We start from the raw sequence: 57,671 nt of genomic DNA, 5'->3' as shown, positions 1-57,671 counted from the left end.
GTGGAACGCGGCGACCTGCTCCGCCGAGTCCAGCTCGATCAGCAGCGCCTGCGTGCCCACCACCAGCGTCCTCGGTGTCCTCAGCGTCCTCACGTGAAGGCCTCCACCCGCACCCCGGCCGCGCCCAGCGCCTCCCGGACGCGCAGGGCGAGCCCCGCGGCGCCCGGGGTGTCCCCGTGCAGGCAGAGCGAGCGGGCGGCCACGGGGACGGCGGAGCCGTCGGCGGCCGTCACGGTGCCGCCGGCCGCCATCCCGACGGCCCTCGCCACCACCGCGTCCGGGTCGTGCAGCACCGAGCCGGGCTCGCCGCGCGGCACCAGCGTCCCGGCCGGTGTGTAGGCGCGGTCGGCGAATGCCTCGGGTACGGCGGCGAGCCCGGCCTCCTCGGCGGCGGCCAGCAGGAGCGAGCCGGGCAGGCCGAGGACAGGCAGGCCGCCGGTCGCCCCGGCGCCCGCGGCCAGCCGGACGCCCGCGACGACGGCGGCGGCCTGGCCGGCGTCGTGCACGGTCCGGTTGTAGAGCGCGCCGTGCGGTTTCACGTAGGACACCCGTGAGCCGGCCGCCCGCGCGAAGACCTCCAGCGCACCGATCTGGTAGGCCACCTCGTCGGCGAGTTCCCCGGGAGGCACGTCCATGGAGCGCCGGCCGAAGCCCGCCAGATCGCGGTAGGAGACCTGGGCGCCGATCCGCACGCCGCGCTCGGCGGCCCCTTCGCAGACCCGGCGCATGATGGACGGGTCGCCGGCGTGGAAGCCGCAGGCGACGTTGGCGCTCGTGACGACCGAGAGCAGGGCCTCGTCGTCGGTGAGCGTCCAGCGCCCGAACCCCTCGCCGAGATCGGCGTTGAGGTCGATCACCGGAGTGGATGCGATCATGGAATCCATGCGCCGAGCGTAGAGCAGCGAGCCGGGGGACGATCCGGCCGAACCATGCCGTTTGGGATGTTGTCACTGTCAGCGCCTAGTCTTTGTCCGTGACTCTCCCAGCCCCGGCGAAGACCCTTCCCTCCCCGGCGCCGGGCCCGGCCGCCGACGAGGGCCTGGCCCGGCGGCTGCGCGCCCTCGCCTGTACCGCCCCGCTGCACGACCTCGACGTACGCAAGGCCAATCTGGCGGGCGAGTACGGGGTCTACGCGATGGCGGAGGTCGCCCTTGCGGCGATCGACCTGGTCACCCTCAACATGGACTTCGACACGGGTGCCGACCACGAGCAGATAGTGGCCAGGCTGCTGCCGCGCGTCGCGGCCCAGGCCCCGGCCCGCCCGGCCGCGGAGCACGAGCGGGTGGCCCGCTGGGTGCTGGAGAACCTGATCAACGTCGGCAGCGTGGACCGCGGCTTCCGCGCGATCTACGGCACGTTCGGACCCGACGGCGTCTACGTGCGCCGCGACTACGACTTCAAGCTGATCGAAGAGGTCCCCTACGGCGGCGCCGTCTACCTGCGCACCACCGACGAGGCCGTCAACGTTCTGGTCGGCGCCCTCGACACCGACGTCACCAGCGCCCAGATCGCCGCCGAGGTCAAGCTGGAGGTGCTGATCAGCCGCGGGCGGCTGGCCGACGCCCAGCTGGCCGCCGAACAGGCCCGCTACCGGACCGTGCAGTACGCGGAGACCCTGCGCCGGACCCTGGACGCCACCCGGCGCAACGTCCGGGCGGTGGACTGGCTCCAGGCCGTCCCCGACATGATCGCCGAGGCGCTGGAACACGTCGCCGACCGCTACCGCCACGAGAACGCGATCCTGACCAACATCCGCAGGGCGCGCGACGAGGCGGAGGAGCCGGAGAACAAGCGCCGCGCCGCCGAACTCGTCGACATCGTCAAGGACTGCATCCGCCGCCACACCCAGCTGCAGTCCCGGCTGCTGGACGCGGGCCCGCTGTTCCGTGCCGAACAGGACCGCCAGGCCTTCGCCGCCCCGGCACCGCGGACCGGCATCGACCTGTACGGCCAGCTCGTCGCCCCGATCCTGCCGCTGCCCGTCGAACAGGCGCGCCGGGTCACCGACGCCTTCTTCGCCGCCGGTACCGGGCTGCGCACCCCCGTCTCGGTGCGGGTGGCCGACCTCGTCGAGATCCTGCTCACCCCGCCGGTGGAGCGCGAGCACCTCGGCGCGGAGATGCCCGAGCCCGACCTGATCGCCACCCCGGACGACAGCCGCTTCAGCGAGGAGCAGCTCGCCGCCGCCACGCAGCTCCTGGACCTGCCGCACGACGCCCCGCGCCGGCTGTCCGGCCTGCTCGCCGAGGCCCGCCGCAGCGATCCCGACCTGCCGTACCTGGTGGCCCTGCTGGCCGTCCACGCCGCGAGTCCGGCCGTCGGCACGGCGTACCGCCAGGGCGAGGAGCGGCTGCTCTTCGCCGTCGACGACGGCACGCAGCTCGACGACCCCGAGTTCGGCGGCGCCGACCTCATCGTCGGCACCGCCCTCCTCGACGCCGCCGGCATGGCCGCCGACCGCGCGGAGGCGTCGTGACCCGCCGTGACCGCCGTGCCCTTGCTCCGGCCGGACGCGCGGCGGCTGCCGCCCCGCCGCCCGCGGCGAACCCGGCTCGCCCTGCGCCACATCCGGCCCTGGCGGCGCTGCATCCGGCCCCGCCGGCGTTCGAGGCGCGGGTCCGGGCGGAGCCCGGTGCCCGGCGGAGCCGGGGTGTCCGGAGCACAGCCCCGCACCTCGGACCCCGCACGCCCGCGGAGCCGAACCGCATGGCCGCGGAGCCGAACCGCATGGCCGCGGGCCCGAACCGCATGGCCGCGGGCCCGAACCGCAGGCCCGCGGAGCCGAACCGCATCACCCGAACGACCCGTACGCCCCGTACCACCCGTACCGCCGAGGAGACCCGCCCGTGAGCGACCACCACGCCGAGCACCCCGCGTGGAGCGAGCCCGACACGCCGTCGGCTCCCGTCGCGCCCGCCACCGGAGGGTCCGTGACCCCGGCGGACGCCGCCGACGCGGCCCGGCTCGTCGCCTTCGGGCTCCAGCCCAAGCTGGCGCCCGCCCGCGACGCCGAATACGCCGAACTGCTGCGCCGCTACCGCGAGGAGCCCGCCTTCGGCCGCCTCGCCGACGCCGTCGCGACCGGCCTCGGCCTGGTCGTCCTGGAGGTGTCCCCGCGCGCCGGTATGGCCGTGGCCGCCGACGAGGACTCCGTCTTCGCCGTCCGGATGGGCGACTACGCCCGCCGCACCGCCGCCGACTCCGCCGACCGGTTCCTGCACGGCCTCGCCCACCTCGCCGTCGCCGCCCTCGCCTTCCCCCGCCCCGAAGACCTCGCCGACGACGGCTACATCGGCCGCGTCACCGTCAACGGCGTCGACGCCTTCGTCCGGCAGACCTGCCGCCGCCTGGAGGAACGCGCCGAGGAACTCGGCGAGAACACCGACCCGGCCTCCGACGCCCCCGGCCTGGAGGCCGCCTGGCGCGTCTACGCCCGCCGCAGCGCGACGGGCGCCACCAAGGACGCCCGCCGCCTCGCCGGCTCCACCACCGGCATCGTCGGCAAGGCAGCCGCCTTCCTCACCGACTCCGGCTTCCTCCAGCGCACCGGGGACGAGGCCGGCGGCACCTACCGCACCACCCCCCGCTACCAGCTCCAGGTCCGCGACATGGCGGGCAGCTCGGCCATGGCCGAGCTCCTGGAACTCGGCGTGGTCCCCGTCAGCGACGGCACCGCCACCCTGCTGCCGCCGCCCGAGGGCGACGACCTGGAGCTCGCCGCCGACGCCGGGCTGCCCTTCCACGCCTGAGTCCCGATCCCCGTAGACCCTGCCTCACCCAGACACCACGAGAGTCCGCCGCCATGTACGAGCTGTCCCGGATCCGCCTCTACTCCATCGGGCCCGCCGGCGCACGCTACGCCGACACCGTGCTCGACCTGCGCGGAGTCGGCGAGCCGGTGCCCCACCCGGCGCCGACCCAGGCGGAGTTCTTCGAGGACGAGCCGACCGGGCCGCCGCGCCGCCCCGCGCCCGCCGGCGTGCTCTTCCTGGAGAACGGCGGCGGCAAGTCCGTCCTGCTCAAGCTGATCTTCTCGGTGATGCTCCCCGGCCACCGCAACACCCTCGGCGGCGCCAGCTCCGGCGTCCTGCGCAAGTTCCTGCTCGCCGACGACTGCGGACACGTGGCCCTGGAGTGGCAGCACACCCAGACCGGCGAGTGCGTGGTCGTCGGCAAGGTCAGCGAATGGCGCGGCCGCCAGGTCTCCAACGACCCCCGCAAGTTCGCCGAGGCCTGGTACTCCTTCCGCCCCGGCCCCGGCCTGAGCCTCGACAGCCTGCCCGTCGCCGAGTCCACGGCCGTGCGTCCGCCCGTCGAGGGCGCCTCCGGCGCCCAGGGCCGCCGCCGCACCATGAAGGGCTTCCGCGACGCGCTCACCGAGGCAGGCAAGGCCTACCCGCACCTGGAGGTGTACTTCGAGGAGATCCACGACCGCTGGAACGAGCACCTCACCGAGCTCGGTCTCGACCCCGAACTCTTCCGCTACCAGCGCGAGATGAACGCCGACGAGGGCGAGGCGGCCGGTCTCTTCGCGGTCAAGAAGGACTCCGACTTCACCGACCTGCTGCTGCGCGCCGTCACCGACACCCGCGACACGGACGGCCTCGCCGACCTCGTCCACGGCTTCGGCAACAAGCTCGGCCGCCGCGCCGAGCTGATGGCCGAACGCGACTTCACCGCCGGCTCGGTGGACCTCCTCACCAAGATCGTCGAAGCCGCCGCGACCCGCTCCCGGCTGCGCGACGTCCACGCGGGCGCCGAACGCCGCACGCGCACCCTCGCCCGCCGGCTGTCCGCCCGCGCCGCCGAGGAACGCGGCCGGGCCGCCGACCTCGCCCAGCGCGTCACCGCCGCCGCCCACGACGTCACCGCCGCCGAGTCCGCCCGTACCCGCAGCGCGGCCGTTTCCGCCGAACTCGCCTACCGGCACGCCTCCCTGGCCCTGACCGTCGCCGACAAGGCCGCCGCCGCCCAGCGCCGCGAACTCCTCGAGGCCCGCACCCTGCACTCCGCCTGGCAGGCCGCCGAGACCGTGCTGCGCCACCGCGCCGCCGCCGACCGCTCCGCCCGCGTCGCCGCCGCGATCCGGGAGGCCGAGCGGGACGCCGCCCCGGCGCTCGCCGCCCGCGCCACGGCCGCCGGTGAGCTCGTACGGGCCCTGCACACGGCCGCCGAGGACGGCGAGCGGCTCGCCAACGAGGAGGAGGAGCGCTCCGCCGCCCTCCAGGCCACCGGTGAGGACTCCCACCGCGACGCCACCGCCGCTGCCACGGCCGCGCAGCGGGCCCGCAGCGAGGCCGAACACCTGCGGACCCGGCTCAGCGAGGTCCAGCAGGAGACCGCCGAGGCCGTCCGGGCCGGCTGGCTCGACGACTCCGCGCCCGACGCCGACCCGGCCCGGGCCGCCCTCGCCGCCGCCGACGCCGAGAAGGCCGCCGTGGCCGCCTGGGACGAGTCCCGCGAGGCCGCCCGCGCCGCCGCCGAGGCCGCCCGTGAGGCCGCCGCCGCGGAATCCCGGGCCGAGCTGACCGCCGCCCGCGCCGCGGACGCCGCCGAAGCAGCCGAGGCCGCCCACGACGCCGAGCACCGCGCCGCCGCCTCCCTCGCCGCGTCCCCCCGCCTCGCCGAGCTCCTCGGGCTGCCCTCGGCGGCGGACACCGCCGAGGTGTCGGTCCCCTCGCCCCGTACGGGCGACGGCAGCACCGGCCCGGCCGCCGCGGCCCTGGGCACCCCCGGCGGCCCGCACGGCGAGGCACAGGGCACCGGACGTGCCGCGCCGGCCACCGCCGTCGGCCTGCTCACCGCCGAGGACCTCGACCGGAACGCCGAGGACCTGCGCGAACTGCTGTCCGAAGGCGTCGCCTCGGCCGAACGCCAGCTGTTCGAGCTGCGCACCGCCGCCGCCGACGACGCCCGCATCCTCGGCGCGCTCGGAGACGGCGGCCTGCTGCCGCCCGGCCCGGACGTCCTCGCCACCGTCGAGTACCTCGGCGAGCACGGCATCCCCGCACTCCCCGGCTGGCGCTACCTCGCCCAGGCCGTGGACCCCGCCGACCACGCCGCCGTCCTCGCGGCCCGCCCCGAACTCGTCGACGGTGTCGTCATCACCGACCCCGACACCCACGGCCGGGCCCGCGAGGTGCTCTCCGGCGCGGCCCTGCTGCCCCGCTCCACCGTCGCCGTGGGCACGGCCGCCGCCCTGCTCGCCCCCGTACCCCCGGCCGGTCCGGACGACGCCGTCACCGGCATCTTCATCGTCACGCCGAACCCGGCCATGCACGACGAGCACGCCGCCGACGAGGAGCGGCAGGCGCTGCGCACCCGCGCCGGCGCCCGCGACACCGAGATCCGCGACCTCGCCGCCCGCCTCGCGGGCGACCGTGAGCTCTCCGCCCGGCTCGCCTCCTGGCGCACCGGCTGCCCGCCCGGCCGCCTCACCGAGCTCGCCGAACAGGCCGCGGCCGCCCGGATGTTCGCCGAGGAGACCGACGCCGAGCTCGCGGAGGCCCGTACCGTACGCGCCGAGGCCGACGAGGCCGCCGCCGACGCCGCCCGTGTCCGCGAGGAGCGCCAGGACACCGCCCAGCGCGCCCGCCGCGCCGCCGACGCCCTCGCGGGCCTCGCCTTCCGCCTGCGCGAGCGCGCCGGCTGGCAGGCCCGCGTACGCGAACTCGCCGACGAGGCCGCCGAGTCCGAGGCTCGCGCCGAGGTCTGCCTGGACCGGGCCCGCGCCGCCGACGAGGACCGCCGGGCCGCCCAGCGCGCCGCCGACGACGCCCGGCGCACCGCCCGCGCCCTGCGCGCCGAACGCGCCGAGATCGCCGGCGCCCCCGACCAGCTGCCCGACGCCGCCGACGGTCCGCGTGTGCCGCTGCCCGACCTCCGCGAGGCCTACCGCGCCGCGTCCCAGCTCTACGAGAAGGTCGGCGTCGGCGCCGACCTGCGGGCCGAACAGGCCCGCGCCGAGAGCGACGAGAGCGCCGCCCTCGCCGAACTCGACCGCCTCACCAACAAGGTCCGCACCCGCGCCGCCCAGCTCCTGGAGGGCACCGACGGCGCCGACGGCCCGTCCCGCCAGGCCGCGGCCGCCCGCGCCGAGTCCCTCGTACAGATGCTGGAGACCCGGGCGTCGGCCGCCAGCGAGCAGCTCGGCCGGCTGCGCGGCGAGGCCGAACGGCACGCCCCCGCCGAGGGCGAGGCACACACCGACCTGCCCGAGGAGCTGGTCCCCGGGGACGTCGACCAGGCGCAGGCCCTGCTGCGTACAGCCACCGCACAGCTCGCCGCCCACACCGCGGCCGTCGAGGGCGCCCGCGCCGCCCACACCGACCTGCTGCGCGCCCACCGCACCGCCGAGGACGCCGCAGGGGGCTTCGACGAGACCGCGGCGCTCCTGCGGGACCTGCTGCGCGACCACACCCACCAGGACGACGAGCAGGAGTCGGTGGCCCACCCCGGCACCCTGGAGGAGGCCCGCCAGTCGGCCACCGAGGCCCGCCGCTCCCTGCGCGGCTGCGCCGCCGACCTGTCGGCCGCCGAGTCCGCGGTGCGCGAGGCGAGCGACATCCTGGTCCGGCACGCCAACGCCACCCGCTACGAGCAGGTACGCACCCCCGCGCGCCAGCAGATCCGGGAACTGCCCGCCTCCGCGCTGCCCGAGCACGCGGCGGCCTGGGCGGCTGCCTTCGCCCCCCGGCTGCGCGTCCTCACCGACGAGCTGGCCCAGCTGGAACGCAACCGCGACAGCATCGTCGACCGGCTGCGAGGCCTGGTCGAATCCGCCCTGGCCACCCTCCGCTCCGCGCAGCGCCTCTCCCAGCTCCCCGAAGGCCTCGGCGAATGGTCCGGGCAGGAGTTCCTGCGGATCCGCTTCGAGGAGCCCGACCAGGCCACCCTCACGGAGCGGCTCGGCGAGGTCATCGACGAGGCGACCCGTACGGCCGTGAAGAAGAACAGCAGCGCCTCCTTCGGCGAGGGCCGCCGCGACGGCATGTCCCTGCTGCTGAGGGGCGTCCAGGCGGCCCTCGAACCCAAGGGGATCTCCGTGGAGATCCTCAAGCCGGACGCGGTGCTGCGCGCCGAGCGGGTGCCGGTGGGGCAGATGGGCGACGTGTTCTCCGGCGGGCAGCTGCTGACCGCAGCGATCGCGCTGTACTGCACGATGGCGGCGCTGCGCAGCAACGACCGGGGCCGCGACAAGCACCGGCACGCGGGCACGCTGTTCCTCGACAACCCGATCGGCCGTGCCAACGCCACCTACCTGCTGGAGCTCCAGCGGGCCGTGTCGGACGCACTCGGCGTCCAGCTGCTCTACACGACCGGACTGTTCGACACGACCGCCCTCGCCGAGTTCCCGCTGGTGATCCGCCTGCGCAACGACGCGGACCTGCGGGCGGGCCTGAAGTACATCAGCGTCGAGGAGCACCTGCGCCCGGGCCTGCCGCAGCAGTCCCCGGAAGGGGAGACCATCCACGGCGAGATCACGGCCACCAGGATGTTCCGCCGCGGCGCCGCCGCCCCGACCGCCTGACGCCCACGCACGCCCGGCCCGCGCCCCGGCACAGGCTTCGGCCCGGGCCGGGGCACGGGCGCGTCCCTGCGTCGGTCCGGCGCGGGGACCGACAGGTCCCGTCCGGCCTCCGGGCCTCCGCTCAGTTCCGGCCGAACCCCGCGAGGGGCCCGTCCTCGCGGACTATTCGGGCCGTGCCCGCGAGCTTGCGCGCCGCCCGCGCGGCCCGGGCCGCCCTGCGGGCCTCACGGCGGCGCAGCCGCGCCGTGCTGCTCGGCTCCGACACGACCCCGTACCGCTGGTGCCACGTCTGCCGGGTGATCCACACGTCCAGCACGGCCCAGGTGGCCATGACGGTCGCGGCGACCGCGCCGAGCACCATCGGGAAGGCCAGCCAGGAACCGGTCAGGCTCAGGAAGAACGTGATCGTCGCCTGGGTCAGGGTCACGGCCACCACCAGCACCGCCCGGACCGCCGAGACCCGCACCGGGTCCGGCATCCGGCGCCGGCGGGCCGGCTCCTCGACCCACAGGCCGCGCCTCGCCGCACGGGCGCCACCGCCCTCGTCACTGCTCATGGTCCGCTCACTCCCCACCCGCGGTCCGCCATGCCTACCCCCACACGTCTACCCCGACGTGCTCCTCGTAACTGACAGACGTCCGACGGGGCCCGGAGATTCCCGGACCGATGTCCCCCCGGCCCCGTAGATCGCGGAACGAATAATTCCAGCCATCCATCAGGGTGCGGGAACTGACGCCCCACCAAGTGTCATCTGCCACATATCGGGCCTGACTTGACCGGAAGTATCGGACAACTGGTGATCTTCGTCCAGGGGTCAGGCCGAAAACGTCCGGACACGCCTTCGAACCTGCTCCCCAGCAGTAGTAGGCTCACGCCGTTTAAATGACGGAACACCGACCCCCGGCAACGGGGTTGACCTGGGGGAGGCTGGGGAGGCCATGCGCTTTCGCGGGAAGTCCATCCGCCGGAAGATCGTGGCGTTGCTCCTTGTGCCGCTCGTCTCCCTGACGGCCCTGTGGGGCTTCGCCACGGTCATCACGGGCCGTCAGGCGATCCAACTCTTCGACGTGGCCTACGTCATCGACAAGGTCGGCTACCCGATCGAGGACGTCGCCCGCGTCATCCAGAAGGAGCGGCGCCAGACCCTCGTCGTCCTCGGCGACCCCCGCGCGGCCACCGCCACCGCCGAACTCGCCAAGCGCCGCACCGAGACCGACCAGGCCGTCGAGAAGATCGGCGTGAGCGCCCGCGACCCCAAGGTCGTCGACGAGCTCAGCCCGCAGAGCGCCCAGCGCCTGCGCTCGATCGTCTCCGCCTTCCACGGCATCGGCTCCATGCGCCGCTCCGTCGACCAGAACGCCCTCGACCCCGGCCAGGCCCTGGAGCTCTACAACCGGCTGGTCGACCCCTGCTACGACTTCCTGATGAACCTCCACGGCCTGGACAACGTCGAGGTCGACAAGGAGGGCCGCGCCCTCGTCGGCATCAGCCGCGCCCGCGAGCTGCTCTCCCGCGAGGACGCGGTCATCGCCTCCGCCCTGGCCGCGCGCAACATCACCGCCGGCGACGTCCGCCGCGTCTCCGACTTCGCCGCCAACCGATCGCTGCTCTACGAGTTCAACCTCGTGACCCTGCCCGCCGACGACCGGGAGCGTTTCGAGCGGTACTGGAAGGACCCCCAGACCCACCCGCTGCGCGAGGCCGAGGAACGCTTCATCTCCGGCGGCGCGGTCAACAAGCCGCGCAACCTCACCGCCGCACAGTGGGACGAGGCGTCCTCCAAGGTCCTCGACGACCTGGCGAGCATGAACACCGACGCCGGCGACCGCTACCAGCGGCGCATCGAGCCCGTGGCCGCGGACGTCATGATCCAGGCCGCAGGCGCCGGCATCCTCGGCCTCTTCGCCCTGATCGTGTCCCTCGTCCTCTCCGTGCGCATCGGCCGCGACCTGGTCCGCGACCTCTCCCGGCTGCGCAAGGAGGCCCACGAGGCCTCCGGCGTCCGCCTGCCCAGCGTCATGCGCCGCCTCGCCGCCGGCGAGCACGTGGACGTCGAGACCGAGGCGCCCCACCTCGAATACGAGAAGGACGAGGTCGGCCAGGTCGGCCAGGCCCTCAACACCCTCCAGCGCGCCGCCGTCGAGGCGGCCGTCAAGCAGGCCGACCTGCGGCGCGGCGTCTCCGAGGTGTTCGTCAACCTCGCCCGCCGCAACCAGGTCCTGCTGCACCGCCAGCTGACCCTCCTCGACACGATGGAGCGCCGCACCGAGGACACCGAGGAGCTCGCCGACCTCTTCCGCCTCGACCACATGACCACCCGCATGCGCCGCCACGCCGAAGGCCTGGTGATCCTCTCCGGAGCCGCCCCCTCCCGCCAGTGGCGCAAGCCCGTCCAGCTCATGGACGTCGTACGGGCCGCCGTCGCCGAGGTCGAGGACTACGAGCGCATAGAGGTGCGCCGCCTCACCCGCCTGGGCATCGTCGGTCCCGCCGTCGCCGACGTCACCCACCTCATCGCCGAACTCCTCGAGAACGCCACCGTCTTCTCGCCGCCGCACACCGCGGTCCAGGTGCACGGCGAGCGCGTCGCCAACGGCTTCACCCTGGAGATCCACGACCGCGGCCTCGGCATGACCCCGGAGGCGCTGCTCGACGCCAACCTCCGCCTCGCCGAGACCCCCGAGTTCGAGCTCTCCGACACCGACCGCCTCGGCCTGTTCGTCGTCAGCCGCCTCGCCCAGCGCCACAGCGTCAAGGTCGTCCTCCAGCCCAGCCCGTACGGGGGCACCACCGCGGTGGTCTTCCTCCCGTCGGCCCTGCTGACCGACGCCCCGGAGACCAGCGGTACCGGCGTACGGCTGGACGGGCCCCGGCCCGGCAAGACCGGCAGGGCCGCGAAGGCCGGCCAGATCGGCCGTACGCACTCCGAGCGGCCGGTGACCTCCACCGCGGAGCGCCCCGCCGTCGGCCGCCCGCTGGCCACCGCCGAACTGCGCGGCCCGGTCGAGCTGGAGGCCCCGCTCGCCGGCCGCGGCCTGGACGGCCTGGACACGCTCGACGACCCGGCCGCCCTGGGCGACGACCCGGCCGTCGGCGCGGGCCGCCCCGGCTCCGGCCGCCCGGCCATGGCGACCCTCGACGACGAGACCCCGCCGAACGGCACCCCGCGCAGCGCCCTGCTGGGCCTGCGCCCGGCGGACCGCCCGCACACCGACCGGCACGCCGAGCGCAACGGAACCGCCCGGGGCGGTGCCCGCAGCGGCACCCGCCCGGGCGAGCGCGAGCGGGAACGCGAGCCGCTCGCCCCCACCGGACCGGTCCGGCTGGACACCCAGCGCTTGGAGGCGCCCCGTCCCGACGGCCCCCGCTCCGCGGGAGCCGTGCCGCTGCCGCGCCGGCGTCCCACGCCGACCCTGGTCGCCGAACACGGCCGCCGGGTGGACCCCCGCCCGGTCTCCGCGGTCCCGCAGAACGCCCCCGCGGCCGGATCCGACGACACGGAACCCGCCGCAGGCCCGGACACCGGCGGGCTGCCCCGCCGGATCCGTCAGGCCAGCCTGGCCCCGCAGCTCAAGAAGTCCGCGTCGTCCGCGCCCGCCGAAGCCGCCCCCGACCAGGTGGCAGACCGCGACGCGGAGGACGTACGCACGCGCATGTCCGCACTCCAGCGTGGCTGGACGGCGGGCCGCAACCGGCACGCACAGCAGCAGTCCGAGACCGAGGCGGGCACATCCTCCGCCGGCGGTCCCGCGAACGAGAACGAAGGGGACGGTCGATGACCGCACCGCAGACCGGCAACGACAGCAGGGGCCGCGGCTCCGGCCCGCTCAACTGGCTCCTCGACGAGCTCGTCGACCGGGTCGGGTCCATCCGCAAGGCGGTGGTCCTCTCCGGCGACGGCCTGCCCACGGGCAGCTCCAAGGACCTGACCCGCGAGGACAGCGAGCACCTGGCGGCGGTCGCCTCCGGGTTCCACAGCCTGGCCAAGGGCGTCGGCCGGCACTTCGACTCCGGCCGGGTCCGCCAGACCGTCGTCGAGCTCGACGAGGCCTTCCTCTTCGTCATGGCCGCCGGCGACGGCAGCTGCCTGGCCGTACTGGCCGACGCCGACTCCGACGTCGGGCAGGTCGCGTACGAGATGACGCTGATGGTCAAGCGGGTGGGCGACCACCTGGCGACCGCCCCGCGCACCGGGCTGCCAGCCGGAGGGTGAGTCGGAAGGCATGAGCGACCCAGGCCAGGACCATCTCGCCGACGCTCCCGTCGGCATGCCCTTCGACCCGTCCGCCTTAGACCACGCGCACTGGTTCGACGACGACGCGGGTCCCGTCGTACGCCCCTACGCCATGACCCGCGGCCGCACCAGCCACGCGGGCCAGCACCGCCTCGACCTGATCGCCCTCGTCGTCGCCGAACCGGCGGCGGACGATCCGGTCTGGGACATGACCCTCTCCCCGGAACACGCCCACATCCTCGGGCTGTGCCGGGAACGGCCCCAGTCGGTCGCCGAACTCGCGGCCGACCTCGACCTCGCGGTCGGGGTCGTGCGCGTCCTGATCGGCGACCTGGTCGATGAGGAACTGGTCCACGTGACCAGGCCGGTACCCCCGGCAGAACTGCCTGATGAATCCATTCTGCGTGAGGTGATCGATGGCCTTCGGGCGCTTTAGCCGCACCGGTGCCATGCACGCGGTGTCGCCGGTCGAGCCGCTGACCTTGAAGATCCTGGTCGCGGGCGGCTTCGGGGTGGGCAAGACCACCCTGGTCAGCGCGGTCAGCGAGATCAGACCGCTCCGGACCGAGGAACGGCTCTCCGAGCCCGGCGTCGGCGTCGACGACACCGGGGGAGTGGAGGGCAAGAGCACCACGACCGTGGCCATGGACTTCGGGCGCATCACGCTCCGCGAGGACCTGGTGCTGTACCTGTTCGGCACGCCCGGACAGGACCGCTTCTGGTTCCTGTGGGACGAGCTGGCCCAGGGCTCCCTGGGCGCGGTGGTCCTCGCGGACACCCGCCGCCTGGCCGACTGTTTCGCCGCCATCGACTACTTCGAGCGGCGCGGGATCCCGTTCGTCGTCGCGGTCAACTGCTTCGACGGGGCCGACCGCCACCCCGTGGTGACCGTACGGACGGCACTCGACCTCGACCCCGGGGTGCCGGTGCTGCTGTGCGACGCACGGGACAGGGAGTCCGTGAAGGACGTGCTGGTGGGGGTCGTGGAGCACGCGATGTCCCTGGCGCGCGAGCGGCGCCGGAGCCTGTCCGCGGGAGCCTGATCCGCCGACGGACGCACGGGCGCGACCCGTACCCCCGCCGACTGGGGTACGGGCCGCAGCTCTCACGGGGGGTTCACGGTCCCGTCGCGGCGCGGGACTGTGGAGCGAGTGTGAACCTGCCGCCCGGGGTCGTCAAGCGTTGCGACGGCACGAGCTGCTCAGCGCACGGCGACGACGGCCGAACCGTGCCCGAACAGACCCTGGTTGGCGGTGATCCCCACCCGCGCCCCGGGCACCTGCCGCTCCCCGGCCGTACCGCGCAACTGCCACGTCAGCTCGCACACCTGCGCGATGGCCTGGGCCGGCACGGCCTCCCCGAACGAGGCCAGCCCACCACTGGTGTTGACGGGGATCCGCCCGCCCAGGGCCGTCGCGCCCTCCCGCAGCAGCTTCGCCCCCTCACCCTCCGCGCACAGCCCGATGTCCTCGTACCACTGCAGCTCCAGGGCGGTGGACAGGTCGTACACCTCGGCGAGCGAGAGGTCCTGCGGGCCCAGCCCGGCCTCCTCGTAGGCGGCGCGCGCGATCGAGGACCGGAAGGATCCGGCCACCGGCTCCACGGCCGTCGTCGAGTCGGTGGCGATGTCCGGCAGGTCCAGCACCGTCCGTGGATAGGTGGGCGTCACCGTCGACACGGCCCGGACCCGCACCGGATCGGCCACCCCGCGCGAGCGCGCGAAGTCCATGCTGGTCAGCACCAGCGCCGCGCCCCCGTCGGAGGTCGCGCAGATGTCGAGCAGCCGGAGCGGATCGGCGACCACCGCGGAGGCGGCGACCTCCTCGGCGGTGACGGCCGTACGGTAGCGGGCGTGCGGGTTGAGCCGCCCCGCCGCCGCGTTCTTCACCTTCACCCGGGCGAAGTCCTCCAGGGTGTCCCCGTGGACCGCCATCCGCCGACGGGCGTACAGCGCGAAGTACGCCGGGTTGGTCGCACCCAGCACCCGGAACCGCAGCCAGTCCGGATCGTCCGGCCGGTCCCCGCCGGCCGGTGCGAAGAACCCCTTGGGCGCCGCGTCCGCGCCGACCACGAGCACCACGTCGGCCAGCCCCGCCAGGATCTGCGCGCGGGCCGTCCCGATGGCCTGCGCCCCGGACGCGCAGGCCGCGTACACGCTGGTCACGCGGGCGCCCTGCCAGCCGAGGGCCCGGGCGAAGGTGGCTCCGGCCACGTAGCCGGGGTAGCCGGAACGCACGGTGTCGGCGCCGACGACCGACCCCACGTCCGTCCAGTCCAGTCCGGCGTCCGCGAGCGCCGCCCGCGCCGCGGTCCGCCCGTACTCCACGAAGCTGCGGCCCCATTTGCCCCACGGGTGCATGCCGGCCCCCAGGACGGCGACGTCGGCGCTCACGAGCTCCCTCCCACCGGCCTGAACCGCCAGGTCACCCAGGTCGTTTCGGCGTCCTCGTCCAGCACGCCGCCCACCACCTCGACCTCCGTGCCCACCGCCAGGTCGGCGACCCCGATCCCGGGCGCGGCCTGCCCCAGCACGACCATCCCCTCGGCCTCCAGCTCCACCGCGACCAGGGTGTACGGCTCCCACGGCTCGGCCGGGTCGGACACGTAGGGCGCGGGCGGCCGGTAGCGCCCGTCGGTGCAGGACCAGACGCGGCCCCGGGCCGAGAGCGGCACCTCGGCGAGCTCCCCGCCGCCGGGACACCGCGGGTTGCGGCAGTAGGTGTCCTCGCGGGGGAAGAACACCGCGGTGCAGGCCGAGCACCGGGTGCCGAGCAGCCGGAAGCCGCCCCCGCCCGGCGCGTTCTCGGTGAACCACCCGCTCACGACGGGTGTGCGCGTGCGTGCCAAGACCCCTCCCATGCCGTGCCGACGAACTGACGTACCGTCAGAAGTAAGGAGTCTGCCACGGCCGCCCGGCCCGGGTCACCGGTTCTCGGCGAGCCACTTGCCCGCGATCTCGTCCAGCTCCGCGTCCCGCCCGGCCAGCATCATCCGGATCATCTGCGCGTCCCCGCGCAGCGACCACACCGGATGCCCGAACGTGGCCGGATTGTTCCCCTCGATCAGGAAGTGCGCCGGCCAGGCGGTCCCGTACCCGATCAGGGGAAGAGCGGCGAGCCAGCGCCCGCGGCCCCGCGCCACCCCGTAGGCGGTCAGCGCCAGACCGGTGAGCGTGCCGGTCAGATGCACCCAGCGGGTGGCGGCCCGGGAGTGCATCGCGACGTAGTACGGCCAGAATTCCTCGTATGAGCGATACGTCATGCGGGCAACGTACTCAGGGCCGGACCTCGGCGACAGCGACGGGGAAGTCGAAATACGTGTCCGGGTACGCCTCCGGCTTGTAGGTGAAGTGCCACCACTCCTCGGGAAGGTTCACGAACCCCTGCGCGCCCAGCACCCGCTTCAGCACCTGCCGGTTGGCGCGGGCGGCGCCGGTCACCCGCGGATCGTCCGTGTGCGACAGCGGATCGAAGAAGTCGAACGCCGTCCCCATGTCGACCTCCCGGCCCGGGAGTTCCTCCAGCGTCACGTCGACCGTGCTCCCACGGCTGTGCCCGGACCGCTCCGCGATGTACCCGTCGGCGATCAGCCGGCCGCGCTCCACCCGCGGATAGAACTCCGCCTTGCGCGCCAGGTCCTCGGGACCGTCCTCCTCCCGCGCCCACCGTACGAACCGGTCCACCGCCCGCTGCGGCCGGTAACAGTCGTACACCCGCAGCGAGTAGCCCCGCCGCAGCAGCACCCGCTGCGCCCGCCGCAGCGCCTCCGCGGCCGGCCGGGCCAGCAGGCACTCCGGCTCCTCGTACCCGTCGACCACCGCGCCGGTGAAGTTCCGCCCACCCGCGTACCGCATGTCCTGCCGGATGCTCGGATCCACCTCCCGCAGCGCAGTGAACCCCGGCGGCGCCGCGGCCCCGCCCGCCAGCACCCCGACCAGCCCCGCAACAGCCGTCATCCGCATACCCCTTGGCATACCATCACCGCATGCCGGCACACCTGAGGGACTCGCACTGCTCCACCTGCGGAGCGCCGTACGGTACGACCACCTGGCCCCGCACCTGCCCGTCCTGCGGTGCCACCGCCTACCGCAACCCGCTCCCCGTGGCCGTCACCCTCCTCCCCGTCGAGGACGCGGACGGCACCGGCCTGGTGGTCATCACCCGCACCATCGAACCGGCCCTCGGCGGTATCGCCCTCCCCGGCGGCTTCATCGACTTCGGCGAGGACTGGCGCGACGCCGTCGTCCGCGAGCTGCGCGAGGAGACCGGCATCACCGCCTCCGCCGCGGACGTCACCCTGGCCGACGCCCTGAGCTCCCCGGCCGGCCACCTCCTCCTCTTCGGCCTCCTGCCGCCGCGCCCCGCCGACACCCTCCCCGCCTCGAAGCCGACGGACGAAACCACGGGCTGGCACATCCTGCGCACCCCCACCCCCCTGGCCTTCCCCCTCCACACCCAAGCGGCGGCATCCTGGTTCGCGGGCCACTACGCCTGACCCTCCGGCCCCGCCGGAGTTCGCCCCTTCCGCCCCCACTGCCAGCCTCGCCGGCGTCCGGGGTCACGTCCCGCCCGCCGGTGTTGGAGGCGCGTGCCCTTCCGGCCTCGCCGACGTCCGAGGCGCGCGCGGCCCCATCCGCCCCCCGCTCCCAGCCTCGCCGGCGTTTCCAGGCGCGGGGTCCGGGGCGGAGCCCCGTTCCTGAAGCCGCAGTCACCCGCACCGCACCGCCCGCTACAACCCCCGCACCACCACGCTCTCCACCGGCGCCCCCGTCTCGTCCTCCACCACCACCGCCTCCCCGGCCCACCGCGAGGTGTACCGCTCGACCCGGCCCGCCCCGAACCCCGGCCCCGGGTCCCGGACCACCACCCCGCCGCCCGTACGCCCCCGGGCCGGCGCCCAGACCTCCAGCTCCACCCCACCGCCCCCCGCGGACCGCACCGGCAGCACCGCACCCGCCCGCGCCAGCACCGGGATCCGGCCCTGCGGCGCGTCCAGCAGGATCTGGCCCGGTCCCTCGTACGCCGCCCCCGTCGCGGTGTCGTACCACCGGCCCCGTGGCAGCCGTACCGCCCGCCGGTCCGCCCCGCGCTCCAGCACCGGCGCGACCAGCAGCGCGTCACCCAGCAGGAACGCGTCCTCGCAGTCCCGCAACCGCCGGTCCTCCGGCGCGCCCCACCACACCGGCCGCACGTACGGAGCGCCGGTCCGGCGCGCCATATGGGCGAGCGTCACGAAGTACGGCCGCAGCCGCTCCCGTTCCGCCATCACCGCCCGCGCCTGCTCCTCCACCTCCGGCCCGAACTCCCACGGCTCCCGCCGCCCCGCCCAGATCGCCGAATGCGTACGGAACAACGGCATGTAGGCGCCCAGTTGCAGCCACCGCACGTACAACTCCGGCGACGGCGAACCGCCGAACCCGCCCACGTCCGGCCCTGAATACGGCACCCCGCACAACCCGAGCCCGATCACCAGCGCCAGCGAGGCCCGCAGCCCCTCCCAGCTGGTCTCCACATCGCCCGACCAGGTGCCCCCGTACCGTTGCATGCCCGCCCACCCCGACCGGGAGAACATGAACGGCCGCTCCTCGGGCCGCAGCCGGACCAGACCCTCCCATCCCGCCCGCGCCATCCCCAACGCGTACACGTTGTGGCCCTCACGATGGTCACCGCCCGCCCCGTCCATCGCGTGCCGCGCCGACCGCGGCAGCGTGGCGTCCCCGAACGCCGCGAAGGACACCGGCTCGTTCATGTCGTGCCAGAAGCCGGAGAAGCCCTGCCCGAGCCGCTCCTCGTACAGTCCGCCCCACCACTCCCGCACCTCCGGATCCGTGAAGTCCGGATAGGCGCACTCGCCCGGCCACACCTCCCCGCGCACCTCCCGCCCGCGCGCGTCCCGTACGAAGGCGCCCCCCGACCCCACCGTCAGCCCGGCCGCGTGCAGTGCGTCACCCGCCTTCACCGCCGGGTCCACGATCGACACGAGCCGCACCCCCTGCTCGCGCAACTCCCGGGCCAGCCCCGGCAGATCCGGGAACCGTTCCTCGTCCACGGTGAACACCCGGTGCCCGTCGTAGTGGTCGATGTCCAGGTGTACGGCCGACAGCGCGAGCCCGCGCGCCGCGTACCCCGCGACCACCCGCCGCACCTCCGCCGCACTCCCGAACCCCCACCGTGCGTGCTGGTACCCCAGCGCCCACTCGGGCGGCACCGCGGCCCCGCCCGTCAGCGCCGACCAGCCCTGGAGCACCCGGGCCGGCGTCCCCACCAGCACCCAGCACCGCAGCGGCCCGCCCTCCATGCGCAGTTCGCTCGCCCCGGGACGGTCCGGCCCCGATCCGACGCCCTCCTCACCCTCGCGCAGCACCACCCGGCCGTCCCAGCAGTTGTCGTGGAAGACCAGATGGGTCCCCGCGTCCGCCACGACCATCTGCACCGGCATGGTGAGGTAGAGCGGATCGACGCCCGGCCCGAAGCCGCCCTTGGGGTCCGTGTTCCACAGCCGGTACGCCCCGTCGCGCAGCCGCGGCCCCGAGGCCCGCCCACCCAGCCCGAAGAACCGCGCATCCGCCGGCACCTCACTCCGCAGCCCCCACCGCCCCCCGCCGCCCACCGCCGCGGAGGCCACCTCGTCCCCCCGGCCGCCCGCCCCGTCCGGCGACGCCGTCCGGTCCGAACCCGACCTCGTCTCGCCGGTGCCCGCCTCCGTCCCAGCGGCGCCCGCCGCTGCCGAGGCCACCTCGTCCCCCCGGCCGCGCGCCCCGTCCGGTGACGCCGTCCGGTCCGAACCCGACCTCGTCTCGCCGGTGCCCGCCCCCGTCCCAGCGGCGCCCGCCGCAGCCGAGGCCACCTCGTTCCCCCGGCCGCCCGCCCCGTCCCGGCCGGACCTCGCTCCCGTCCCGCCGGAGCCCGTCCCTGCCCCGCCGGCGCCCGCCGCTGCGTGGCCGGATCCCGACCCCGTCCCGTCGGGCTCCGGCCCGTCCGTACTCGCCCCGGCCCCGCCGGAGAGGGCTCCCGTTCCGCCCGGTCCGGCGAACCCGGACCCGGACCCGTCGGAGCGTGCCGCCGTGGCATCCGCGGGGCGGGCCCCGGACGAGGCCACCCCCTCTGCGGCCTCCCCGGCGAGGGGTACCGGTTCCCACCATCGCGGCGGCGACTCCCGCCGCAGCACCGTCCCGCCGGGGGTGCGCACCTCCAGCGCCCCGTACCGGGACACGGCCACCGTCACCCGCTCCGACACCACCCGCCAGCCGCCTCCGGTGTCCGGCTCCAGCACGGCCCGCAGATCCGGCTCCGGCCCGCTCCCCACCACCGCGTACGACGGCGTCGCCGCGGCCCCGTCCCAGGCCCAGAACACCACCCCGCCCGCCATCACCCGCACCACCAGCTCCGAGCGCGCGAACCGCAGTACGCCCCCGCCCGGCCTCGGCTCCGTACCGACCAGCAGCCCCGGCACCCGCGCCCGTTCCGCGCCCCGGCGCGGGAGCCCCACCGCGTCCGCGCGCCGCCGACGCCACGCCGAGAGCCAGGTCCGCCGACCGCGCTCCGTACCGATGTCCTTCACCGCACGCACCAGATCACGACCGTCCATGCCGCTCACCCTGCCACCGGCCCCCGACCGAGGGGACGGCGTTCAACTGCCGTTCACCCACCGGCGGCGTCCTCCGCCGGTCACCCGACCGGCCAGGTCGGCCCTGGTGCAGCCGTCGATCACATGGCATCGTCCCTGTGAGCCGCCGCGCACGCACCCCCGCGCGCGACGGCACCGTACGCACACGTACACGTACACATACATGCACACGTACATGCACACGTACACGTACACCGCACACGCACACGAAGCGCGAGCCGCAGACTTGACCGGGAGCCGACCCATGACCTCAGCCACCCAGCCGGAACCCCTCTGGGCGCCGGGCCCCGACCGGATCGCCGCGGCCCGGATCACCGCCTTCCAGGCCTGGGCCGCGACGCGCTTCGGAGCCCCCGCGGACGGCGGCTACCCCGCTCTGCACCGCTGGTCCGTCGACGAGCTCGACATCTTCTGGCAGGCCGTCGCCGAATGGTTCGACGTCCGCTTCACCACCCCGTACGAGTCCGTCCTCGCCGACCGCTCCATGCCCGGGGCCCAGTGGTTCACCGGAGCCACCCTCAACTACGCCGAGCACGCGCTGCGCGCCGCCGAGGACCCGGCCCGCGCCGACGACCCCGCCCTGCTGTACGTGGACGAGACCCACGAGCCCGTCCCCGTCACCTGGGCCGAACTCCGCCGCCAGGTCGGCTCCCTCGCCGCCGAGCTGCGCGCCCTCGGCGTACGCCCCGGTGACCGGGTCAGCGGCTACCTCCCCAACATCCCCGAGGCGGCCGTGGCCCTCCTCGCCACCGCCGCGGTCGGCGGCGTGTGGACCTCCTGCGCCCCCGACTTCGGTGCCCGCAGCGTCCTCGACCGCTTCCAGCAGGTCGAGCCGGTCGTCCTGTTCACCGTGGACGGGTACCGCTACGGCGGCAAGGAGCACGACCGCCGCGAAGCCGTGGCCGAGCTCCGCGCCGAGCTCCCCTCCCTGCGCGCCGTCGTCCACATCCCGCTCCTCGGCACGCCCGCCCCCGAAGGCGCCCTGGAATGGTCGGCGCTCACCGCCGCGGACACCGAGCCCGTCTTCGAGCCGGTCCCCTTCGACCACCCGCTCTGGGTGCTCTACTCCTCCGGTACCACCGGTCTGCCCAAGGCCATCGTCCAGTCCCAGGGCGGCATCCTCCTCGAACATCTCAAGCAGCTCGGCCTGCACTGCGACCTCGGCCCGGAGGACCGGTTCTTCTGGTACACCTCCACCGGCTGGATGATGTGGAACTTCCTCGTCTCCGGACTCCTCACCGGTACGACGGTCGTCCTCTACGACGGCAGCCCCGGCTACCCGGACACGGGCGCGCAGTGGCGCATCGCCGAGCGCACCCGCGCCACGCTCTACGGCACCTCCGCCGCCTACGTCATGGCCTGCCGCAAGGCCGAGGTCCACCCGTCCCGCGACTTCGACCTCTCCGCGGTGAAGTGCGTGGCGACCACCGGGTCCCCGTTGCCGCCCGACGGCTTCCGCTGGCTTCACGACGAGGTCGCCGAGGACCTGTGGATCGCCTCCGTCAGTGGCGGCACCGACGTCTGCAGCTGCTTCGCGGGCGCCGTCCCCACCCTGCCCGTCCACATCGGCGAGCTCCAGGCGGCCTGCCTTGGCACGGACCTCCAGTCCTGGGACCCGTCCGGCAAGCCGGTCGTCGGCGAGGTGGGCGAACTCGTCGTCACCAACCCCATGCCGTCCATGCCGATCCACTTCTGGAACGACCCCGACGGCAGCCGTTACCGCGACAGCTACTTCGAGATGTTCCCGGGCGTCTGGCGCCACGGCGACTGGATCACGCTCACCGACCACGGTTCGGTGATCATCCACGGCCGTTCCGACTCCACGCTCAACCGCCAGGGCGTCCGGATGGGATCCGCCGATATCTACGAGGCCGTCGAACGACTCCCGGAGATCAAGGAGTCCCTGGTCATCGGCCTGGAGGAGCCGAACGGCGGCTACTGGATGCCGCTCTTCGTCCACCTGGCCCCCGGCGCGGCCCTGGACGACGAGCTGCGCGCCCGGATCAAGGCGACGATCCGCGAGGAACTCTCCCCGCGCCACGTCCCCGACGAGATCATCGAGGTGCCGGCGATCCCGCACACCCTCACCGGCAAGCGGATCGAGGTCCCGGTCAAGCGGCTCCTGCAGGGCACGCCGCTGGCGAAGGCGGTCAACCCGGGGTCCGTCGACAACATCGACCTCCTCGGCTTCTACGAGGAATTGGCCCGCACCCGCAGCAGCAGCCGCGCCTGAGGTCCGCCCCGGCTCCTACGGCTGCCACCGCTACCGCCACCGCCACCGCCACTGGCACTGTCACTGTCAGTGGTGATGGTTACGCTGAGTGAGCAAGTGATCGCACTGGAGTGATCGCACTCAGGGGGAGCCAGCCATGCCACGCAAGAACGACACCGGTACCCACCGGCGCCGCGCGCTGCGCCGCGAGGTCCCCGGCACCGTCGGCCTCCTGGCCGACGCCGGGGACTTCGCGGCCATGTGCGGCTACCGCACCTTCGGCTTCGACCGCCAGGCCGACTACGCCGACTACCTCCACCACGTCGACGGTTTGCTCCGGTCCTTCGCGGCCCGGGGCATCCACACCACCGTCGCACTCTTCGACCCCGACGAGTACGCCGAGTACTGCGGGGAACACGGCCTGGACCCGGACACGTCCCGGACCCGCACCCGCTTCACCGCCGAACTCGCCGGCCGCGGGACCGTCCTGCCCTACACCGGCCAGCCCATCGACGAACTCGTGCCGCTCCTCGTCGACGAGGCCGTCCGCCAGGCCACCTGGGAGTACGCCACCGGGGTCCTCGCCGGAGTGGGCCGCTGCGCCGACTGCGGCGAGGACATCGGCCACGCCTCCTTCGACCGCGCCACCGATGCGCTGAAACGCCTCCTGGCCGGCGCGGGCCCCGGCCACCACCACTTCGTCTGCAGCGTCCCGACCGAGGACGAGCAGCTCGTCGCCGTCTTGCACGCCGACACCACCGGCGACCCGGACACCCCGCCGCGGATCGACGGCCGCGAGAGCCTCGACTTCGTGACGGTCCTCGCCGCGGGCCTCGCCCTCGGCGGCCCCGGGGGACTCGTCGTACGCAGCACCACCGAGGGCCATCGGGACCGGGTCCACGGCTGGCGCCTGGACCGCGGCCGCCTCACGGCCCTCTCGGCGGCGGCCGTGTTCAACGCGTACTGCACCGACGCCGACACCGGAGACATCGTCGCCCCCGAACCCGGCGTCGAATACTGCCCGGGCTACGAGGTCGACGACCCCGGCCCCCATCACTGAGAAGCCCGAGGGGCCCCCGCCACCGGCGAGGGCCCCTCGTTCCGCACTACAACCGTCCGGCTACTCGCCGGAGAGCACCGCCTGGGCGGCCACGCGGGCCTCCTCGGCGCTGTCCGCCGCACGGGCCGCCGCCGCGGCCCGCTCGCACTGCGCCAGCGTGTGCTTGGCGAGCGTCGCCCGGACGTACGGGATCGACGCGGCTCCCATCGACAAGGAGGTGACACCCAGACCGGTCAGCACGCAGGCCAGCAGCGGGTCGGAGGCGGCCTCGCCGCACACACCGCAGCTCTTGCCCTCCGCCTTGGCCGCCCCGGCCGCCATCGCGATCAGGTCGAGCAGCGCGGGCTGCCACGGGTCCTGGAGCCGGGACACGGCGCCGACCTGCCGGTCGGCGGCGAAGGCGTACTGCGCCAGGTCGTTCGTGCCCAGCGAGAGGAACTCGACCTCCTGGAGGATCGAGCGCGCACGGAGCGCGGCGGAGGGGATCTCCACCATCGCGCCGAACTTCGCCTGGAGCCCGGCCTCGCGGCACGCGTCGGCGAAGGCCTTCGCGTCGGCGCGGTCGGCCACCATCGGAGCCATGACCTCCAGGTGGACCGGCAGCCCCCGCGCAGCCTTCGCCAGCGCGGTGAGCTGTGTCCGCAGCACCTCCGGGTGGTCCAGGAGCGAGCGCAGCCCCCGCACGCCCAGAGCCGGGTTCGGCTCGTCGGCAGGCGTCAGGAAGTCCAGCGGCTTGTCGGCGCCCGCGTCGAGCACACGCACGACGACCCGTCCCTCGGGAAAGGCTTCGAGCACCTTGCGGTAGGAGTCGACCTGCTTCTCCTCGGACGGCGCCTTCTTGCTGTCGTCCAGGAAGAGGAACTCGGTGCGGAACAGGCCCACGCCCTCGGCCCCGGCCTCGACGGCCGCCGGCACGTCCCCGGGACCGCCGACGTTGGCCAGCAGCGGCACCTTGTGACCGTCGGAGGTCGCACCCGGACCGGACGAGGCGGCCAGCGCCGCCTTGCGCTCGGCGGCAGCCGCCTCCAGCTCGGCCCGTTTCTCCGCGGACGGGTCGACGAACAGGTCACCCGTGCTGCCGTCCACCGCGATCATGGTGCCCTCGGCGATCTCGCAGGCCCCCGGCAGGGCCACGATCGCCGGCACACCCAGGGCGCGCGCAAGGATCGCGCTGTGGCTGGTCGGCCCGCCCTCCTCGGTCACGAAGCCGAGGACGAGAGCCGGGTCGAGCAGGGCGGTGTCGGCGGGCGCCAGGTCCCGCGCGATCAGCACGTACGGCTCGTCGCTGTCGGGCACACCCGGCATCGGCACACCGAGCAGCCGCGCCACGATGCGGTTGCGCACGTCGTCCAGGTCGGCCACCCGGCCGGCCATGTACTCGCCGGCCCCAGCGAGCAGGTCGCGGTAGGCGGCGAAGGCGTCGTACACACCGCGCTCGGCGGTGCTGCCGACGGCGATCCGCCGGTCGACGTCCGCCATCAGCTCGGGGTCCTCGGCGATCATCGCCTGGGCCTCGAGCACGTGCTGGGCCTCGCCACCGGCCAGCTGGCCACGCGCGATCAGGTCGGCCGCCACGGCTTTCACGGCCTGGCGGGCGCGCCCCTGTTCGCGCGCCGCCTCATCGGCGGTGATCTGCCTGGCCGGCGGTTCGAGGACCGCCGTGCCCATGTGCCGCACCTCGCCGATCGCCACCCCGTGGCTCACGCCGACGCCTCGCAGCGTTGTCTCCATTTCACCCGTCTCCGATTGGGCGGCGGCCCCGGCCGCCGCGATGGATTTCCGTCACGCCCGTGCGGGCGGAAGGCTCACTGCCAGCTGAAGAGCATGTCGTCAGCCTTCACGTCGCCGGACTCCACGACGTCGGACAGGGAGTCGGCGGTCGCCTCGAGTGCCACGACGGGACAGATCGGGGACTTGCCGAGCTCTTCGACGGCAGCGGGGTTCCAACGGATGACCGCCTGGCCGCGGGTCACGGTGTCGCCCTTGTTGACGAGCAGCTCGAAGCCCTCGCCGTTGAGCTGGACGGTGTCGATGCCGAGGTGCGTGAGTACGCCATGGCCCTCGCCGTCGACGACTACGTACGCGTGCGGGTGCAGGGAGACGACCACACCATCGACGGGGGACACCGCCTCCGAGGGCTCGCGCACGGGATCGATGGCGGTGCCAGGGCCCACCATCGCGCCGGAGAACACCGGATCCGGCACTGCCGCGAGTCCGATGGCGCGACCTGCAAGTGGGGACGTCACGCTGGTCATGAGGGGCCTCCCAGGGGTGGGGCTCTTGGTTTCGCCGTCACTGACTGTCGCGAACGGCGTACTCTTGAGAAGGATAAGTCACTAGATGTTCGGGTTAGTCCGATGTAGGTCCCGATCCGGACTGGTCCCTTCGGCACGGAGACTAGTGGACTAGACCGGTGGACTAGACCATACGCCTGAATCGATTTGCTTGGGCACCCCCCGGCCTGTACTGTCGTGACTCCCGCCAGGACGCCCCCGCGTGAACATCTCGCGAACGGCAGCTGGACGGGAACCTTCCTCTTCAGCTTTGATCTCAATCTCCATCGCTCCTTCGTATGCCCTTTCGGGAATGCGGCGAGTGGTCGGGGAGAAGGAAATTCGCTGATAGAGTCGGGATAGCCGGAAAGGGAAACGCGAAAGCGAAAACCTGGAAAGCGCCGAGGAAATCGGACACGAAAGAGTCTGATAGAGTCGGAAACGCAAGACAGTAGAACGAAAGCCCGGAGGAAAGCCCCAGCCGATGTTGCTGAGGGTGAGTACGAAGGAAGCGTCCGTTCCTTGAGAACTCAACAGCGTGCCAAAAATCAACGCCAGAAGTTGATACCCCGTCCACTTCGGTGGATGAGGTTCCTTTGAAAAAGTCCTGTAGGGCCTCCTCGTGAGGTGCTTGCAGGCGACAAACACAGCGAGGACGTTGTGGCGCGTCGGTCATATTCCGACATGATGCGCCCGCTCTTTCGTGCGTGTGCACCCGATCACGGGTAAACATTCATGGAGAGTTTGATCCTGGCTCAGGACGAACGCTGGCGGCGTGCTTAACACATGCAAGTCGAACGATGAAGCCCTTCGGGGTGGATTAGTGGCGAACGGGTGAGTAACACGTGGGCAATCTGCCCTTCACTCTGGGACAAGCCCTGGAAACGGGGTCTAATACCGGATACGACTGCGGAAGGCATCTTCTGCGGTGGAAAGCTCCGGCGGTGAAGGATGAGCCCGCGGCCTATCAGCTTGTTGGTGGGGTAATGGCCTACCAAGGCGACGACGGGTAGCCGGCCTGAGAGGGCGACCGGCCACACTGGGACTGAGACACGGCCCAGACTCCTACGGGAGGCAGCAGTGGGGAATATTGCACAATGGGCGAAAGCCTGATGCAGCGACGCCGCGTGAGGGATGACGGCCTTCGGGTTGTAAACCTCTTTCAGCAGGGAAGAAGCGAAAGTGACGGTACCTGCAGAAGAAGCGCCGGCTAACTACGTGCCAGCAGCCGCGGTAATACGTAGGGCGCAAGCGTTGTCCGGAATTATTGGGCGTAAAGAGCTCGTAGGCGGCTTGTCACGTCGGATGTGAAAGCCCGAGGCTTAACCTCGGGTCTGCATTCGATACGGGCTAGCTAGAGTGTGGTAGGGGAGATCGGAATTCCTGGTGTAGCGGTGAAATGCGCAGATATCAGGAGGAACACCGGTGGCGAAGGCGGATCTCTGGGCCATTACTGACGCTGAGGAGCGAAAGCGTGGGGAGCGAACAGGATTAGATACCCTGGTAGTCCACGCCGTAAACGTTGGGAACTAGGTGTTGGCGACATTCCACGTCGTCGGTGCCGCAGCTAACGCATTAAGTTCCCCGCCTGGGGAGTACGGCCGCAAGGCTAAAACTCAAAGGAATTGACGGGGGCCCGCACAAGCGGCGGAGCATGTGGCTTAATTCGACGCAACGCGAAGAACCTTACCAAGGCTTGACATATACCGGAAAGCATTAGAGATAGTGCCCCCCTTGTGGTCGGTATACAGGTGGTGCATGGCTGTCGTCAGCTCGTGTCGTGAGATGTTGGGTTAAGTCCCGCAACGAGCGCAACCCTTGTCCTGTGTTGCCAGCATGCCCTTCGGGGTGATGGGGACTCACAGGAGACCGCCGGGGTCAACTCGGAGGAAGGTGGGGACGACGTCAAGTCATCATGCCCCTTATGTCTTGGGCTGCACACGTGCTACAATGGCCGGTACAATGAGCTGCGATACCGTGAGGTGGAGCGAATCTCAAAAAGCCGGTCTCAGTTCGGATTGGGGTCTGCAACTCGACCCCATGAAGTCGGAGTCGCTAGTAATCGCAGATCAGCATTGCTGCGGTGAATACGTTCCCGGGCCTTGTACACACCGCCCGTCACGTCACGAAAGTCGGTAACACCCGAAGCCGGTGGCCCAACCCTTGTGGAGGGAGCTGTCGAAGGTGGGACTGGCGATTGGGACGAAGTCGTAACAAGGTAGCCGTACCGGAAGGTGCGGCTGGATCACCTCCTTTCTAAGGAGCACAGTACCGATTGCAGACAAACGTTCTGCACGGTCAGCTCATGGGTGGAACGTTGATTAGTTGGCACGGTTTCTGACACTTCCTGTAAGTACTGCTTCGGCGTGGAACACAGCGAAAGTCGACGGGATCGTGCTTGGCACGTTGTTGGGTCCTGAAGGTACGGCCGTTTGGTCATGTCTTCAGTGCCGGCCCCAGTGAACTCGCCAGCTTGTCTGGTGGGGTGATGGGTGGCTGGTCGTTGTTTGAGAACTACACAGTGGACGCGAGCATCTGTGGCCAAGTTTTTAAGGGCGCACGGTGGATGCCTTGGCACCAGGAACCGATGAAGGACGTGAGAGGCCGCGATAGGCCCCGGGGAGCTGCCAACTGAGCTTTGATCCGGGGGTGTCCGAATGGGGAAACCCGGCAGTCGTCATGGGCTGTCACCCACTGCTGAACACATAGGCAGTGTGGAGGGAACGAGGGGAAGTGAAACATCTCAGTACCCTCAGGAAGAGAAAACAACCGTGATTCCGGGAGTAGTGGCGAGCGAAACCGGATGAGGCCAAACCGTATGCGTGTGATACCCGGCAGGGGTTGCGCATGCGGGGTTGTGGGAGTGAGCTTTCACAGTCTGCCGGCTGTGAGGCGAGTCAGAAACCGTATGGATAGGCGAAGGACATGCGAAAGGTCCGGCGTAGAGGGTAAGACCCCCGTAGCTGAAATCTGTACGGCTTGCTTGCTCATTTCCCAAGTAGCACGGGGCCCGAGAAATCCCGTGTGAATCTGGCGGGACCACCCGCTAAGCCTAAATATTCCCTGGTGACCGATAGCGGATAGTACCGTGAGGGAATGGTGAAAAGTACCGCGGGAGCGGAGTGAAATAGTACCTGAAACCGTGTGCCTACAAGCCGTGGGAGCGTCGGATGCAGCTTGCTGCATCTCGTGACTGCGTGCCTTTTGAAGAATGAGCCTGCGAGTTAGCGGTGTGTAGCGAGGTTAACCCGTGTGGGGAAGCCGTAGCGAAAGCGAGTCCGAACAGGGCGATTGAGTTGCACGCTCTAGACCCGAAGCGGAGTGATCTAGCCATGGGCAGGTTGAAGCGGAGGTAAGACTTCGTGGAGGACCGAACCCACCAGGGTTGAAAACCTGGGGGATGACCTGTGGTTAGGGGTGAAAGGCCAATCAAACTCCGTGATAGCTGGTTCTCCCCGAAATGCATTTAGGTGCAGCGTCGTGTGTTTCTTGCCGGAGGTAGAGCACTGGATAGGCGATGGGCCCTACCGGGTTACTGACCTTAGCCAAACTCCGAATGCCGGTAAGTGAGAGCACGGCAGTGAGACTGTGGGGGATAAGCTCCATGGTCGAGAGGGAAACAGCCCAGAGCATCGACTAAGGCCCCTAAGCGTACGCTAAGTGGGAAAGGATGTGGAGTCGCAGAGACAACCAGGAGGTTGGCTTAGAAGCAGCCACCCTTGAAAGAGTGCGTAATAGCTCACTGGTCAAGTGATTCCGCGCCGACAATGTAGCGGGGCTCAAGCGTACCGCCGAAGTCGTGTCATTGCAGCAATAGGGCCAACGCCCGCTGTGATGGGTAGGGGAGCGTCGTGTGCCGGGTGAAGCAGCAGCGGAAGCTAGTTGTGGACGGTTCACGAGTGAGAATGCAGGCATGAGTAGCGATACACACGTGAGAAACGTGTGCGCCGATTGACTAAGGGTTCCTGGGTCAAGCTGATCTGCCCAGGGTAAGTCGGGACCTAAGGCGAGGCCGACAGGCGTAGTCGATGGACAACCGGTTGATATTCCGGTACCCGCTTTGAAACGCCCAATATCGAATCAGGCGATGCTAAGTCCGTGAAGCCGTTCCGGACCCTTCGGGGAAAGGAAAGTGGTGGAGCCGACGAACCAGACTTGTAGTAGGTAAGCGATGGGGTGACGCAGGAAGGTAGTCCAGCCCGGGCGGTGGTTGTCCCGGGGTAAGGGTGTAGGCCGAGGGGTAGGCAAATCCGTCCCTCATACAAGGCTGAGACCTGATGCCGAGCCGATTGTGGTGAAGTGGATGATCCTATGCTGTCGAGAAAAGCCTCTAGCGAGTTTCATGGCGGCCCGTACCCTAAACCGACTCAGGTGGTCAGGTAGAGAATACCGAGGCGTTCGGGTGAACTATGGTTAAGGAACTCGGCAAAATGCCCCCGTAACTTCGGGAGAAGGGGGGCCATCACTGGTGATCCAACTTGCTTGGTGAGCTGGGGGTGGCCGCAGAGACCAGCGAGAAGCGACTGTTTACTAAAAACACAGGTCCGTGCGAAGCCGTAAGGCGATGTATACGGACTGACGCCTGCCCGGTGCTGGAACGTTAAGGGGACCGGTTAGTGACCTTTCGGGGTTGCGAAGCTGAGAACTTAAGCGCCAGTAAACGGCGGTGGTAACTATAACCATCCTAAGGTAGCGAAATTCCTTGTCGGGTAAGTTCCGACCTGCACGAATGGCGTAACGACTTCTCGACTGTCTCAACCATAGGCCCGGTGAAATTGCACTACGAGTAAAGATGCTCGTTTCGCGCAGCAGGACGGAAAGACCCCGGGACCTTTACTACAGTTTGATATTGGTGTTCGGTTCGGCTTGTGTAGGATAGGTGGGAGACTTTGAAGCATCAACGCCAGTTGGTGTGGAGTCGCCGTTGAAATACCACTCTGGTCGTGCTGGATGTCTAACCTCGGTCCGTGATCCGGATCAGGGACAGTGTCTGATGGGTAGTTTAACTGGGGCGGTTGCCTCCCAAAGGGTAACGGAGGCGCCCAAAGGTTCCCTCAGCCTGGTTGGCAATCAGGTGTTGAGTGTAAGTGCACAAGGGAGCTTGACTGTGAGACCGACGGGTCGAGCAGGGACGAAAGTCGGGACTAGTGATCCGGCGGTGGCTTGTGGAAGCGCCGTCGCTCAACGGATAAAAGGTACCCCGGGGATAACAGGCTGATCTTCCCCAAGAGTCCATATCGACGGGATGGTTTGGCACCTCGATGTCGGCTCGTCGCATCCTGGGGCTGGAGTCGGTCCCAAGGGTTGGGCTGTTCGCCCATTAAAGCGGTACGCGAGCTGGGTTTAGAACGTCGTGAGACAGTTCGGTCCCTATCCGCTGTGCGCGTAGGAATATTGAGAAGGGCTGTCCCTAGTACGAGAGGACCGGGACGGACGAACCTCTGGTGTGCCAGTTGTCCTGCCAAGGGCATGGCTGGTTGGCTACGTTCGGGAGGGATAACCGCTGAAAGCATCTAAGCGGGAAGCCTGCTTCAAGATGAGTATTCCCACCTCCTTGAGAGGGTAAGGCTCCCAGTAGACGACTGGGTTGATAGGCCAGATGTGGAAGCCCGGTAACGGGTGAAGCTGACTGGTACTAATAGGCCGAGGGCTTGTCCTCAGTTGCTCGCGTCCACTGTGTTAGTTCTGAAATAACGAACAGCTGTGATTACACACCAGCGTTCGAATTTCATAGTGTTTCGGTGGTCATAGCGTTAGGGAAACGCCCGGTTACATTCCGAACCCGGAAGCTAAGCCTTTCAGCGCCGATGGTACTGCAGGGGGGACCCTGTGGGAGAGTAGGACGCCGCCGAACAATCATTGTGGGAAAGCCCCGCACCAGTCATGGTGCGGGGCTTTTCTGCGTTCCGGACACCTGTGTGGTCTCCTGTAGGGTCAGTGTGCATCGAACGACCATTTCTACCGTCACAGTGGAGGCCCCCGGGTGGAGGTCCAGGAGACTCGGGTTCAGACTGACCGAATTTTCACCATTCCGAACATCCTGAGCATGGCTCGCCTGGCCGGCGTGCCCCTGTTCCTGTGGCTGATCCTCGCGGAGTACGACGGGTGGGCCCTGGCCGTCCTCATGCTCAGCGGGGTCAGTGACTACCTCGACGGGAAGCTCGCCCGGCGCTGGAATCAGATCAGCAAGCTCGGCCGGCTGCTGGATCCCGCCGCGGACCGTCTCTACATCCTGTCGACGCTGTTCGGTCTGACCTATCGCGAGATCCTTCCGCTGTGGCTCACCGGCGCTCTCCTCGCACGAGAGCTGATGTTGCTGGTCATGGTGTGGATCCTGCGCCGTCACGGATATCCGCCGCCGCAGGTCAACTTCCTCGGCAAGGCCGCGACCTTCAACCTGATGTACGCCTTCCCGTTGCTCCTGCTCAGTGACGGAAGCGGCTGGTTGGCCTGGTTGGCGTCAGTTTTCGGATGGGCGTTCGCGGGATGGGGTACAACCCTCTATTGGTGGGCAGGAATCCTTTACGTGGTTCAAGTCCGCCGACTGGTGAAGGCTGACGCCACGGCCGATTGAAGCCCGCCCGACGCCGGATGACGCGGAGGAGTCGCGAAGTCACCGAACGAGGCGGGTGAGAGTCGGCACGACTGTCATCTCTCAAGGAGGACTCTTCCGACATGAAGGCCGTCGTGATGGCCGGCGGCGAGGGCACACGCCTTCGCCCCATGACCTCGAGCATGCCCAAGCCGCTCCTGCCGGTGGCGAACCGCCCGATCATGGAGCACGTGCTCAGGCTGCTCAAGCGGCACGGTCTCAGCGAGACCGTGGTGACCGTCCAGTTCCTGGCCTCGCTCGTCAAGAACTACTTCGGGGACGGCGAAGAGCTCGGTATGGAGCTCACCTATGCCAACGAGGAAAAGCCACTCGGGACCGCCGGCAGCGTGAAGAATGCCGAGGAGGCCTTGAAGGATGACGCCTTCGTCGTCATTTCCGGCGATGCGCTGACCGACTTCGACCTCACCGACCTGATCCGCTTCCACAAGGAGAAGGGCGCGCTCGTCACGGTGTGCCTGACCCGGGTGCCGAACCCACTCGAATTCGGCATCACCATCGTGGACGAGGAAGGCAAGGTGGAGCGCTTCCTGGAGAAGCCCACCTGGGGCCAGGTGTTCTCGGACACCGTCAACACCGGCATCTACGTCATGGAGCCCGAGGTCTTCGACTACGTCGAAGCCGACGTCTCGGTCGACTGGTCCAGCGATGTCTTCCCCCAGCTGATGAAGGAAGGCCGGCCGATCTACGGCTACGTGGCCGAGGGCTACTGGGAGGACGTGGGCACCCATGAGAGCTACGTCAAGGCGCAGGCCGACGTGCTCGAGGGCAAGGTCGAGGTCGAGATGGACGGCTTCGAGATCTCCCCGGGGGTCTGGGTCGCCGAAGGCGCCGAGGTCAGCCCGGACGCCGTGCTCCGAGGACCGCTCTACATCGGTGACTACGCCAAGATCGAAGCCGGTGTGGAGATCCGCGAGCACACCGTCATCGGGTCGAACGTCGTCGTCAAGAGCGGCGCCTTCCTGCACCGGGCCGTCGTCCACGACAACGTGTACATCGGGCCGCACAGCAACCTCCGCGGCTGCGTCATCGGCAAGAACACCGACATCATGCGCGCCGCCCGCATCGAGGACGGGGCCGTCATCGGCGACGAGTGCCTCGTCGGTGAGGAATCGATCGTCCAGGGGAACGTACGCGTCTACCCCTTCAAGACGATCGAGGCCGGTGCCTTCGTCAACACGTCCGTCATCTGGGAGTCCCGCGGACAGGCCCACCTCTTCGGTGCGCGCGGAGTCTCCGGGATCCTCAACGTCGAGATCACCCCGGAACTGGTGGTCCGGCTCGCCGGCGCCTACGCCACGACCCTGAAGAAGGGCGCGATCGTCACGACGGCCCGTGACCACTCCCGCGGCGCCCGAGCGCTCAAGCGGGCCGTGATCTCGGCACTGCAGGCCAGCGCGATCAACGTACGGGACCTGGAGAACGTACCGCTGCCCGTGGCGCGGCAGCAGACCGCGAGAGGCAGCGCCGGCGGGATCGTCCTGCGGACCTCGCCCGGAGTGCCGGACTCCGTCGACATCATGTTCCTCGACGAACGCGGCGCGGACCTGTCGCTCCAGCAGCAGCGCAAGCTGGACCGCGTGTACGCGCGCCAGGAGTACCGGCGGGCCTTCCCCGGCGAGATCGGCGACCTGCAGTTCCCGGGCAGCGTCTACGACGCCTACACCGGCTCGCTGCTGCGGCGCGTGGACACCACGGGGATCGGTGACGCGGGGCTCAAGGTGGTCGTCGACGCCACCAACGGCAGCGCCGGACTGGTCATGCCGAGCCTCCTGGGCCGGCTCGGCGTGGACGCCCTGACCATCAATCCCGGGCTCGACGAGTCCAGGCCGACGGAGAGTGCCGAGTCCCGGCGGGCCGGCCTGGTGCGGCTGGGCGAGATCGTGGCGTCGGCGCGGGCGGCCTTCGGCGTGCGGTTCGACCCGGTGGGCGAGCGCATCTCGCTGGTGGACGAGCGCGGGCGGATCATCGAGGACGACCGGGCGCTGCTCGTCATGCTCGACCTGGTGGCCGCGGAGAAGCGCAGCGGCAAGGTCGCGCTGCCGGTCACCACGACGCGTGTCGCCGAGCAGGTGGCGGCCTACCACGGCACCCAGGTGGAGTGGACCACGACCTCGCCCGACGACCTGACCAGGGTCGGGCGGGCCGAGAACACGATCTTCGGCGGGGACGGCCGGGGCGGCTTCATCGTTCCGGAGTTCAGCAGCGTCTTCGACGGGTCGGCTGCGTTCGTACAGCTGCTGGGGCTGGTGGCGCGTACCCAGCTCACCCTGAGCCAGATCGACGCCCGGATCCCGCGGGCGCACGTGCTCAAGCGTGACGTGCCGACGCCGTGGGCGGTGAAGGGGCTCGTCATGCGGCGGGTCGTCGAAGCCGCCGGAGACCGGCAGGTGGACACCACCGACGGGGTGCGGGTGGTCGAGGCCGACGGCCGGTGGGCGCTGGTCCTCCCGGACCCGGCGGAGGCCGTGACGCACCTGTGGGCCGAAGGCCCCGACGACGCCTCCGCGCAGGCACTGCTCGACGAGTGGGCGGCCGTGGTGGACGGCGCCGGGCACTGAGTGCCGGGCGGCCGATGACGTAGGGCGGAAGTCCGGTGGGCCGGGGCGGGATGACCGGCCCGGCCCACCGGATGGACGCATTGGGTGTGTGCGGCGCCGACATGCGACGATGTGCGGCATGTCGCAGCCGCCCCACAACCGGACTCCGGCGTCTTCTGTGCCAGCGCGCCCCGACGCCTCCATGTCGCTGCTGACGCACGTGATGGACCACAGCCTCGACGAGGGCTACGCGGAGGCGACGGCCCGGCGCGAGGCGGACGGCACGGCCGGCCTGCCCCGCACGCTCAAGGCGAAACTGGGGCTCGCCGCCGGACTCGTGGCCGCCGCGATGGTCGTCACGCTCGGTGCAGCCGAGGCACGCCTGGACGCGCCGGTGCTGGCCAAAGAGCGCCAGGAACTGATCGACCGGGTGCAGCGCGCCGATGAGCGCGCGGACGCCCTGGAGCAGAACATCGACCGGCTGAGGACCGATGTCGCCGCACGTCAGCGCGCGGCCCTCAAGCAGCCCGGGAACAGCCAGGGCGAGCTCGTCTCCCAGCTGGCCGGTGCCACCGAGGTCCGCGGACCGGGGATCAGGCTGGTGGTGGACGACGCGAAGGGCTCCACCACCGGCGACGGCGGGAAGCCGCGCGAGAGCAGCGGCTTCTCGGACACCGGACGGCTCCGTGACCGCGACATGCAGAAGATCGTCAACGGACTGTGGCAGTCAGGCGCCGAGGCGATCTCGATCAACGGACAGCGGCTGACGGAGCTGTCGGCGATCAGGGCCGCGGGTGACGCGATACTGGTCGACAACCGGCCGCTGGTGCCGCCGTACGAGGTGCTGGCGGTGGGGGACAAGAAGCGGCTCGGCCCGGCCTTCCAGGATTCGGCGGACGGCCAGTACCTGCACGTGCTGCAGGAGAGCTACGGGATCCGCTCCACCCTGTCCGCGGCCGACGAGCTCCGGCTGCCGGCCGCTTCCAGCCTGATCGTACGTACAGCCACAGCAGCAGAGCAGCAGAAGGGTGCATCGTGATCGCGGTACTGGGCCTCTTGGCCGGAGTGGTGGTCGGACTTCTGGTCCGGCCCGAGGTACCGGCCGTGGTGGAGCCTTATCTGCCGATCGCCGTGGTGGCGGCGCTGGACGCGGTGTTCGGGGGCTTGCGCGCCATGCTGGACGGCATCTTCGTCGACAAGGTCTTCGTGGTGTCGTTCCTGTCGAACGTCGTCGTGGCCGCGCTGATCGTCTTCCTCGGCGACAAGCTGGGCGTCGGCTCTCAGCTGTCCACCGGCGTGGTGGTCGTCCTCGGCATCCGCATCTTCTCCAACGCCGCGGCCATCCGCCGCCACGTTTTCCGGGCGTGATGGCGATGAGCGGCGCGAACGACACCCCGGCCGAGGAACCGAACGTCCCGGAACGGCCTCTTGAAGAGGGACAGGCAGAGGGAAAGACAGCGGGAAAGGCAGAAGGAAGGGTCCAGGCGGAGCCGGTCACCGAGGAGACCGGCCGGCAGCGGCTCGCCGCCGGTCTGTGGCCGCCGAGGGTCAGCCGGGCCCAACTGATCGTGGCGCTGCTGCTGTTCGTCCTGGGCCTGGGCCTGGCGATCCAGGTGCGCTCGAACAGCGACTCCAGCGCGCTGCGCGGGGCACGCCAGGAGGACCTCGTACGGATCCTCGACGAGCTCGACGGGCGGACCAAACGGCTGGAGGACGAGAAACAGCGGCTGGAGGACCAGCGCCGGGAGCTGGAGAGCAGCTCCAACCAGGCCGAGGAGGCCCGCAGGCAGACCGTGGAGAAGGAGCGTCAACTGGGCATCCTCGCCGGTACGGTGGCAGCACAGGGACCGGGCATCACGCTCAAGATCACCGATCCCACCGGCCAGGTGCAGTCCGATCAGCTGCTGGACACGCTCCAGGAGCTGCGGGCCGCCGGGGCCGAGGCGATCCAGATCAACGGGGTGCGCATCGTGGCAGGCTCGTACTTCTCCGACGAGAACGGCGGGGTTGGGATCGACGGCAAGAAGATCACACAACCCTACGAGTTCAAGGTGATCGGCAAGCCGCAGGATCTGGAGCCCGCGCTGAACATCCCGGGCGGTGTCGTCCAGACGCTGGAGAAGGAGCAGGCCACGGTGGCCGTCACACGGTCGGCGAAGATCGTTGTGGATGCCTTGCGGGCTGCGAAGCAGCCTGACTACGCTCGGTCGTCATCGGGATGAAGCGGAGTGGAGGGTGGAGCGGCTCACGCGGGCTGAAGCCTGCGGGGGGTCGCCGCACCGAAGTTGCGGTGCGTGGTGGAAACTGTCTGATGGTTACGGACGTTGAGAGAATGTCCGGGTCGGCAGGTGTCTGCATTCGGAGTTCGTCCTGCCCCACGGGCGGGTCTGTTTCAGTCAAGGGGAATCGCCCGTGAAGTTGTTTGAGAAGTTGTTCGGCAAGAAGAACCGCGAGGAGAGCGGTGCGGCGCGGCACCGTGCCGGCGGCGCGGAAGGGCAGGGTGACCGCCCGCTGTTCCGTGACGAGGTCCCCGGCGCGGGTGAGCCGGGCGCGCACGGCGCGTCGTCTGTTGACCCTGCCGGTACCGGCCGCATAGGTTTCGGAGATCCATCAACCTCAAGTGCGGGTGGAGGGTTTGCCCCCGACCCGTATGCCACCAATGCCTCCGCGGGGCAGCCGCGGCGCGAGGAGCCGTCCATGTCGGCCGAGCAGGTTTGCAGCAGGTGCGGACACCGCAGCGATGCGGCCAGCCGATTCTGCTCCAACTGCGGAGCGCCGCTGCGGGCGGGTCTGACGCCGGAGCGTGCCTCGGAGACCACGTCCACCATCTCGATCTCGGGCCTGGAGGCCTACGAGGCCGAGGTGACGGGCCAGACGCACGTGTCGTCCTCGCTGTCCCCCGAGGCCCAGGCCGCGGTGGAGGCACTGCCGCCCGGTTCCGCCCTGCTCATCGTGCGGCGCGGACCCAACTCCGGCAGCCGCTTCCTGCTGGACGGCGAACTGACCACAGCCGGCCGGCACCCGCAGAGCGACATCTTCCTGGACGACGTCACCGTCTCCCGGCGCCATGTCGAGTTCCGCAGGAGCCAGGACGGCGGCTTCACCGTCGCCGATGTCGGCAGCCTCAACGGCACGTACGTCAACCGTGAACCGATCGACTCCGTCCCCCTGCACAACGGCGACGAGGTGCAGATCGGCAAGTACCGGATGGTCTTCTACGCGAGCCTGCGGGGCGTCTGACCCTCCCCCGGACCCGGTCCGGGGGGACCCGAGGGAAGGTCCCATGCTGCGCAATCCGACGGGCGGCGCCGGGAACGGCACCGCCGGCTCGGCCGGGCGGCTGGTGAGCATCGGCACGGTGCTCACCACGCTGCGTGACGAGTTCCCCGAAGTCACGATCTCGAAGATCCGTTTCCTGGAGGCGGAGGGGCTGGTCGAGCCCCGGCGCACACCTTCCGGGTACCGCAAGTTCAGCACGGAGGACGTGGAGCGCCTCGCCCGCATCCTGCGCCTCCAGCGTGATCACTACCTGCCGCTGAAGGTCATCCGTGAGCAGCTCGACGCGCTCGCACGCGGGGAGCAGATCCGCATCCCGGCGCCCACGGCGCACGGCGATGCCGCGGATCGGTCCGATCCGGCCGGCGCTGCCGCCGTCTACGGCGATCCGGTGCAGGAGCGGCCCCCCGCGGCCCGGGTGGGGCGCGCCGAGCTCCTCGCGGCCGTCGGTGTGGACGAGGAACAGCTGGTCGAGTGGGAGTCGTACGGGCTCCTCGCCGAGGTGCCGGGCGGCGGGTTCGACGCCGACGCGGTCACCGTGGCCCGGCTCGTGGCCGACCTGGGGCGGTTCGGTCTGGAGCCGCGGCACCTGCGCGCCATGAAGGCCGCCGCCGACCGCGAGGCGGGCCTGGTGGAGCAGGTCGTGGCACCGCTGCGCAGGCACCGCAACCCGCAGACGAGGGCCCACGCCGAAGCCACCATGAAGGAACTCGCGGGGCTCTCCGTCCGGCTGCACGAGGCCTTGGTGCAGACGGCTCTCGGCGTCCGGTTGCGCTGACCGCGCCGGTCGAGGTGGAGCCCCGACTACCCAAACCTGCCGAGCAGGTCCTAGGGTTGCTGTGTGAACGAGCTCGACGTTGTGGGTGTCCGGGTGGAAATGCCCTCCAACCAACCGATCGTGCTCCTGCGTGAAGTGGGAGGCGACCGGTACCTCCCCATCTGGATCGGTCCGGGGGAGGCGACGGCCATTGCCTTCGCCCAGCAGGGGATGGCCCCTGCCCGGCCGCTGACGCACGACCTGTTCAAGGACGTGCTGGAGGCGGTCGGAGAGGAGCTCACCGAGGTCCGGATCACGGATCTGCGGGAGGGCGTCTTCTACGCGGAGCTCGTCTTCGCCAGCGGGGTCGAGGTGAGTGCGCGGCCTTCCGACGCCATAGCCCTCGCCCTGCGGACGGGGACGCCGATCTACGGCAGTGACGGGGTCCTGGACGACGCGGGAATCGCCATCCCGGACGAGCAGGAGGACGAGGTCGAGAAGTTCCGCGAGTTCCTCGACCAGATCTCACCCGAGGACTTCGGTACCGGCCCGCAGTGAGGCGCCCATCCCGTCGTTCACGGTGGCGCTCCGGCCCATTCGAGTAGCCTTTCCCCGGATATGGACACGGGAAACCACTCTCAGGGTGATTATCACTCGGCGTGCCGAGTGTGGCGATCGTTGACGCACCCCTGGTGACTGCCTACCTTCGAGGTGGGCAGGTCAAGGACGGAGGGTCGGCGTGAGGATCACGGGCGACGGTACGACCGGGGGCACCCCCGTACGGAGTGACGCTGGGCCGTACCCGCTGCACGGTGGTGCGGTAGGATCCGCGCGCCGTCAGCCGGAGTCGACGCCGGTCGGACCGGTGGGCGACGACCCGGCGCCCGGGCAGATCGGCTACCGCGGACCGACGGCCTGTGCCGCGGCCGGCATCACCTACCGACAGCTCGACTACTGGGCGCGCACCGGGCTGGTGGAGCCCAGCGTGCGGGCCGCGTACGGGTCGGGGACCCAGCGCCTCTACAGCTTCCGTGACGTCGTCGTCCTCAAGATCGTCAAGCGGTTCCTGGACACCGGTGTGGCCCTGCAGAACATCCGCACGGCCGTGCAGCACCTGCACGATCGCGAGCTTTCGGACCTCGAGCGGATGACGCTGATGAGCGACGGCGCCACCGTGTACGAGTGCACCTCGACCGATCAGGTCGTCAGCCTGCTCCAGGGCGGGCAGGGCGTCTTCGGCATCGCCGTGGGCGTGGTGTGGCGCGACGTGCAGAGCGCGCTGTCGCAGCTGCACGGCGAGCGGGTGGACACCGGCGAGACCCTGGTCGGGCACAACCCGACGGACGAGCTGGCCGCCCGTCGCAACCGCGCCGTCTGAGCGGGCGGACCGGGCCACGGGATTGTCAGCGGCGTAGGGCAGCATCGGTGCTGTGAGAGCCGCTCCGACCATCCTGCATCTGGACATGGACGCCTTCTACGCCTCCGTGGAGCAGGCGTCCAAGCCGAGCCTGCGCGGCAAGGCCGTCATCGTCGGCGGGCTCGGGCCGCGCGGGGTCGTCGCCACGGCCTCGTACGAGGCCAGGCGGTTCGGGGTGCACTCGGCGATGCCGACGGCGCAGGCCAGGCGGCTCTGCCCGAACGGGGCCTATCTGATCCCGCGTTTCACCCTCTACCGGCAGGTCAGCGATGTGGTGATGGCCATGCTGCGGGAGCTGTCGCCGCTGGTGGAGCCGCTCAGCCTGGACGAGGCCTTCGTGGACCTGGAGGCGGGCGGGGTCGCCTTCGACTCGGACTCCGCGCGGGCGACGGGCGAGCGGCTGCGGGCCGACATCAGGGCCGCCACGGGGCTCAGCGGGTCCGTGGGGCTGGCCGGGTCGAAGATGCTGGCCAAGGTGGCCTCCGAGGAGGCCAAGCCCGCCGGGCTGCTGCTGATCGAGCCGGGGACGGAGCGCGAGCTGCTCGCGCCGATGTCCGTACGGACCCTGCCCGGGGTGGGGCCGGCCACGGGGGAGCACCTGCGCCGCGCCGGGATCACCACGGTGGGGGAGCTGGTGGAGGCCGGGGAGGACGAGCTGGTCCGGATGCTCGGGCGCGCCCACGGGGCGGGGCTGTACCGGATGGCGCTGGGGCTGGACGACCGGGCGGTGGTCGCGGAGCGGGACGCGAAGTCGGTGTCGGTCGAGGACACCTTCGATGTGGACCTGCACGACCGGGTGCGGATCCGGGGCGAGGTGCAGCGGCTCGCCGACCGGTGCGTGACGCGGCTGCGGGGCTCCGGGCACTCGGGGCGCACGATCGTGCTCAAGGTGCGGCGCTACGACTTCTCCACACTGACGCGGTCCGAGACATTGCGCGGGCCCACGGACGATCCGGCGGTGGTGCGGGAGGCGGCGGCGCGGCTGCTGGAGGCGGTGGACACCACGGGCGGGGTGCGACTGCTGGGAGTGGGGGTGACGGGGCTCGCGGACTACACGCAGGAGGACCTCTTCGCGCAGTCCCTCGCCGCCGGACCGGAAGCGCCCGACGCGGCGGACGCGGCGGACGGTACGGGAGGTGCCGGCGGTACGGGAGGTGCCGGTGGTGCCGACAGTACGGGAGCTGCGGCCGGGAGAGCAGGGCCGGAGGCGGCGGACGGGGCCGCCGGGGCTCCTGAGGCGCCGGAGCCGCCCGGGGTGCCCCAGGGGGCCCCTGAGCCTCCGGAGCGCCGCTGGGCGGCCGGGAGCGACGTACGGCACGTCCTGTACGGGCCGGGATGGGTGCAGGGCAGCGGGGTCGGGCGGGTGACCGTGCGGTTCGAGCAGCCCGGATCGGAGCCCGGCCGGGTGCGGACCTTCCGGGTGGACGACCCGGAACTGGAGCCGTCCGACCCGCTGCCGCTGGTGGGGGACCCGACCGGGTGAGAGCGCCCGGGCGGGCTCAGCCCTCGTCGCCCGCCAGGCGGCCGAAGTCGCGGTGGAAGTCGGACGGGAGGGTCGTGTCCAGGCCGTAGTGGTGGTAGAGCTGGAGTTCCTGCTCGGGAGAGAGGTGGCGGCCGACGCCGAAGTCGGGTGCGTCCTTGATGAGGGAGCGTTCGAAGGGCACCCGCAGGGTCTCGCCGACCATCTCGCTCGGCTCCAGCGGGACGAAGGCGTCCCGGCTGAACAGGCCGGTCCGGACGGCGGCCCATTCCGGGACACCCGTGGCATCGTCGAGGTACACCTCGTCGATGGTGCCGATCTTGGCACCGTTGCGGTCGAACGCCTTGCGGCCGATCAGGCTGCGCGGATCGATGTCGGTCTGCACGGTCCCTCCAAATGGTCGCATCTGCTCCCCAACGACTACAGAAGTGCATTTCTGCAGCGGAGGCCACTCGGGGAGCCTCTTGAACCCCGCTGGTAGTCTGGGTGACGGCTGTCGACCCTGTGCGGGAGAGTCCTCCGAGTGAGCAAGACGGAGGCGCCGAAGGAGCAAATCCTCCCCGGAATCTCTCAGGCATACGTACCGCACGGACGAGGCCACTCTGGAAAGCAGGGCGGGTACCGGGCGCAGTGCCGGTCCCCCTCCTCACCGACGGTGAAAGCCGGATCCCGCGGGAGACCCCCGTGACTCCGGTGAAACTCTCAGGTGCAGATGACAGAGGGGGAGGCCGTCCGGGTGCCCGCGCCGTGGTGCCCCTCGCAGGTCATATGACCAGGAGGCCTCCGTACATGACCGCCAACCGCATTCCGCTCTCCCAGCTGGAGCGAGGCATCCCCTTCGAACAGCGCCACATCGGCCCGGATGCCGAGGCGCAGGCGAAGATGCTCGCCCAGGTGGGCTACGGCTCCCTGGACGAACTGACCGCCGCCGCGGTACCGGATGTGATCAAGACCGCTGACGCCCTTGCCCTGCCCGAGGCGCGGACCGAGGCCGAGGTGCTCGCCGAGCTGCGTTCGCTCGCCGACCGCAACCAGGTCCTCTCCTCCATGATCGGTCTCGGCTACTACGGGACCTTCACCCCGCCGGTGATCCTCCGCAACGTGATGGAGAACCCGGCCTGGTACACGGCGTACACGCCCTACCAGCCGGAGATCTCGCAGGGCCGCCTCGAGGCCCTCCTGAACTTCCAGACCGTCGTCGCCGACCTCACCGGCCTGCCGACCTCCGGCGCCTCGCTGCTCGACGAGGGCACCGCTGCCGCCGAGGCCATGACCCTGGCCCGCCGCGTGGGCAAGGTCAAGGGCAACGTCTTCCTGGTCGACGCCGACGCCCTGCCGCAGACCGTCGCCGTCATCGAGACGCGCGCCGAGCCGATCGGCATCGAGGTCGTCGTCGCCGACCTCTCCGACGGCATCCCCGCCGAGATCGCCGAGCGTGGCGTCTACGGCGTCCTGCTCCAGTACCCCGGTGCCTCCGGTGCCGTCCGGGACATCAAGCCGGTCATCGACCAGGCCCACGAGCTCGGTGCCATCGTCACCGTCTCGGCCGACCTGCTCGCCCTGACCCTGCTGAAGTCCCCGGGCGCCCTCGGCGCGGACATCGCGGTCGGCACCACCCAGCGCTTCGGTGTCCCGATGGGCTTCGGCGGACCGCACGCCGGCTACATGGCCGTCCAGGACAAGCACGCCCGCTCGCTGCCCGGCCGCCTCGTCGGCGTCTCGGTGGACGCGGACGGCAACAAGGCCTACCGCCTGGCCCTGCAGACCCGCGAGCAGCACATCCGCCGCGAGAAGGCCACCAGCAACATCTGCACCGCGCAGGTGCTGCTCGCCGTCATGGCCGGCATGTACGCCGTCTACCACGGCCCGGACGGCCTGCGGACGATCGCCCGCCGGACCCACCGCTACGCCACGCTGCTCGCCGCGGGCCTGCAGGCCGGCGGGGTGGAGACCGTGCACGGTGCCTACTTCGACACGGTCACCGCCCGGGTTCCCGGCCGAGCGGCCGAGGTCGTCGCCGCCGCCCGCGAGGGCGGGGTCAACCTGCACCGGGTCGACGCCGACCTCGTCTCGATCAGCTGCGACGAGACCACCCTGCGCGCCGACATCGAGGCCGTCTGGGCAGCCTTCGGCGTCACCGCCGACATCGAGGCCCTCGACGAGGCCGCGGACGACACGCTGCCCGAGGGCCTGCTGCGCTCGGACGCCTACCTGACGCACCCCGTCTTCCACCAGCACCGTTCCGAGACCGCGATGCTGCGCTACCTGCGCAAGCTCTCGGACAAGGACTACGCGCTGGACCGCGGCATGATCCCGCTGGGCTCCTGCACGATGAAGCTCAACGCGACCACCGAGATGGAGCCGGTGACCTGGCCCGAGTTCGGCCAGCTGCACCCCTTCGCCCCGGTGGAACAGGCCGAGGGTTACCTCACGCTCATCACCGAGCTGGAGGAACGTCTCTGCGAGGTCACCGGCTACGACAAGGTCTCCATCCAGCCGAACGCCGGCTCCCAGGGTGAGCTCGCCGGCCTGCTGGCCGTGCGCGCCTACCACCGCGCCAACGGCGACGAGCAGCGCACCATCTGCCTCATCCCGTCCTCCGCGCACGGCACCAACGCCGCCAGCGCCGTGATGGCCGGCATGAAGGTCGTCGTCGTCAAGACCGCCGACGACGGCGAGGTGGACGCGGACGACCTGCGCGCCAAGATCGAGCAGCACCGCGACGAGCTCGCCGTGCTGATGATCACCTACCCGTCCACGCACGGTGTGTTCGAGGAGCACGTCGCCGACATCTGCGCCCAGGTGCACGACGCCGGCGGCCAGGTCTACGTCGACGGTGCCAACCTCAACGCCCTGGTGGGCCTGGCCAAGCCGGGTCACTTCGGCGGCGACGTCTCGCACCTGAACCTGCACAAGACCTTCTGCATCCCGCACGGCGGCGGCGGCCCGGGCGTCGGCCCGGTCGGCGTCCGGGCGCACCTCGCCCCGTACCTGCCGAACCACCCGCTCCAGCCGACCGCCGGCCCGGAGACGGGCGTCGGCCCGATCTCGGCCGCTCCGTGGGGCTCGGCCGGCATCCTGCCGATCTCCTGGTCGTACGTGCGCCTCATGGGCGGCGAGGGCCTCAAGCGCGCCACCCAGGTCGCGGTGCTCGGCGCCAACTACATCGCCAAGCGCCTGGAGCCGCACTACCCGGTGCTCTACACCGGCCCGGGCAACCTGGTCGCGCACGAGTGCATCATCGACCTGCGTCCGCTGTCGAAGTCCACGGGCGTCAGCGTGGACGACATCGCCAAGCGTCTGATCGACTACGGCTTCCACGCGCCGACGATGTCCTTCCCGGTCGCCGGCACGCTGATGATCGAGCCCACGGAGTCCGAGGACCTCACTGAGATCGACCGGTTCTGCGACGCGATGATCGCCATCCGCGGCGAGATCGAGCGGGTCGCGGGCGGCGAGTGGCCGGCGGACGACAACCCGCTGGCCAACGCCCCGCACACGGCCGCCGCGCTGGGCGGCGAGTGGAACCACCCGTACACCCGGGACGAGGCCGTCTTCCCCGGCGGCGTCGTGGCCGCCGAGAAGTACTGGCCGCCGGTGCGCCGCATCGACGGTGCGTTCGGCGACCGCAACCTCGTGTGCTCCTGCCCGCCGCTGGACGAGTACGACAACTGAGGCGCCCCCGCCTCTGACGGCCGTCGTACGACATGACGAAGGGGCCGGCCCGGAAGATCCTTCCGGGCCGGCCCCTTCGTCGTCCGGGTCGTCCTCTACGCCGCAGCGAGCGGGCGGTGCGGGGCGATGATCTGCCCGTCCGGGAGCAGCTCACCGGTGTCCTCGAAGAGCAGGACGCCGTTGCACAGCAGGCTCCAGCCCTGTTCCGGGTGGTTGGCCACGGGGCGCGCGGCCTCCCGGTCGGCGGATTCGGCAGACGGGCAGGCTGGCTGGTGCTGGCACATGGATGCGTTCTTTCGCTGCGGTGTGGTCTGTGTGCTACGGCTCGATACCTGATTCATGGCCGTCCCCCTGGGTCATCCCCGCAGCCGCGGGGCGCTTGTCATCAGTGTTCCCCCACGACAGCCGCTTCGCAGGGATTTCCCTGCAGCTGTCCTCATGGATTGATGACGCATCACTCGTGCGGGCGGTTCAGGCCAACTCCCCTGTCATTTCGGATGGTTCACAGGTGGCCCGGGCGGACTAGGCCGGATGGGTGAATCGGGTCAGGCGGCGGGCGCGGCCAGCGACGGCGGGACCGGCGCGGTCGCGGGCGTGAGCCGGTGGGTCAGCACGGGCAGCAGTTCCGAGACCGGATGCGGCCGGTACGCGGCGATGCCGGGCGGGGCCGGGGCCAGCGGCACCAGCAGGTCCTCGCCGGCGGGCAGTCCGGCGGCGGCGTCGGCGCCCACCGCCCCGTGCAGCCACAGCGTCAGCATGTAGAGCTCCGGTACGGAGAGCAGCCGGGGCTGGTAGCCGGTGGCGAGCAGCTCGGCCTGGCGCAGGGCGCGCTCGGTGGCGGCCACGTAGGGGCCCTCGAAGAAGTGGGAGAAGGCCCAGCCGTCGGGCGTCAGCCGGGTGTCCGCCGCCGCGACGTGGCGGTCCCCGCTGCGGATCAGGAACCGCCAGCCCACGAGCCGGGTCCGGGGCGGCCGGCCGGCGGACGCGAGGTCCGAGAGCGTCAGCCGGTCGAGGACGTGGACCGGAAGGGGCAGTTCGGCGGTCAGCGGCCCCTGGATCGCGCGCAGGGCCGGGGTGTGCGCCTCATGGACGGCGGTGGGGGAACCGAGTGCCGCGAGGACGCTGCGCAGGGCGGGTGCGGGAGCCGGGGGGACATGCAGCGGCATGGTGGGTCGCCTCTCACTTGGGAGACCGGTGGAACGGGGGCAGGTGCGGGACGGCGCTGTCGCATTCTGGGGCCAGAGGGGGGCCGAGGGGCAATGGCCGCGCGCCAACTCTCTGCCTCGTTTGCGGAGTTTATACGACATGTGTTCACGCAGTGTTTCGGCTAGCTGTCCCGCCTATTGCCGACAAGGCGCTTACCGGTCCCGCTGACATGGCATTCATGCCGGATGAGCGCGAACGTGCCGCGCTGACCTCGGAGGTTACCGGAAGGGGGCTCGGCTGGAAAGAACCTGTTTCCTGAGGCGGGCAAATGCCAAGATGAATTTGCGTGAAGCGACTTGCCAGGTGAATGTGCCGAAGCGCCCTTCGGCCAACCCGGCGCGCGCTCCTCGCCACGCACGCCCCCTCCGCGTTATGGATCACGATGCCGGGGCATCATCGACCGTAACGCGCGCCTGGGTGCCCCGGGGCCAGGCCCACTCGAGGAGGGACGCTTCGATGGGGGAGAAGGTCGTGGCGGGAGGATTCGACCTGTCCGATCGGCAGCGGTATCGAAGGAAACTCCACGAGTGTCTGGAGGGACTGGAGCGACTTCTGGCGGAGAAGAGGTTCGATCGCCCGAAGAACATGATGGGGCTGGAGATCGAGCTGAATCTCGCGGGAACCGACGGGATGCCGCGCATGGTGAATGCCCAGGTGCTGGAGCGGATTGCCAGCCCCGATTTCCAGACCGAACTGGGAATGTTCAATCTGGAGGTGAACGTTCTGCCGCACCGGCTCGGCGGGCGGGTATTCGACCGGCTCGCCGAAGAACTCAGCGCGGGACTCGGATACGCCCACCGGCAGGCCGCGGAGATCGACGCCGGGGTGGTGATGATCGGCATCCTGCCGACGATCTCCCGCGCGGACCTGGTCACCGCGAACCTCTCCGCGGTGGACCGCTACTCCCTGCTGAACGAACAGATCCTGATGATGCGTGGCGAGGACTTCACACTCGACATCGACGGCGTCGAGCGGCTGATCTGGACCTCCGGGTCGATCGTGCCCGAGGCCGCCTGCACGTCCGTACAGCTGCACCTCCAGGTGACGCCGGCCCGCTTCTCTGCCGTATGGAACGCGGCGCAGGCGGTGACCGCCGCACAGATAGCCGTCGGCGCCAACTCGCCCTTCCTGTTCGGGCGTGAGCTGTGGCGGGAGTCGCGGCCGCCGCTGTTCACCCAGGCCACCGACACCCGGCCGCCGGAGCTGCAGGCCCAGGGCGTGCGGCCGCGCACCTGGTTCGGGGAGCGGTGGGTGGACTCGGCGTACGAGCTCTTCGCCGAGAACGTCCGCTACTTCCCCTCCCTGCTGCCCATCTGCGACGAGGAGGAGCCGCTGCGGGTGCTGGCCGAGGGCGGGGTGCCGCGCCTGCAGGAGCTGGTCCTGCACAACGGCACCGTCTACCGCTGGAACCGGCCCGTGTACGGGGTGGCGGACGGGGTGCCGCACCTGCGCGTGGAGAACAGGGTGCTGCCGGCCGGGCCGACGGTCACCGACGTCGTCGCGAACGCCGCCTTCTACTACGGGCTCGTGCGCACCCTCGCGGACGAGCCGCGCCCGGTGTGGACCCGGCTGCCCTTCGCCGAGGCCGAGGCGAACTTCGACGCGGCCTGCCGGTACGGGATCGACGCCCGGCTGCGGTGGCCCCGCCGGGGCCGGGCCGGCGGTCTGGTCAGCGTGCCGGCGGTACGGCTGGTCCTGGACGAACTGCTGCCGATGGCCGCGGCGGGCCTGGACGCCTGGGGCATCGAACCCGCGGACCGCGACCACTACCTCGGCATCATCGAGGAGCGCTGCCGGCGTCGGGTGAACGGTGCGACCTGGCAGGTGGACACCTACCACCGGGCGCTCGCGGCGGGCCTGGACCGGGACGCGGCGCTGGCGGCCACCACCCGGCGCTACAGCGAACTGATGCACCGGGGCGACCCCGTGCACACCTGGCCCGTGGGGCTCACGGAGGAGGTGAGCGCGGCGGTGCCCGCCCGGCGCTGAGCCGCCCCGCCGCCACCGTGCCGCGCCCGGCGGCCTCTGCCGGTTCCCGCGATCCTCCCTCGGTGATCCACCCGCCCGGCCGACGAGGCAGTATGGGGTGGTCGCAACAAGATGGCAGGACGGGAGTCGGTCGTGCGGGCTGAGCCGGAGCCGGTGTTCGTGGAGCTGGGCGAGGAGGGGCGGCGGAACCTCCTGCGCACCGAGACCCTGCTCGTCCTGGCGCTGTCGCTGGGCGCGAGCGGGGTCTCCGCGCTGATCAGCTTCCTGGGCTCGCTGACCAAGCCGGGCGGCCTGAAGGACCAGGCCGCCACGCTCAACGGCTCCTACGCCCCCGGCCGGCCCTGGCTCGACCTGGCCTGGCAGCTGTTCGGGATCGCCAGCGCGCTGGTCCCCGTACTGCTGGTGGCGCACCTGCTGACCCGCGAGGGCGCCCCCGGGCTGCGGGTGCTCGGGTTCGACCGGACCCGGCCGCTGTGGGACCTGGGCCGCGGCGCCCTCGTCGCGGCGGGGATCGGCAGCGCGGGGCTGGCCTTCTACCTGGGGACGCGGGCCGCCGGCTTCAACCTCACGGTGGTGCCGGAGGCCCTGCCCGACGTGTGGTGGAAGTTCCCCGTGCTGATCCTCTCCGCGATCCAGAACGCGGTCGTGGAGGAGGTCATCGTGCTGGCCTACCTGTTGCGCCGGCTGGACCGGCTGGGCTGGTCGCCGATGGCGGCACTGGCGGCCAGTTCGCTGCTGCGCGGCTCCTACCACCTCTACCAGGGCATCGGCGGCTTCATCGGCAACGTGGTGATGGGCATCGTCTTCGTGCTGGCCTACCGCCGCTGGGGACGGGTGGGGCCGCTCGTCGTCGCGCACGCGCTGCTCGACATCGTGGCCTTCGGCGGGTACGCCCTGCTCGCGGGCAAGGTGGGCTGGCTGCCGACGCCGTGACGCGGCGGCGCGGCGCACCCGATCGGCCCCGCAGGACGTGGCCGCGGGCCGCGCCGGTGCGAGGCTGGGGGGAGTGAGGAGGCGCGCGCGGTGGCTGTCATGGACTCCCTGGTGTCGTTCGCCCCGTTCCTGGTGCCCGTGGTCAGCGGCCTGGTGGGCGGGGCGAGCCTCCTCATCCGGGACCGCCGCGAGGCGCGCAGCGCGGACCACCACTACCGCCGGCGGCTGGAGAAGGCCCAGCTGGAGATCCAGTTCATCTCCGGGTGGATCCAGGCCAAAAAGCTGGCTCCGACCGACGGCCCGGCCCCCGATCCGGAGCCGGGCCGCTGGCTCGACGACCTCTACGCGTCGGTGCGCCGCGCCAAGGCGGACACCGGCAGCCGGCACCGGACGGGGCCCGTCTCGTTGCGGCGCCTGCTGCTGCTGGGCGAGGTGACGGGCGCGGCGAGGAGCGTGCGGGTCGCCTACTGGATCTCCCTGGCCCTGTTCAACCTGGCGCTCGCGTGGTGGGTGAACGCGCTCGTCTCCGGCGTACCCGGCTTCATGCACGACGAGGGCGTACCGGAATCCGAGGAGGTCGCCTCGTATCTGCTGACGGCGTTCTGCCTGTTCGTGGTGTCGGCCGTCCTGTGGTGGTGGACGGTGCACCTGGGCGCCGCCGAGCCGGGGCAGGTCTACCGCAAGCGCATCGACTCGGAGGCCTGGGAAGACAGCGAGCGGGAGTGGCGCGCCGCCGCGCGCGCGAAGGCGGAGGCGAAGGAGCGGCCGAAGGCGGCCCGCGGGCGGCGGGGCGGGCCGGCGGGCTGACCCGCCCCGCCGGTGCCCCGCCGAGGCCCGGCCGCCCTCCTCCGGCCGGTCACGGGGCGGTGAGCAGCTCCCCGTCGAGGACGGTCACGGCGTGTCCGGTCAGCAGGGTGCGATCGCCCGCCAGGGTGACCCGTACCAGTCCCTGCCGGGCGCCGCCCTGGAGGCCGGTCAGTTGGGTGCGGCCCAGGCGCTGTGCCCAGAACGGGGCGAGCGCGGTGTGGGCGCTGCCGGTGACCGGGTCCTCGTCGATCCCGAAGGCCGGGAAGAAGCCGCGGGAGACGAAGTCGTACCCGCGGGAGGGGTCCTCGGCGGCAGCGGTGACGATCACGCCCCGCTTGGCGAAGGCACGCAGGGCGCCGTGGTCCGGCTCCAGCTCACGGACGGTCTTCTCGTCGGCGAGCTCGACGACGAGGTCGCCGATGTGCGCGGCGGTGTCGTGGACGGAGAGGATCGGCGCACCGCCGAGCGCGTGGTCGACGGAGGGCGGCGCCGGGACCGGGGTCAGGGAGGACGTGGGGAAGTCCATCGTGATCGTGCCGTCCTCGGCGGTCTCCGCGGTGAGGACGCCGCAGCGGGCGGAGAAGCGGATCAGCCCCTCGGCGAGTCCGCCGGTGGCCAGCACATGGGCCGTGGCGAGCGTGGCGTGGCCGCACATGTCGACCTCGGCGGCCGGGGTGAACCAGCGCAGCGCCCAGTCGGCGTCCCCGCCGGGCGGGAGGGGGTGGGCGAAGGCGGTCTCGGAGAGGTTCACCTCGGACGCCACCTGCTGGAGCCAGGTGTCCGGGGGGAAACCGCCGTCGAGGAGCAGGACCCCGGCGGGGTTGCCCTGGAAGGGGCGGTCGGTGAAGGCGTCGACGATTCGGATGCGCATGGACCGACGGTAGGGCGGTTTCTTGATCATCGACAAAGGCCAATCCGGGGTGACTGGCCTCCTTCCGTGCTGTTCGGTGAAATAGTTTCCGATATATCGTTGACGCATCGCGACCGCTCATCGATAGTGGATGCATCGGAGAACCGATGACACGGACACGACGTGAGGAAAGGAGCGCAGTCATGCGTTCACACGGACAGCACGGACAGCACGGCCACGAGCACGGCCGGGGCCACGGCCACTGCGGGCCGGACCGCCGGGAGGGATTCCAGGGATTCCGCGCGGCCTTCGGCCCGTTCGGACCGCCCTTCGGCGCGGGGCCCTTCGGTGGGCGCGGCGGCCGCGGGGGACCGCGCGGGCGGGCCCGGCGCGGCGACGTGAGGGCCTCGATCCTCGCGCTGCTCGCCGACCGGCCGATGCACGGCTACGAGATGATCCAGGAGATCGGCGAGCGCAGCGGCGGGGCGTGGAAGCCCAGCCCGGGCTCGGTCTACCCGACCCTGAACCTGCTGGAGGACGAAGGCCTCATCAGCAGCCAGAGCGAGGGCGGCAAGAAGCTGTTCACGCTCACCGAGGCCGGCCGCGCCGAGGCCGAGGCGGGACCGGACGCCCCCTGGGCGGACGCCGGGCGGGGCTTCGACTTCGAGGCGATGCACGAGGCCCGGCAGGCCGGGGCCGGTCTGATGGAGGCGTTCGGGCAGGTCTTCAGGACCGGCTCGCCGGAGCAGCGGGAGAAGGCGCTCGCGGTCCTCGTCGACGCCCGCAAGAAGCTCTACCTGATCCTGGCCGACGAGCACTGAGTGCCCAGCCCGGACAGGCGGCGGCGCGCCCCGCGATCTCTCGTCGCGCGGCGCGCCGTCTTCGTACGCGGGTGGGCGCGGCCGGGGTCAGACGACCAGGCCGGCGAGCTTGCGCAGCGACTCGTTCAGGGCGGCGGTGGCCGAGTCCTTCAGCTTGCCCGCCATCAGGGAGACGGCGGCCCCGGTGAACTCGCCGTCGATACGGACGGTGGTGGCCCCGCCGTCCGGGGTGAGGGTGTACCGGGTGAGGACGGCGACGCCCATCGGGCCCTTGCCGGTGATGGCGAAGAGGCGTTCGTCCTCCAGCTCGGAGACGGTCCACAGGACCTCGGCCGGGAATCCCATCATCTTCATGTTCTCGGCGAAGGTCGATCCGACGGCCAGGGTCTGCGGACCGCCCTGCGGGAAGTTGGTGTGGGTCATGCTCCACTGCCCGTACGCGTCCCAGTCCGTCAGCTGGGACCAGAGCTGCGCGGCGGACGCCTCGATGCGTGATTCCGCGGTGACTTCGGCCATGCGACCACCCCTTCTCGTCGGGTACGTGCGGCGGAAGGTAGCCCCGGCGGCCGGAACATTCAATACTGACGACCTGTCAGATCCGAGGGGGTCCGGCGGGTCGTGATCTCAGGTCTGTCTCAACAGGTGTCACGGCCGTGACGCTCCTGACTCGGCCTGTCATGATGGCCGGATGCAAGCGTCAGGGAAAAACGCCGGACTGGGCCTCGCCCTCGTCTCGGCGTTCGCGTTCGGTGGTTCCGGAGTGGCTGCGAAGCCGCTGATCGAGGCGGGTCTGGACCCCCTCCACATGGTCTGGCTCAGGGTGGCCGGCGCAGCGCTCGTGCTGTCCCCGCTCGCCTGGCGCCACCGCGACCTCCTGCTGCGCAGGCCCGCCCTGCTCGCCGGCTTCGGTCTCGTGGCCGTCGCGGGTGTGCAGGCCTTCTACTTCGCCTCGCTGTCCCGGATCCCCGTCGGCGTGGCCCTCCTGCTGGAGTACCTGGGCCCGGCGCTGCTGCTCGGCTACATCCGCTTCGTGCAGCGCAAGCCGGTGACGCGCGGGGCCGCCGCCGGCGCGGCCGTGGCCGTCGTCGGCCTGGCCTGCGTCGTCGAGATCTGGGCCGGACTCAGCCTGGACCTGCTCGGCGTGCTCTTCGGCCTCGCCGCTGCCTGCTGCCAGGCCTTCTACTTCGTCTTCGCCGACCAGGGCTCCGAGGGGGAGGACGCCCCCGACCCGCTCGGGGTGATCGCGTACGGGATGCTCATCGGCGCCCTGGTGATGACGGTCCTCGCCCGGCCGTGGGAGATCGACTGGGCGGTGCTGGGCGGGGACGCGTCCGTGGGCGGCACCCTGGTGCCCGCGCCGGCGCTGCTCGGCTGGGTCGTGCTCGTCGCGACCGTCTTCGCCTACGTGACCGGTGTGGTCTCGGTGCGCAGGCTCTCGCCCCAGGTCGCGGGTGTGGTGGCCTTCCTGGAGGCCGTCGTGGCCACCGTGCTGGCCTGGATCCTGCTCGGCGAACACCTCTCGACCTGGCAGATCGCCGGCGGCGCCCTGGTGCTGGGCGGTGCCTTCATCGCGCAGTCCTCCCGGCCGGCCCCGCAGGCAGCGGCCGAACCGGTTCCGGTGGACCGCGAACCCACGAAAGCACCCCTGTAACCACGAAAGCCCCCTGTAAGGTGACCGACATGTACTCGACCGTGCTTTCGCCGCCGGCCTCCTAGCGGGCGGCGCCCCACGATGACGATCCGGCCCGGGCAGTCCCCGGGCGGGTCGGTGCTGCCCGCGAAGCGATGACCTCGATCCACTCATCCTTCACGCGCGGAGAACTCACGTGTCGAACCACTCGCCCGCTGCCGGGCGCAGTCTGCTGTACCTCGTCGTCGCCGGAGCCGCCTGGGGCACCGCCGGGGCGGCCGCCTCCCTCCTCTTCCTGGCCAGTGACCTCGGCCCGCTCGCCCTGTCGTTCTGGCGGTGCGCGGGCGGACTCGTCGTGCTGCTCGGGGTGCTCGCCGTCCGGCGGGCCCGTCCCGGGCGGGGCCGGGCGCGGCCGTCCGCGGTCTCGCCCTCGACGGGCTCCCTGATCGTGACCGGGCTGCTCTTCACCGTCTTCCAGGCCGCCTACTTCGCCGCCGTGCGCGACACCGGGCTGGCCGTGGGCACCGTGGTCACCCTCGGCGCGGGCCCCGTGCTCATCGCGCTCGGAGCGCGCTCCTGGATGGGCGAACGCCTCGGCCGCGGCGGCACGGTCGCCGTCGTGGGGGCGCTCGCGGGGCTGGCCGTCCTGGTCCTGGGCAGCGGCGGGGCCGAGGTGCGCCCGCTCGGTGTCGGCTGGGCGCTGCTGTCGGCCGCCGGATACGCCGGGATGACCCTGCGGGCCCGCCGGCTCGGTCAGCGGGGCGCGGCCGGAGACCCGCTGGTGACCACCGCCTGGTCCGTCGCGGTGGGCGCGGTGTGCCTGCTGCCGCTCGCCGCGGCCGAGGGGCTGCTGCCGCACACCGCGGACCTGGGGCGGGTGCTCTGGCTGCTGCTGTACGTCGCCACCGTGCCGACTGCGCTGGCGTACGCCCTCTACTTCACCGGCGCCGCCGCCGTGCGCGCCGCGACCGTCTCGGTGATCATGCTGATCGAGCCGGTGAGCGCGGCGGCGATCGCCGTACTCGTCCTCGGGGAGCGGCTGACCGGCGCCGTGGTGCTGGGGACCGTACTACTGCTGGCGGCGGTCGCTGCGCTGATCGTGGCGGAGTCCCGCCGTCCGGCGGGATCGGCCGCGGCGCCCGCCGCCGCGCGGCCGACCCGTCAGAGCGCGGTGAGGTAGTCCGGGACGGCGACGCCGGGGGCCAGGTCCGCGGCGGGCACGGGGGTCCCGTACGTCGTGGCGACCGGGACCACGCCCGCCCAGTGCGGCAGGCCCAGGTCCTCGGCGTCGTCGTTCACCGGTCCGGTACGGAGCTTCGCGGACACCTCGTCCAGGTCCACCCGGATCACCGCGGTGGCGGCGAGCTCCTTGGCGTTGGCCGGCCGGACGTCGCCGGAACGGCCCGGGGCCACGGCGTCGACCATGGCGTCCAGGGCCGTGCGGCACTCCGCCTCGTCGGTGACCTGGCGGGCGGTGCCGTGCACGACCACCGAGCGGTAGTTGAGCGAGTGGTGGAAGGCCGAGCGGGCCAGCACCAGCCCGTCGACGTGGGTGACGGTGACGCAGACGGGCAGGCCCGGGTCGGTGCGGCCGGCCGCGAGCAGCGGGCGGGATCCGGTGGAACCGTGCAGGTAGAGCGACTCCCCGACCCGGGCGAACAGCGTCGGCAGGACCACCGGCGCGCCGTCGCGGACGAAGCCCAGGTGGCAGATGTAGGCCCCGTCGAGTATCGAGTGCACCGTCTCGCGGTCGTAGCGTGCCCGGTCGCGTGAGCGGCTGGGGACCGTGCGGCCGGTCGGCTCGTACGCGCCGGTCGTCCCGGTGCTCTCCGTGGTCTCCGTGGCAGGCGTGGCGGTCATGGTGCGGACTCCATTGCACTAGTGCATAATATTGTTTGTGCTAGGAGAGTATCGGATCACAGGTCGTCGCACATCTGATATCGCGGCCAGCGTCGAGGCGGGCGTGGCGTCGGGCGAGCTGCCGCCCGGATCGCTGCTGCCGCCGATGCGGGAGCTGGCGGGTGTGCTCGGCGTCAACCCGAACACCGTGGCGGCGGCCTACCGGACGCTGCGTGAGCGGGGCGTCATCGAAACGGACGGGCGGCGCGGCAGCCGGGTGCGCGCCCGGCCGTCGAGCACCCCGCGGGACGCGCTGCGGATGGTGGTGCCGGCCGGTGTACGGGACATCGCCGAGGGCAACCCGGACGTGTCGCTGCTGCCCTCGCTGGACGGGGCCCTGGCGGCCGCCGCCCGCCGTCACGCGCAGGCGCCCACCCTCTACGGGGCGGACCCGGTCGCCCCCGATCTGGCGCGGATCGCCCGCGCCGAACTCGACGCGGACGCGGTGCCCGCCGGGCCGGTGGCGGTGACCTCGGGAGCGCTGGACGCGATCGAACGGGTCCTGGCAGCCCACCTGCGGCCCGGGGACGGCGTGGCGGTCGAGGACCCGGGGTGGGGCGGCGCGCTCGACCTGGTGCCCGCACTCGGGCTGAGGCTGCTGCCGGTCGCGGTGGACGACGACGGGCCCCGGACCGAGACGGTGGCCCGGGCCCTCGCGGCAGGGGCGCGGGCGCTGGTGGTGACCTCCCGGGCGCAGAATCCGACCGGCGCGGCGGTGGGCCCGCAGCGAGCGGCGGAGCTGCGGGAACTGCTCGCGCAGTACCCCGGGGTGCTGCTGATCGAGGACGATCACGGCCACGGGATCGTCGACCTGCCGCTGCACCCGCTGGGCGGGGTGACCCGGCACTGGGTACTGATCCGCTCCACGGCCAAGGCGTACGGGCCGGACCTGCGGCTCGCCGTCCTGACGGGCGACGAGGTGACCCTGGACCGGGTGCGGGGACGCCAGCGGCTGGGCCCGGGGTGGGTGAGCCGGCTGCTCCAGCACACGGTGGTGGAGCTGTGGACCTCGCGGGCGGTGGACCGGGCGGCCGTCGCGCGGGCCTACGGGGAGCGGCGGGACGCCCTGGTCGAGGCGCTGCGGGAGCGGGGTGTGCCGGCGCACGGGCGGACCGGGCTGAACGTGTGGGTACCGGTGGCCGACGAGACGGTGGTGGTCACGAGGCTGCTCGCGGCGGGGTGGGGGGTCGCCGCCGGGGCCGTGTTCCGGGTCGAGTCGGGGCCCGGCGTGCGGCTGACGGTGTCCCGGCTGGCGGTGGCGGAGGTGCCGGTCCTGGCCGACGCCGTGGCCGCGGCGGTCCGGCCGGGCACGACGGGCGGCCGGAACGACTGACCGCGGGTCCCGTCGCCGGGCGGAGGCGCGCTCGGCGCGGTCCGTGCGACCTGAGCCGGACGCACCCGCCCGGCGGTCCCGGCCGACGGGACCACCGGGGCGGGCGCCGTCAGGCCGGCTTGCCGGGGGCCGGCCGGGTCTGGGTGAGGGCGGCGCCCGCCAGGACGATCGCGGCGCCGACCGGGGTGTTCCAGCTCAGCTGCTCGCCGAGGACCAGGACGCCCGCCGTGGTGGCGATGACGGGGATGAAATAGGTGACCATCTGGGCGGTGGTCGGCCCGACCTCCGTCACCAGGCCGTACTGCATCTGCAGGGCCATACCGGTGCCGAGGGCGCCCAGGGCGATCACCGAGAGGGTCGGCCACAGCGGGAACGAGGCCGGGGCCGACGTGAACAGGGCACTGACCAGCGCGAGCTGGAACGTGGAGACCAGGAGCTGGCCGCCGGTCAGGGCCACCGGAGAGCCGGGGGTGCCGGCCAGCGTACGGCGGACGTAGATCCAGCCGACGGGGT

Annotated in this window: 45 protein-coding genes, 3 rRNA genes, 1 pseudogene and 1 riboswitch (2 of these 50 running past the window's edge); of the genes and pseudogenes, 32 read left to right on the top strand and 17 right to left on the bottom strand. The window is 71.4% G+C overall.

The window, feature by feature from the left end; all coding sequences use genetic code 11:
• Nucleotides 1-93, bottom strand: the start of a protein-coding gene (locus NRK68_RS05965; protein ID WP_257855264.1) for a 5-oxoprolinase subunit B family protein. The gene continues 546 nt to the left of window position 1, outside the view; 93 of the gene's 639 nt are visible here — the first part of the coding sequence; the start codon lies at nt 91-93; its stop codon lies off the left edge, out of view.
• On the bottom strand, nt 90-857 hold the full coding sequence (locus NRK68_RS05960; RefSeq protein ID WP_257857782.1) for a LamB/YcsF family protein: 768 nt from the start codon (nt 855-857) through the stop codon (nt 90-92). The genes NRK68_RS05965 and NRK68_RS05960 overlap by 4 nt, the downstream gene beginning before the upstream one ends.
• A 116-nt stretch (nt 858-973) precedes the next feature.
• Between NRK68_RS05960 and NRK68_RS05955 the strand changes: the two genes are divergently transcribed.
• From NRK68_RS05955 to NRK68_RS05940, 4 genes are all read left to right on the top strand, one after another.
• Complete coding sequence (locus NRK68_RS05955; RefSeq protein WP_257855263.1) at nt 974-2,476, top strand: hypothetical protein; 1,503 nt, start codon at nt 974-976, stop codon at nt 2,474-2,476.
• Between the two features lie 230 nt (nt 2,477-2,706).
• A complete protein-coding gene (locus NRK68_RS05950; protein ID WP_257855262.1) occupies nt 2,707-2,850 on the top strand; it encodes a hypothetical protein in 144 nt (47 codons plus the stop codon).
• On the top strand, nt 2,847-3,749 hold the full coding sequence (locus NRK68_RS05945; RefSeq protein WP_183067481.1) for a hypothetical protein: 903 nt from the start codon (nt 2,847-2,849) through the stop codon (nt 3,747-3,749). Before NRK68_RS05950 ends, NRK68_RS05945 begins: the two co-directional genes overlap by 4 nt.
• 53 nt (nt 3,750-3,802) lie before the next feature.
• Entirely contained in the window at nt 3,803-8,530 is a 4,728-nt protein-coding gene (locus NRK68_RS05940; RefSeq protein WP_257855260.1) for a hypothetical protein, read from the top strand.
• Nucleotides 8,531-8,651: 121 nt separating this feature from the next.
• Here the strand turns inward: NRK68_RS05940 and NRK68_RS05935 are convergent, their stop codons facing one another.
• Nucleotides 8,652-9,086: a hypothetical protein gene (locus NRK68_RS05935; RefSeq protein WP_183067479.1), complete on the bottom strand. Its 435-nt coding sequence runs from the start codon at nt 9,084-9,086 to the stop codon at nt 8,652-8,654.
• A 382-nt stretch (nt 9,087-9,468) separates the two neighbouring features.
• Here NRK68_RS05935 and NRK68_RS05930 point away from each other — a divergent pair, with 382 nt between their 5' ends.
• The 4 genes from NRK68_RS05930 to NRK68_RS05915 are packed head-to-tail and all read left to right on the top strand — an operon-like array spanning nt 9,469 to nt 13,807.
• Nucleotides 9,469-12,309, top strand: a complete 2,841-nt coding sequence (locus NRK68_RS05930) for a nitrate- and nitrite sensing domain-containing protein (RefSeq protein ID WP_183067478.1) — start codon at nt 9,469-9,471, stop codon at nt 12,307-12,309.
• A complete protein-coding gene (locus tag NRK68_RS05925) occupies nt 12,306-12,743 on the top strand; it encodes a roadblock/LC7 domain-containing protein (RefSeq protein WP_030964627.1) in 438 nt (145 codons plus the stop codon). Before NRK68_RS05930 ends, NRK68_RS05925 begins: the two co-directional genes overlap by 4 nt.
• 55 nt (nt 12,744-12,798) lie before the next feature.
• The gene (locus NRK68_RS05920; protein WP_030964628.1) at nt 12,799-13,200 is read left to right on the top strand and encodes a DUF742 domain-containing protein; all 402 of its coding nucleotides are present in this window, start codon (nt 12,799-12,801) and stop codon (nt 13,198-13,200) included.
• Nucleotides 13,181-13,807: a GTP-binding protein gene (locus NRK68_RS05915; RefSeq protein ID WP_030389931.1), complete on the top strand. Its 627-nt coding sequence runs from the start codon at nt 13,181-13,183 to the stop codon at nt 13,805-13,807. The genes NRK68_RS05920 and NRK68_RS05915 overlap by 20 nt, the downstream gene beginning before the upstream one ends.
• Nucleotides 13,808-13,965: 158 nt before the next feature.
• On the opposite strand, the gene NRK68_RS05910 is transcribed toward NRK68_RS05915, so the two are convergent.
• The 4 genes from NRK68_RS05910 to NRK68_RS05895 form a co-directional block, all read right to left on the bottom strand.
• Nucleotides 13,966-15,156, bottom strand: coding sequence for a lipid-transfer protein (locus NRK68_RS05910; protein WP_183067477.1), 1,191 nt, complete (start codon nt 15,154-15,156; stop codon nt 13,966-13,968).
• Nucleotides 15,153-15,611: a Zn-ribbon domain-containing OB-fold protein gene (locus tag NRK68_RS05905; protein ID WP_183067476.1), complete on the bottom strand. Its 459-nt coding sequence runs from the start codon at nt 15,609-15,611 to the stop codon at nt 15,153-15,155. The genes NRK68_RS05910 and NRK68_RS05905 overlap by 4 nt, the downstream gene beginning before the upstream one ends.
• Before the next feature lie 75 nt (nt 15,612-15,686).
• Nucleotides 15,687-16,025, bottom strand: a complete 339-nt coding sequence (locus NRK68_RS05900) for an Mpo1-like protein (protein ID WP_183067475.1) — start codon at nt 16,023-16,025, stop codon at nt 15,687-15,689.
• A 13-nt stretch (nt 16,026-16,038) separates the two neighbouring features.
• Nucleotides 16,039-16,719 (bottom strand): M15 family metallopeptidase, encoded by a 681-nt coding sequence (locus NRK68_RS05895; protein ID WP_257855259.1) that lies wholly within the window; start codon nt 16,717-16,719, stop codon nt 16,039-16,041.
• A gap of 29 nt (nt 16,720-16,748) precedes the next feature.
• On the opposite strand from NRK68_RS05895, the gene NRK68_RS05890 reads away from it, so the two are divergent.
• The gene (locus NRK68_RS05890) at nt 16,749-17,258 is read left to right on the top strand and encodes an NUDIX domain-containing protein (protein WP_183067473.1); all 510 of its coding nucleotides are present in this window, start codon (nt 16,749-16,751) and stop codon (nt 17,256-17,258) included.
• A 234-nt stretch (nt 17,259-17,492) separates the two neighbouring features.
• Here the strand turns inward: NRK68_RS05890 and NRK68_RS05885 are convergent, their stop codons facing one another.
• Nucleotides 17,493-20,351, bottom strand: a complete 2,859-nt coding sequence (locus NRK68_RS05885) for a glycoside hydrolase family 31 protein (protein ID WP_257855258.1) — start codon at nt 20,349-20,351, stop codon at nt 17,493-17,495.
• 283 nt (nt 20,352-20,634) lie between these two features.
• On the opposite strand from NRK68_RS05885, the gene NRK68_RS05880 reads away from it, so the two are divergent.
• Together NRK68_RS05880 and NRK68_RS05875 are read left to right on the top strand one after the other, a co-directional pair.
• Nucleotides 20,635-22,623, top strand: a complete 1,989-nt coding sequence (locus NRK68_RS05880) for an acetoacetate--CoA ligase (protein WP_183067471.1) — start codon at nt 20,635-20,637, stop codon at nt 22,621-22,623.
• A 136-nt stretch (nt 22,624-22,759) separates the two neighbouring features.
• Nucleotides 22,760-23,662 carry a DUF8829 domain-containing protein gene (locus tag NRK68_RS05875; protein WP_257855257.1) on the top strand — a complete coding sequence of 301 codons (903 nt, stop codon included), beginning with the start codon at nt 22,760-22,762 and terminating at the stop codon, nt 23,660-23,662.
• A gap of 60 nt (nt 23,663-23,722) precedes the next feature.
• Here NRK68_RS05875 and ptsP read toward each other — a convergent pair whose 3' ends face one another.
• Nucleotides 23,723-25,393: a phosphoenolpyruvate--protein phosphotransferase gene (ptsP, locus tag NRK68_RS05870; protein WP_183067469.1), complete on the bottom strand. Its 1,671-nt coding sequence runs from the start codon at nt 25,391-25,393 to the stop codon at nt 23,723-23,725.
• 74 nt (nt 25,394-25,467) lie between these two features.
• Nucleotides 25,468-25,917 carry a PTS sugar transporter subunit IIA gene (locus NRK68_RS05865; protein WP_183067468.1) on the bottom strand — a complete coding sequence of 150 codons (450 nt, stop codon included), beginning with the start codon at nt 25,915-25,917 and terminating at the stop codon, nt 25,468-25,470.
• 750 nt (nt 25,918-26,667) lie between these two features.
• On the opposite strand from NRK68_RS05865, the gene NRK68_RS05860 reads away from it, so the two are divergent.
• The 13 genes and pseudogenes from NRK68_RS05860 (at nt 26,668) to NRK68_RS05800 (ending at nt 42,018) form a co-directional block, all read left to right on the top strand.
• Nucleotides 26,668-28,191 (top strand): 16S ribosomal RNA (locus tag NRK68_RS05860).
• Between the two features lie 283 nt (nt 28,192-28,474).
• A 23S ribosomal RNA gene (locus NRK68_RS05855) occupies nt 28,475-31,594 on the top strand.
• Nucleotides 31,595-31,672: 78 nt separating this feature from the next.
• Nucleotides 31,673-31,789, top strand: a 5S ribosomal RNA gene (rrf, locus tag NRK68_RS05850).
• The 16S, 23S and 5S rRNA genes sit together here, the layout of an rRNA operon.
• A gap of 129 nt (nt 31,790-31,918) precedes the next feature.
• Nucleotides 31,919-32,509 carry a cardiolipin synthase ClsA gene (gene clsA / locus NRK68_RS05845; RefSeq protein ID WP_031149849.1) on the top strand — a complete coding sequence of 197 codons (591 nt, stop codon included), beginning with the start codon at nt 31,919-31,921 and terminating at the stop codon, nt 32,507-32,509.
• Nucleotides 32,510-32,610: 101 nt separating this feature from the next.
• Nucleotides 32,611-35,106: a mannose-1-phosphate guanyltransferase gene (locus NRK68_RS05840; protein WP_183068890.1), complete on the top strand. Its 2,496-nt coding sequence runs from the start codon at nt 32,611-32,613 to the stop codon at nt 35,104-35,106.
• A gap of 109 nt (nt 35,107-35,215) precedes the next feature.
• Nucleotides 35,216-36,124: a DUF881 domain-containing protein gene (locus NRK68_RS05835; protein WP_257857781.1), complete on the top strand. Its 909-nt coding sequence runs from the start codon at nt 35,216-35,218 to the stop codon at nt 36,122-36,124.
• Complete coding sequence (locus NRK68_RS05830) at nt 36,121-36,453, top strand: small basic family protein (protein WP_007262894.1); 333 nt, start codon at nt 36,121-36,123, stop codon at nt 36,451-36,453. Before NRK68_RS05835 ends, NRK68_RS05830 begins: the two co-directional genes overlap by 4 nt.
• On the top strand, nt 36,453-37,307 hold the full coding sequence (locus NRK68_RS05825; protein ID WP_220819502.1) for a DUF881 domain-containing protein: 855 nt from the start codon (nt 36,453-36,455) through the stop codon (nt 37,305-37,307). The genes NRK68_RS05830 and NRK68_RS05825 overlap by 1 nt, the downstream gene beginning before the upstream one ends.
• Before the next feature lie 475 nt (nt 37,308-37,782).
• Nucleotides 37,783-38,325: an FHA domain-containing protein gene (locus tag NRK68_RS36730; protein WP_030959974.1), complete on the top strand. Its 543-nt coding sequence runs from the start codon at nt 37,783-37,785 to the stop codon at nt 38,323-38,325.
• Between the two features lie 43 nt (nt 38,326-38,368).
• Nucleotides 38,369-39,139: a transcriptional regulator FtsR gene (gene ftsR / locus NRK68_RS05815; RefSeq protein ID WP_183068892.1), complete on the top strand. Its 771-nt coding sequence runs from the start codon at nt 38,369-38,371 to the stop codon at nt 39,137-39,139.
• Nucleotides 39,140-39,202: 63 nt separating this feature from the next.
• Entirely contained in the window at nt 39,203-39,676 is a 474-nt protein-coding gene (locus tag NRK68_RS05810; protein WP_007262890.1) for a bifunctional nuclease family protein, read from the top strand.
• Between the two features lie 328 nt (nt 39,677-40,004).
• Nucleotides 40,005-40,496, top strand: a pseudogene (locus NRK68_RS05805) (MerR family transcriptional regulator); the annotation flags it as partial.
• 52 nt (nt 40,497-40,548) lie between these two features.
• Nucleotides 40,549-42,018, top strand: coding sequence for a DNA polymerase IV (locus tag NRK68_RS05800; RefSeq protein ID WP_257855253.1), 1,470 nt, complete (start codon nt 40,549-40,551; stop codon nt 42,016-42,018).
• A gap of 16 nt (nt 42,019-42,034) precedes the next feature.
• Here the strand turns inward: NRK68_RS05800 and NRK68_RS05795 are convergent, their stop codons facing one another.
• Nucleotides 42,035-42,421, bottom strand: a complete 387-nt coding sequence (locus tag NRK68_RS05795; protein ID WP_183068895.1) for a PRC-barrel domain-containing protein — start codon at nt 42,419-42,421, stop codon at nt 42,035-42,037.
• Nucleotides 42,422-42,512: 91 nt separating this feature from the next.
• Nucleotides 42,513-42,611, top strand: a riboswitch (glycine riboswitch).
• A gap of 193 nt (nt 42,612-42,804) precedes the next feature.
• Here NRK68_RS05795 and gcvP point away from each other — a divergent pair.
• Nucleotides 42,805-45,690 carry an aminomethyl-transferring glycine dehydrogenase gene (gene gcvP, locus NRK68_RS05790; protein WP_183068896.1) on the top strand — a complete coding sequence of 962 codons (2,886 nt, stop codon included), beginning with the start codon at nt 42,805-42,807 and terminating at the stop codon, nt 45,688-45,690.
• A 95-nt stretch (nt 45,691-45,785) separates the two neighbouring features.
• Here gcvP and NRK68_RS05785 read toward each other — a convergent pair whose 3' ends face one another.
• The gene (locus NRK68_RS05785; RefSeq protein WP_030009772.1) at nt 45,786-45,974 is read right to left on the bottom strand and encodes a DUF5999 family protein; all 189 of its coding nucleotides are present in this window, start codon (nt 45,972-45,974) and stop codon (nt 45,786-45,788) included.
• A gap of 261 nt (nt 45,975-46,235) precedes the next feature.
• On the bottom strand, nt 46,236-46,856 hold the full coding sequence (locus NRK68_RS05780; protein ID WP_183068897.1) for a hypothetical protein: 621 nt from the start codon (nt 46,854-46,856) through the stop codon (nt 46,236-46,238).
• Nucleotides 46,857-47,352: 496 nt separating this feature from the next.
• Here NRK68_RS05780 and NRK68_RS05775 point away from each other — a divergent pair, with 496 nt between their 5' ends.
• From NRK68_RS05775 to NRK68_RS05765, 3 genes are all read left to right on the top strand, one after another.
• Complete coding sequence (locus NRK68_RS05775; RefSeq protein ID WP_183068898.1) at nt 47,353-48,885, top strand: glutamate-cysteine ligase family protein; 1,533 nt, start codon at nt 47,353-47,355, stop codon at nt 48,883-48,885.
• A gap of 132 nt (nt 48,886-49,017) precedes the next feature.
• The gene (locus tag NRK68_RS05770) at nt 49,018-49,818 is read left to right on the top strand and encodes a CPBP family intramembrane glutamic endopeptidase (RefSeq protein WP_183068899.1); all 801 of its coding nucleotides are present in this window, start codon (nt 49,018-49,020) and stop codon (nt 49,816-49,818) included.
• A gap of 90 nt (nt 49,819-49,908) precedes the next feature.
• Complete coding sequence (locus NRK68_RS05765) at nt 49,909-50,625, top strand: hypothetical protein (RefSeq protein WP_183068900.1); 717 nt, start codon at nt 49,909-49,911, stop codon at nt 50,623-50,625.
• Nucleotides 50,626-50,674: 49 nt separating this feature from the next.
• Here the strand turns inward: NRK68_RS05765 and NRK68_RS05760 are convergent, their stop codons facing one another.
• Nucleotides 50,675-51,496: a PhzF family phenazine biosynthesis protein gene (locus tag NRK68_RS05760; protein WP_183068901.1), complete on the bottom strand. Its 822-nt coding sequence runs from the start codon at nt 51,494-51,496 to the stop codon at nt 50,675-50,677.
• A gap of 182 nt (nt 51,497-51,678) precedes the next feature.
• Between NRK68_RS05760 and NRK68_RS05755 the strand changes: the two genes are divergently transcribed.
• Nucleotides 51,679-52,296 (top strand): PadR family transcriptional regulator, encoded by a 618-nt coding sequence (locus tag NRK68_RS05755; RefSeq protein ID WP_257855252.1) that lies wholly within the window; start codon nt 51,679-51,681, stop codon nt 52,294-52,296.
• Between the two features lie 87 nt (nt 52,297-52,383).
• On the opposite strand, the gene NRK68_RS05750 is transcribed toward NRK68_RS05755, so the two are convergent.
• Nucleotides 52,384-52,812 (bottom strand): type II toxin-antitoxin system Rv0910 family toxin, encoded by a 429-nt coding sequence (locus tag NRK68_RS05750; RefSeq protein WP_183068903.1) that lies wholly within the window; start codon nt 52,810-52,812, stop codon nt 52,384-52,386.
• 172 nt (nt 52,813-52,984) lie between these two features.
• Here NRK68_RS05750 and NRK68_RS05745 point away from each other — a divergent pair, with 172 nt between their 5' ends.
• On the top strand, nt 52,985-53,947 hold the full coding sequence (locus NRK68_RS05745) for an EamA family transporter (protein ID WP_183068904.1): 963 nt from the start codon (nt 52,985-52,987) through the stop codon (nt 53,945-53,947).
• A 175-nt stretch (nt 53,948-54,122) separates the two neighbouring features.
• The gene (locus tag NRK68_RS05740; RefSeq protein WP_257855251.1) at nt 54,123-55,106 is read left to right on the top strand and encodes a DMT family transporter; all 984 of its coding nucleotides are present in this window, start codon (nt 54,123-54,125) and stop codon (nt 55,104-55,106) included.
• Here the strand turns inward: NRK68_RS05740 and NRK68_RS05735 are convergent.
• Nucleotides 55,088-55,786 (bottom strand): pyridoxamine 5'-phosphate oxidase family protein, encoded by a 699-nt coding sequence (locus NRK68_RS05735; RefSeq protein ID WP_183068906.1) that lies wholly within the window; start codon nt 55,784-55,786, stop codon nt 55,088-55,090. The genes NRK68_RS05740 and NRK68_RS05735 overlap by 19 nt on opposite strands.
• Before the next feature lie 37 nt (nt 55,787-55,823).
• On the opposite strand from NRK68_RS05735, the gene NRK68_RS05730 reads away from it, so the two are divergent.
• The gene (locus tag NRK68_RS05730; RefSeq protein ID WP_183068907.1) at nt 55,824-57,158 is read left to right on the top strand and encodes an aminotransferase class I/II-fold pyridoxal phosphate-dependent enzyme; all 1,335 of its coding nucleotides are present in this window, start codon (nt 55,824-55,826) and stop codon (nt 57,156-57,158) included.
• A 109-nt stretch (nt 57,159-57,267) separates the two neighbouring features.
• Here the strand turns inward: NRK68_RS05730 and NRK68_RS05725 are convergent, their stop codons facing one another.
• Nucleotides 57,268-57,671 carry the 3' portion of a DMT family transporter gene (locus tag NRK68_RS05725; RefSeq protein WP_257855249.1) on the bottom strand. Its footprint extends 613 nt past the window's final position, so only the last 404 of its 1,017 coding nucleotides appear in the window; its start codon lies off the right edge, out of view; it ends in the stop codon at nt 57,268-57,270.

This window comes from Streptomyces yangpuensis (assembly GCF_024666385.1).
Classification (GTDB): domain Bacteria; phylum Actinomycetota; class Actinomycetes; order Streptomycetales; family Streptomycetaceae; genus Streptomyces; species Streptomyces yangpuensis.
The sequence above is the reverse complement of the archived record's forward strand: the minus strand, read 5'-3'. Positions and strand labels throughout refer to the sequence as shown.

Excerpts from the sequence above, each read along its gene's own strand:
- ftsR (WP_183068892.1), top strand. The coding sequence starts at position 38,369 with ATGCTGCGCAATCCGACGGGCGGCGCCGGGAACGGCACCGCCGGCTCG.
- NRK68_RS36730 (WP_030959974.1), top strand. The coding sequence starts at position 37,783 with ATGTCGGCCGAGCAGGTTTGCAGCAGGTGCGGACACCGCAGCGATGCG.
- NRK68_RS05885 (WP_257855258.1), bottom strand. The coding sequence starts at position 20,351 with ATGGACGGTCGTGATCTGGTGCGTGCGGTGAAGGACATCGGTACGGAG.
- NRK68_RS05875 (WP_257855257.1), top strand. The coding sequence starts at position 22,760 with ATGCCACGCAAGAACGACACCGGTACCCACCGGCGCCGCGCGCTGCGC.
- NRK68_RS05750 (WP_183068903.1), bottom strand. The coding sequence starts at position 52,812 with ATGGCCGAAGTCACCGCGGAATCACGCATCGAGGCGTCCGCCGCGCAG.
- NRK68_RS05835 (WP_257857781.1), top strand. The coding sequence starts at position 35,216 with ATGTGCGGCATGTCGCAGCCGCCCCACAACCGGACTCCGGCGTCTTCT.
- NRK68_RS05915 (WP_030389931.1), top strand. The coding sequence starts at position 13,181 with ATGGCCTTCGGGCGCTTTAGCCGCACCGGTGCCATGCACGCGGTGTCG.
- NRK68_RS05880 (WP_183067471.1), top strand. The coding sequence starts at position 20,635 with ATGACCTCAGCCACCCAGCCGGAACCCCTCTGGGCGCCGGGCCCCGAC.
- NRK68_RS05780 (WP_183068897.1), bottom strand. The coding sequence starts at position 46,856 with ATGCCGCTGCATGTCCCCCCGGCTCCCGCACCCGCCCTGCGCAGCGTC.
- NRK68_RS05950 (WP_257855262.1), top strand. The coding sequence starts at position 2,707 with ATGGCCGCGGAGCCGAACCGCATGGCCGCGGGCCCGAACCGCATGGCC.
- NRK68_RS05865 (WP_183067468.1), bottom strand. The coding sequence starts at position 25,917 with ATGACCAGCGTGACGTCCCCACTTGCAGGTCGCGCCATCGGACTCGCG.
- NRK68_RS05840 (WP_183068890.1), top strand. The coding sequence starts at position 32,611 with ATGAAGGCCGTCGTGATGGCCGGCGGCGAGGGCACACGCCTTCGCCCC.
- NRK68_RS05925 (WP_030964627.1), top strand. The coding sequence starts at position 12,306 with ATGACCGCACCGCAGACCGGCAACGACAGCAGGGGCCGCGGCTCCGGC.
- NRK68_RS05900 (WP_183067475.1), bottom strand. The coding sequence starts at position 16,025 with ATGACGTATCGCTCATACGAGGAATTCTGGCCGTACTACGTCGCGATG.
- NRK68_RS05895 (WP_257855259.1), bottom strand. The coding sequence starts at position 16,719 with ATGACGGCTGTTGCGGGGCTGGTCGGGGTGCTGGCGGGCGGGGCCGCG.
- NRK68_RS05795 (WP_183068895.1), bottom strand. The coding sequence starts at position 42,421 with ATGCGACCATTTGGAGGGACCGTGCAGACCGACATCGATCCGCGCAGC.
- NRK68_RS05935 (WP_183067479.1), bottom strand. The coding sequence starts at position 9,086 with ATGAGCAGTGACGAGGGCGGTGGCGCCCGTGCGGCGAGGCGCGGCCTG.
- ptsP (WP_183067469.1), bottom strand. The coding sequence starts at position 25,393 with ATGGAGACAACGCTGCGAGGCGTCGGCGTGAGCCACGGGGTGGCGATC.
- NRK68_RS05785 (WP_030009772.1), bottom strand. The coding sequence starts at position 45,974 with ATGTGCCAGCACCAGCCAGCCTGCCCGTCTGCCGAATCCGCCGACCGG.
- NRK68_RS05940 (WP_257855260.1), top strand. The coding sequence starts at position 3,803 with ATGTACGAGCTGTCCCGGATCCGCCTCTACTCCATCGGGCCCGCCGGC.
- NRK68_RS05745 (WP_183068904.1), top strand. The coding sequence starts at position 52,985 with ATGCAAGCGTCAGGGAAAAACGCCGGACTGGGCCTCGCCCTCGTCTCG.
- NRK68_RS05920 (WP_030964628.1), top strand. The coding sequence starts at position 12,799 with ATGCCCTTCGACCCGTCCGCCTTAGACCACGCGCACTGGTTCGACGAC.
- NRK68_RS05760 (WP_183068901.1), bottom strand. The coding sequence starts at position 51,496 with ATGCGCATCCGAATCGTCGACGCCTTCACCGACCGCCCCTTCCAGGGC.
- NRK68_RS05755 (WP_257855252.1), top strand. The coding sequence starts at position 51,679 with ATGCGTTCACACGGACAGCACGGACAGCACGGCCACGAGCACGGCCGG.
- NRK68_RS05890 (WP_183067473.1), top strand. The coding sequence starts at position 16,749 with ATGCCGGCACACCTGAGGGACTCGCACTGCTCCACCTGCGGAGCGCCG.
- gcvP (WP_183068896.1), top strand. The coding sequence starts at position 42,805 with ATGACCGCCAACCGCATTCCGCTCTCCCAGCTGGAGCGAGGCATCCCC.
- NRK68_RS05930 (WP_183067478.1), top strand. The coding sequence starts at position 9,469 with ATGCGCTTTCGCGGGAAGTCCATCCGCCGGAAGATCGTGGCGTTGCTC.
- NRK68_RS05735 (WP_183068906.1), bottom strand. The coding sequence starts at position 55,786 with ATGACCGCCACGCCTGCCACGGAGACCACGGAGAGCACCGGGACGACC.
- NRK68_RS05775 (WP_183068898.1), top strand. The coding sequence starts at position 47,353 with ATGGGGGAGAAGGTCGTGGCGGGAGGATTCGACCTGTCCGATCGGCAG.
- NRK68_RS05825 (WP_220819502.1), top strand. The coding sequence starts at position 36,453 with ATGGCGATGAGCGGCGCGAACGACACCCCGGCCGAGGAACCGAACGTC.